A 56,759-nucleotide genomic window follows, 5' to 3' on the forward strand; every position below is an offset into this window, starting at 1 on the left:
GTATACTGGATTTTTGGGCTGACTGAACCCTTGCTTACAGCATCAGGGGCTTGTCCGGCAATTCATTTGCACGCGAGCCATTGGCTGGGAAGTGCTGCCGCAGCAATTCGTTCACCTGCCTGACGGCCGCCAGCGTCGCATCATGGAACTGGCCCGCCTTGAAGCCAGCGGTCATGGTCTGGCACACCGCCTGCCAGGTGGCGCTGTCGATCTTGCGGTCGATGCCGCGGTCGGCCACGATGTCCACCTTGTGCTCGGCCAGGTTGACGTAGATGAGCACGCCGCAATTGTCTTCCGTGTCCCAGAGGCCATAGTCGGCGAACAGCGCCAGCGCGCGCTGGCGGTTGGTTACGCCATCCCAGGCATCATCGAAGGGCAGGGCCTTCTCGACGATCAGCCGCACTTCGCCGCGGTGGGTCTGTTCGCCTACCGTGATGGCTTCGCTGAGGGCGCTGAGCGTCGCTTCAGGGAAAGCCCGCTTGGCTTCGGCGCTGCTGCTGGTGAGATGGCGCCATGCGCGCTCAATGCGTTGTCCCATACCCATTACCAATCTCCCGAGGCGCCGCCGCCGTCAAAGCTGCCGCCGCCGCCCGAAAAGCCGCCGCCACCGAATCCCCCACCACCACTGCTGAAACCGCCACCGCCGCGGCCCAGGCCGCCGAGGACATTGCCGAGGATAATACCGGTCGCGACATTGCCCAGGCCACTGCTGCTACGGCCCCAATGACCCGGGGAGAGCCGGCTGCGGCGCGGGCGGAATATCGCACGCAACAGGGTAAAACCAATCACGATTGCAAGAATGGTGAACATCGAAAAACCTCCTCCTCCGTTATCCTGCTGGAGCTGGCTCGGGGGCACCTGCCGTTGTGCCGGAGCCGGAAAGGCTTCCTTGTTCAGCAACGTGGCGATGGCGCCGACGCCAGCGACCAGTCCTTCGTAGTAATGATTTTGGCGAAAATGCGGCGCGATCACATCCTGCAGGATGCGTTTCGATTGCGCGTCGGTGAGCACGCCCTGCACGCCGCGCCCGGCCTCGATGCGCAGCCGGCGCAGCGAACTCGGGTTATTAGCCGCGACCATCAAGAGCACGCCATCGTCGACGCCCTTGCGGCCCAGCTTCCAGGCATCGGAGACGCGGATGCTGTACTGCTCGATCGCTTCCGGCTCGGTCGACTTGACCAGCAGCACGGCGATCTGGCTGCCGGTGCGGGCCTCGTAATCGGCCAGCACAGCGGTCAGTCGTTCGCGCTGGGCGGCGTCGAGCATGCCGGCCTGGTCAACCACGCGACCGCTCAGTGCAGGGACCGGCTTGAGCTGGGCGAATGCCGGGCTGGCCAGGATGCAGGCGAGCAGCAGGGCCCAGAGCGAGTGCAGGAAAGGGCCCTTTGAAAACGCACGCATCGTTTATTTGCCGAAGTCGACCGAAGGAGCAGTCGAGATCGCTTTTTCGTTCTCGACCGTGAACGAAGGCTTGGTTTCGTAACCAAAGATCATGGCGGTCAGGTTGTTCGGAAACTGGCGTACCGAGACGTTATAGTCCTGCACCGCCGCAATGTAGCGCTGGCGTGCCACCGTGATGCGGTTTTCGGTTCCTTCGAGCTGCGACTGCAGGTCGCGGAAGCTGGTGTCGGCCTTCAGGTCGGGATATTTTTCCGAGACCACCATCAGGCGCGACAGCGCGCCGGATAGTTCGCCCTGCACCTGCTGGAACTTCTTGAAGGCTTCCGGATTGTTCAGCACTTCCGGCGTGATCTGGAAACTGGTGGCGGCAGCGCGGGCGCGTGTCACGGCCTCGAGCGTTTCGCGCTCGTGCGACGCATAGCCCTTGACGGTATTGACCAGGTTCGGGATCAGGTCGGCGCGGCGCTGGTACTGGTTGACCACTTCGCCCCAGGCTGCCTTGGTCGCCTCGTCCTTGGTCTGGAATGCGTTATAGCCGCAGCCGGACAGAAGCGAGCCGGTGAGGATGGCCAGGGCCAGGGTACGGGTCCAACGCGAGAAGAAAGTAAAGGTCATGATTGATAATCCGCGGCAAGTTGTCGAATAATCAAAATATACATGATGTAAAGATTTTCTGGCGCATCATCGGGGCGCGGGGCGGCGCGCGAGGCCGGCGGGTACAATATTGGGTTTGCAATAATCGACCGACAAGGGGCTTAGAGTGAATTTCATCGACAAACTTTCCGCTGCATGGACCTGCAACAATTCGCTGCTGTGCGTCGGGCTCGACCCGGACCTGGCGCGTTTCCCGGCGCATTTGCAGGGCCAGCCGGACGCCATTGTCCAGTTCTGCAAGGCAATCATCGATGCGACCGCCGACCTGGCCTGCGCCTTCAAGCCCCAGATCGCGTATTTCGCGGCGCTCGGCGCAGAAACCCAGCTCGAAGAAATCTGCACCTATCTGCGCACGCATTACTCGCACATTCCGCTGGTGCTGGACGCCAAGCGCGGCGACATCGGCGCTACCGCCCACCAGTACGCACGCGAAGCCTTTGACCGCTACGGCGCGGACGCGGTGACCGTCAATCCCTACATGGGCTTCGATTCGGTCGAGCCTTACCTGGAGTGGGCCGACCGCGGCGTGATTGTCCTGTGCCGTACCTCGAACGCGGGGGGCTCGGACCTGCAATTCCTCGACGTGGGCGGACGGCCGCTGTACCAGCACGTGGCGCAACTGGTGGCGGACAAGTGGAACCGCAACGGCCAGCTGGCGCTGGTGGTCGGGGCGACCTTCCCGGAAGAAATCGCAGAGGTGCGCAAGCTGGTGGGGGATATGCCTTTGCTGATCCCGGGTGTGGGCGCGCAGGGCGGGGATGTGGAAGCGACCGTCAAGGCGGGACGCACTGCCGACGGGACCGGGATGATGATCAATTCGTCGCGGGCGATCTTGTATGCGGCGCCGCAGGAGGGGGAGGATTTTGCGGCGGCGGCGCGCAGGGTAGCGCGCGAGACGCGTGATGCGATTAATAGGGCGCGGGGGTAAGGCAGCGGTGGTGGTAGGCGTGCAAGATTGGGTTCCTTGCGCAGGCGGGAACCCAGGTTCGCGCTGCAATCGCCAGCCTATTTAAGCGCGCAGCGCGAACGAACCAACAAGCACCTCAATACCGCTCCGGCGCAATCAACTCCACATAGTCATACAGCGCCCCCAGTATCTCCTCGGCCCGCTCGTCCGCCGTCTCCGACAGCGCATCGATTTCCCCGAACAGCTGGTCCACCGTACGCGCACCGCCGGCGCCGTCGAACAGGCGCGCCGCGCGGTGTTCTTCCCACTGCTGCGCTTCCTCGGCCGACAAGGTTTGCGGGAAGTTGCGCGCACGGTAGCGGAAGAACAGCTCGGACAGGCGCTCGTCCTCGAACGAGGGCCGCATGGCGGCCAGCGCCGCGGGTTTTTCGTGACGGAGCGACTCCAGCTTGCGGCGGTCACCATTGCCGACAAAACCGCCGTACAGGTCTTCGTCCACGTCCACTTCGAGCGTCGGGGCCGGCTTCTGGAACACCTGCGCCCAGATCGCCGTCATGTTGCGTCCGCTTGCCGCCAGCGCCGCATGGGCGCGGCCGCGCTCCAGGTCGATGTCCCAGCGCGTGGCCGCGGCCGGCTGCAGGGTCTTGAGGTTACCCACCAACATCGGTGATTTGTTCAGGTGCACGCTCTTGATCGGCAGGCGTGTCACGCCTTCCGGCAGGTCGGCGCTGCGGGTGAACATCCGCATGCGGATCGTCTCGACGTCGAGCGTGAACAATTCGGACGGATCGTGGCGGCAGTCCCACACCAGGATCTCGTTCTTGTTGGTCGGGTGCTGGGCCAGGGGCCAGACCAGGCCCAGGCAGCCGTACTCGACGGGGAACATGCCGGACACGTGGAGGAAGGGCTGGCGCTGGCCCGGCTCCAGGTGCAGGCCCATTTCGGCGGCCACGCGGTCCTTGCGGCGCAACTCAAGGCAGAAGTCGAACAGCTTCGGCTGCTTCTGGCGGATCAGGCGCGCCAGCGCAATGGTGGCGCGCACGTCCGACAGCGCATCGTGCGCTGCCTCGTGCACCAGTGCGTTGGCGGTGGTCAGGTGTTCCAGACGGAAGCTCGGCTTGCCGTCTTCGCGGGATGGCCATTCGATGCCGTCCGGGCGCAGCGCGTACACCATGCGCACCACGTCCAGCAGGTCCCAGCGGCCGCAGCCGTTCTGCCACTCGCGCGCGTAAGGATCGATCAGGTTGCGCCAGAACAGGTGGCGCGTCACCTCGTCGTCGAAGCGGATCGTGTTGTAGCCCACGCCGATGGTGCCGGGCTCGCTGAAGGCGGCCTCGATCTGGCGGGCGAACTCATGCTCGGGCACGCCCCGTTCCAGGCAGTGCTGGGGCGTGATGCCGGTGATCAGGCAGGATTGCGGGTCGGGCAAAAAATCCGGCGCCGGCTGGCAGTACAGCATGACCGGTTCGCCGATCTCGTTGAGGTCGGCGTCGGTGCGGATGGCGGCGAACTGGGCCGGACGGTCACGGCGCGGGACCGCGCCGAAGGTTTCATAGTCGTGCCAGAGGAAGGTATGCGTGCTCATGTATTGTTATGGTTTCGCCGCGACTGCGGCGGGCAGGCGCCATGGTGGCACAGAATGGACGCGGCGTCAGCCGCCCGGGTACGCACGTTTGCGCTGGATGCGACCTCAGACGCAGACACGGTCGCGCCCGGCTTCCTTGGCGCGGTAGAGCGCGGCGTCGGCGGCCGCCACCAGCGCGTGCTCGTCGCCGCCGTCCCCGAGCGTGGCCACGCCAAAGGAACCGGTGATATGGGGCATGGGCAGGCGCATGTCGGGAAAGACCATCGCCGCGCGCAGGCGCTCGGCCAGGCGTTCGGCCACCATTTCCGCCAGCCCCAGGTGGGTGTCCGGCAAGACCGCCATCAATTCCTCGCCGCCATAGCGCACGGCAAAGTCGGACGGGCGCAGCGAATCGCGGATCACGCTGGCGGCGCTCGACAAGGCCGCGTCGCCCGCGATGTGGCCGTGGGTGTCGTTGAAGCGCTTGAAATGGTCGAGGTCGATCATGATGACCGACAGCGGGCTGCCATCCTGGTGGGCGCGGGCCGCGAGCTTGGGCAGCATTTCATTGAGCCAGGCGCGGTTGTACAGGCCGGTGAGGGCGTCGTTGAGCGAGAGCTGGCGGTAGAACTCGCCGAGCTTCTGGCGCCGGCGCAACAGGACGTTGGCGGCGCGCACCCGGAAGGACAGCAGGCGCAGCAGGTTGCGTGCCAGCACGTTCGAGCGGTCGATCAATTGCCACACCAGTTCCGGCTCGATCACCAGCAGCTCGCACTCCTCGAGCGCCGTCATCGCCGCCAGGTTCACCGCATCGTCCAGCACCGCCTGCTCGCCGACGCTCTCGCCGGGCAACACCCGGGTGATGCCGCTGTCTTCATGGCCGCTGTGCGCATCCGGCGCCACTTCCAGCGAGCCCGCCAGCACGATATAGAGCCGCGCGCGCAAGCCGTCCTCGACCCGCTCGCCGGCCGCCACCCGCACGATGGAGCAGGGGGCGAGCGCCGCCGTGACGGCCGGGTCGTCGGCGTCGCGGAACAATTGCAGGTCGCGCACGGCGTAGCGGGATGCACCAAAGGTGCCGATCGGGTTCACGGGGTCTCGGGAAGAAATGTCATTGCGACTTGGAATGATAACCCATTGCAATAGATGAGCGCGGGCTGGCGTTCCAGAAACAACAGTGGTCCAATAGCGGCCATGACGAATCCTGCTTCTCCCCATCTGGTCGACGCCGCCGGCCACCAGCATCTTCCTGCGCCCGGCGCGCGCATCGTCTCGCTGGTGCCTTCGATTACCGAGCTGCTGTGCGATCTCGGCCTGGCCGGCCAACTGGTCGGCCGCACCGGGTTTTGCATCCATCCGCGCGCGGCCTTGGAGGCCATCCCGAAAATCGGCGGCACCAAGGATGTGAACATCGAGAAAATCCGCAAGCTCGCGCCGACCCATCTCGTGGTGAATATCGACGAGAACGAGAAGCCGACGGTGGAGAAACTGGCGGAGTTCGTGCCGAACATCGTGGTCACGCACCCGCTGGCGCCGCGCGACAACCTGGCGCTGGCGCGGCTGATGGGCGGGATTTTTGATAGGCAGGAAGCGTCCGAAGCCTGGTGCGCCGCCTTCGGGCAGGAATACGCGGCCCTGCGCGCGCTACCCAAGGCCCCGCCGCGTACCGTGCTGTACTGCATCTGGCAGGACCCGTGGATGAGTGTTTCCAGCGGCACCTATATCGCCGCCATGCTGGGGGAGCTGGGCTGGACGGTGCCATCCCTCGGCGAGGCACGCTATCCGTGCTTCGACTGGTCCGAGGCACTGGTCGGCCAGCTCGATGCGGTCCTGCTGTCCACCGAACCCTACCGGTTCACGGAAGCGCATGCGGATGCGCTCGAGAAGCGGCTCGGCATCCCGGTCTTCCTGGTCGATGGGGAAATGATGTCGTGGTACGGCAGCCGGGCACTCTCCAGCTTGCGCTATTTGCGCACGCTGAGGGCGATGGTGGAAGGCGAGAGGGGAGGCTAGGGCGCACGCCCTGGAGCCGGGCGTGCGCAGAGTCTGGATTACGAGTCGGTCAGGTGCTTGTCGGACAGCGGATCGATGTCTTCTTCGACTGCCACTGCGGCCGGGGCGTGCTTGTTCTTGTCTGCCAGGCGGCCGAGGGCGCTGTCGAGGGCGCGGGCCAGCTTGCCGCCGGCGTTCTTGATCGACTGGTGCAGTTCCACCGAGTGCTCATGGACGACGATTGGCTGGTAGCCGCTGACGCGCGCTTCCATCATGCAATAGTTGCCGCCGTCGGCATGCTTTTCCTTGTTCTCATTGCTCAGGTGCACGTCCACGCGGGTGACCTGCTCGCCGAAACGGCCGATCGAGCTCTGGACCACGGATTGCACGTGTTCGTCCAGGCCCTGGTGTTTTTCGATGGTGTTGTCGGTGTTTACGTTGATTTGCATAAAATCGCTCCTGTTGTCATAACAACTACATCTTACATGCGGCGCTCAATTTGCCGCGTCCCGTTAGGACACGTGGGGTCGGCCTGGCAGGTTGCAAGGGTGGCCAGGTTGCAATCTTGCTCTCGCGGCGGCGAGGGTTTTCCCTTGTAACGTAGGCGGGTTTCCCGCCCACGCGGTGATAGTTCGCAGCGAGATCATGCGGCACGATGATTTGACCGCCAACTGTCACCGCGTGGGCAGATCACCAGCTGTTAATTATGGCTGCGCCAAATCCGCTTCGCTCGTAAACGCATCCGCAAAGAACTCGTCTTCCGGCAGCCCGCACTGCGCCACGTAGTCGCGCCGCGCGGAATCGACCATGACCGGCGCGCCGCAGGCATAGACCTGGTGGCTGGAGAGGTCCGGCAGGTCCTGCATCACGGCCGCGTGCACGTAGCCGGTGCGGCCCTGCCACGCGTCTTCCGGCAGCGCATCCGAAATCACCGGCACGTACTGGAAGTCGGGCAGCGTGGTTTCCCAGGCGCGGCACAATTCGTCCATGTACAGGTCTTGCGGGCGGCGGCCGCCCCAGTACAGGCGCACGGGGCGGGTGGACTTCAGGTGCATCAGGTGCTCCACCAAGGCCTTGACCGGCGCGAAGCCGGTGCCCGAGGCCAGCAGCACGATCGGCTTGTTCGATTCTTCGCGCAGGAAGAAGGTGCCGAGCGGGCCTTCGAAGCGCAGGATGTCGCGCTCCTTCATGGCGCCGAACACGTGGTCGGTGAACAGGCCGCCCGCCAGGTGCCGGATGTGCAGCTCGAGCGGGCCGGTGAACGACGGTGCGCAGGCGATGCTGTAGGCGCGGCGCTTGCCGTCCTTGAGCAGGAATTCGACATACTGGCCGGCGCGGTAGGCCAGTGCCTCGTTGGCCGGCAGCTGCAGGGTGACGATGGCGACGTCCGGCGCGGCCTTGCGGATGCTGGCGACCCGGGTCGGCATCTTGCGGATCGGGTATTCCGAACTGCCGCCCACTTCGCGCGCTTCGATCACCAGGTCGCCTTCGGGCACGGCGCAGCAGAACAGCGACATGCCGGCGGTTTTTTCGACCTCGCCCAGGGCGCGCTGCTGGTGCGGCTTGTGGTGCAGGGAGCCATCGAGCACCTTGCCCTTGCAGGAACCGCAGGCGCCGTTCTTGCAGCCGTAGGGCAGGCCGATGCCGGCGCGGATGGCAGCGGACAGGACGGTTTCATCGGCCTCGCAGGTGAACTGGTGGCCGCTTGGCTGGACGGTGATCTGGAAGGTCATGCAGTGTCGATGGTTGAGGCCTGCGCGCGCAGGCGTTGATAGGGAATATGGGTAGTGCGACAGGGCGGTATTCTACACCGCCGGTCCCTGCGCCGCGGCACGCCAGCCCGGCGGGTCAGGCGGGGCGCCGCGCCGGCTGCTGTGCTACATTGGCGCGCCCGGACTTTCCTTTTCTTCCCATGACCCGCTCTGCTGCATTCAACCGTCCGCGCCTGCTCATCGTCGGCTGCGGCGACGTCGGCATGCGCGTGCTGCCGCTCGTGCGCGGGCGCTGGCGCGTGTTCGCGCTCACCAGCCAGCCGGAGCGCTGCGCCGAACTGCGCGCCGCCGGCGCCGTGCCCATCGTGGCGGATCTCGACCGCCCGGCGACCCTGGGGCGGCTGCGCGGCCTGGCCGACTGGGTGCTGCACCTGGCCCCGCCCCAGCCGGAGGGCGTTGAAGACCGCCGCACGCGCCACCTGGTCGCGGCGCTCGGGCCGGCGGCGCGGCTGGCGTATGTGAGCACGAGCGGCGTGTACGGCGACTGCGGCGGTGAGCTGGTGCGCGAATCGCGCCCGGTGGCGCCGATGAATGCGCGCGCACGGCGCCGTGTGGACGCCGAGCGCGTCTTGCGGGCCTGGGCGCTGGTGAACGGCACCCGGCTGGCCATCCTGCGCGCACCCGGCATCTATGCGGCCGAGCGCCTGCCTTTCAAGCGCCTGGAGTCGGGTACCCCGGCATTGCGGGCGGAAGACGACGTCTACACCAACCATATCCATGCCGACGACCTGGCGCGGATCGCCGTGCAGGCGCTGTTGCGCACGCGCGGCGGGCGCGTGCTGCATGCGGTGGACGACACCCGCATGAAGATGGCCGACTATTTCGATGCGGTCGCCGACGCGTTTGGCATGCAGCGCCCGCCGCGGCTGCCGCGCGCCGAACTGCAGGAGGTGGTCACGTCGACGCTGCTGTCGTACATGTCCGAATCGCGCCGGCTGGACAATACGCGCCTCAAGCGCGAGCTGCGCATGCGGCTGCGCCATCCTGAGGTAGCGGTGGCGCTGGAAGGCTTCGCCCGCGTACAATCACGCTCCCTGAAGGAGAATCCAGCATGACCTATGAAGAATACCTCGATGAAGTAACCACGCTGATCGTGGAGAAATACGGCATCACCGAAAACGCCGCGATCAAGATCGTGGTGCAGGCGCAGGACAAGGAATTCTTTGTCCCGCATGACGAGCAGCCGGACATGCGCACCATCGACCGCGCCCACCTCGACGCCCGCAAGCTGTTCGACGCCAGCGGCATGACCAAGGTTGTGCCAGGCAAGAAGAAGTAATTTTTTGATCGTTCCGCACGACGCTGCGTAATCGAAAAAACGGCCGGGTTGGCGCCTGTCGCCACCCCGGCCGTTGTTTGACAGCATTCAGGCCGCGTGCGCCAGTGCCTTGCCTGGCGCGGAGCAGAAGGCATGTGCGGCGTTGGCGGCTTTGCCCGGCTTGCCTGGCGACGAGCAGAACGCATGCGCGGCACTTGCGGCTTCCCGTGGATTGCCCGGCGACGAGCAGAATGCATGCGCGGCGCCGGCGACTTCCCGTGGTTTGCCGGGCGACGAGCAGAATGCGTGCGCGGCGCTCGCAACTTCACGTGGCTTGCCTGGCGACGAGCAGAACGCATGCGCGGCGGCGTTGACAGCTTCGCCCGGCTTGCCCGGCGAGGAGCAGAATGCGGTCGCGGCGTCGGCGGCTTCGCTTGGCATGCCCTGCCATGCGCCGATGTCGGCGCGCTTGCTGTCCGGCGTACTCCAGGCGGCGGCAGGCCAGGCGCCGAATTCCGCTTCATAGATATCGCGCATGCGTTCGCCCCCGGCAGCGTGCTCGCCTTCGTTCGCACTGTCACCGATGCCGACGTAAGGGTAGTGGTGCAGGAAGTAGCCGAACACCGCTTCGCAGTCGGCTGCGTATTTCATGGTATCGAGGATGTGGTAGTGCCAGAAGGTGTCGACATCGACGGTGGGCGATGCGCCCGCGTCCGGGTATTTCTTCATCAGGAACAGGAAGCGGCGGTACTCCGATTCCACGGCATCGGCGCGCATGGCGGACCAGCCTTCGCCGGACTCCACGTGCATCAGCTTCATTTTGATCGGGGCCAGATCGAGCGTTTCAAAAGCTGCGAATTCGATAGTCGACATGATTTTTCACCTTTGTTTTGATATGTTTATCAAGGCATTTCTAATTATCCCTGGCGGTGGAGCGGTGCTTCAGAAGATTCCTCCTGCTTGGACTATGCGGGTTAATCGGATGTCAGGGCTTTCATCTTGACCGGTGGCAGTGATAAGAATTGTCCTGCGTGCGGTCATGTTTAATGTTGAGTTCGCTCAAGCAAGAAACTGCTGTGCAGAAACGCTACAACAGTCTCCACATGGTGTTTCGGGCAGGCGCGTCAAGCCAGTGCGGACAGCATGACGTCGCTGTCGCGCGCTACCCCGCGCATGCCCTGTTCGTCGCCGCGGATCGGGATCGTGACGGCGATGGTGGTGCCGGTTTCCGGGCCGCTGCTGATCGAGAAGCTGCCTCCGAGGATGTTGACGCGCTCCTCGATCCCTACCAGCCCGAACGAGCCGTTGCGGTTGCGGCTGCCCGGTTGCATGCCGATGCCGTTGTCGCGGATCGTCATGGTCAGCATCCCCGCATGCTCGTGCAGGTCGATGCGCACCTTGCTGGCGTGCGCGTGGCGCGCCACGTTGTTGAACGACTCCTGCAGGATGCGGAACAGCGCGGTGGCGCAATGGTCGTCGAGGTGGTGCTCGGTTTCGTCTTCCACCAGTTCGCATTTGATGCCGGTGCGGCGCGCGAAGTCGGCCACCTGCCAGTCCACCGCTGCATTCAGGCCCAGGTCGAGCACGTTGGGGCGCAGGTCGTTGATGATCTGGCGCACGCTGCGGATGGTGACGTCGATCTGGCGCACGGTGGCGTCGGCGCGCTCGTGCAGGCGGCCGTGGCGCCCGCGCGTGCGGTTGGCGAGGATCTCGGCCTCGATCTTCAGCGCCAGCAGGTTCTGCGCCAGCTCGTCGTGGATCTCGCGCGCGATGCGTTTGCGCTCGCCTTCCTTGATCTGCTCCGCGTGCGCGGCCAGCAGCCGCAATTTCTCGTTGGTGGCCTGCAGCTTGCCCTGGCTGGCGCGCAGCTCGCGCGTCATGTCTTCGGCCATGCGCAGGGCGCTGCGGCGCGACGAGGCCATGGTCTGGAACAGCGCGTAGAGCAGGGCGGTGCTGAGCGTGCCCGCCAGCGCAGCCAGCCACGGGTAATACACGTCGAAGCGCGTATACAGCGCGGACTTGGCGATGCTGAAGTCGGCGCGCCACCGGCGCTGGTTGAATTCGATCGGCAGGCTGGCGCGCAGTACGGCGCCGTCCTCCGCAGCCGGCGCCGGATTCGGATGGGGCAAGGTCGCCTGGCTGTCGTAGAGGATGGCGCTGGGGCGCGCCTCGCCCGGTTCCTGCGGCACGTCGGTAAGGTCGGTGAGCACCAGGCGGGCGCCCTTGACGGGGAATTCGTCGAGCACCCCGTTGATCATCCTGTTGACGCCAAAAGCGATCCCGACCGAGCCGATGTAGGCGGCGCGGCGCTGGGTGACGGTGTCGATCGGCATGTCGCTGCGGTACACCGGCAAGCGCATCGCGAGCGCGTTCTGGATCGGCCCCGGCATGATCCTGACGCGGAAACCCGAGGCGGCAATGGTGTTGTTGTCGCGCGACTGCGCAGCCGTGCGGCGGATGTAGCTGCGCGCTTCCAGGTCGAGGCCGAGCTTGTCGAGCGTTTGCGGGGTGGCCGGTTCCATGTAGACCAGGATCGTGTAGCTGGCGCGGCCGGGCACGCGATGCAGCTTCGTGGCAGGTTCGGGCATGCCGTACTGGCGCAGGCGGCGGCGCACGTCCGCGTCCACTGCCGCCAGCTCACCAGGGCCGACGGTGCGCGCGTAGTTCATGACCTCGATGCCCGGGAAGTTGCGGGGCGTGTCGAGCTGCCTGACGTAGTGGCGGAATTCGTCGGCGCCGGCGGCCGGATTGGCGCGGAACAGTCCGGCCGTGCCACGCAGCACGTCGGAATAGCTCTTGATGCGGGCGTCGATCGTGTACTGGGCGGCGCGCGCCATGCCGTGGAAACGCGTCTGCATATCGCTTTCGATGGCTTCCGCGGTGGCGAGGTAAAGGCTGCCGCCAACGGCCAAGGACAGCAGCGCCCCGGTGAGCAGGGTCGTTGGCAGCCTGGCCAGAGTGACAGGGTGACGGCGGGAAGACATGATCCGTGGCCTCGCTTGCAAGATGAAGTCGTCGTCTTTATGCGACAAACATTCATACGCTAAGCGGGTTTAGGCGACGAAGTACCTATCAGGATAGATAGGTTTACCAAAAAACCAACGGGTGTTGGGTAATCGGAAGATTTCCGGGCGGTGGGATGCGAGGAAGGGAAACGTTTCGACTGCACGGAGAACCGGGCCCCGGCCTGCGCCGGGGCGACGGTTTTGCGGCAGTCGATTGTTGCTGCCGAAGCGCTTATTTCGCCCAGCTGTCCTTCAGCGTGGTCACGCGGTTGAACACCGGCTTGCCCGGCTGCGAGTCGACCTGGTCGGCCACGAAATAGCCGTGGCGCTCGAACTGGAAGCGCTGCTCGGGCTTGGCTGCCGCCATGCCCGGCTCGAGATAGGCGGTCACGGTTTCCAGTGCGTTCGGATTGAGCAGGGCCTTGAAGTCCTTGCCGCCCGCGTCCGGCTGGGCATCGAGGAACAGGCGGTCGTACAGGCGCACTTCCGCCGCCAAGGCCGAGGCGGCGCTGACCCAGGTGATGTTGCCCTTGACCTTGTAGTTGTCCGCGCCCGGTGTGCCCGATTTCGAATCCGGGAAGTAGTTCACGTGCACCGCCGTCACCTTGCCGTCGGCATCCTTGTCGAAGCCGGTGCACTCGACCACGTAGCCGTACTTCAGGCGCACGCGGCTGCCCGGCTGGTCGCCCACGGGTGGCGTAAAGCGGAAATAGCCCTTGGTCGGGGTTTCCATGAAGTCTTCCTGCTCGATCCACAGTTCGCGCGTGAACGGGAAGCTGCGCACCCCCATGTCGGGATGGTGCGGGTGGACCGGCGAGGTGCACGCGTGTGCTTCGTCCTCAGGGAAATTGTCCACGATCAGCTTCAACGGCCGAAGGACGGCGATCGCGCGCGGCGCTTTCGGGTCGAGGTCGTCGCGCAGCGAACCTTCCAGCGTGCCCATGTCGATCCAGCCGTCGGACTTCGACACGCCGATGCGCTCGCAGAACAGCTGGATCGATTCCGGCGTATAGCCGCGGCGGCGCAGGCCGACAATGGTCGGCATGCGCGGATCGTCCCAGCCGGACACGATGCCTTCGTCGACCAGCTGGCGCAGCTTGCGCTTGGACATGACGACATAGGTCAGGTTCAGGCGCGACATCTCGTACTGGCGCGGCACCGGCGGCGTGAAGAAGCCGCCTTCGGTCGCGGTGGCGATCAGCCAGTCGTAGAACGGGCGGTGGTCCTGGAATTCGAGGGTGCAGATCGAGTGGGTGATCGACTCCAGCGCATCCGACAGCGGATGGGTGTAGTCGTACATCGGATAGATGCACCAGTCGTCGCCCGTGCGGTGGTGGTGCGCATGGCGGATGCGGTACAGGGCCGGATCGCGGTTGGTCATGTTCGGCGAGGCCATCGCGTCCTCGCTCATCTTCGCGCGCAGGATGTGTTCGCCGTCCTTGAACTTGCCCGCTTTCATGTCGCGGAACAGCTGCAGGGATTCTGCGGCCGGGCGATTGCGGAAAGGCGAATTCGTGCCCGGCGTGCCGAAATTGCCGCGGTTACGCGCCATGTCTTCGGCGCTCTGGCTGTCGACGTAGGCAAGGCCCTTTTCGATCAGGTATTCGGCGATCGCGTACAGCTTGTCGAAATAGTCGCTGGCGTAGTGCAGGAATTCCTCGCCGCCTTGCTCCCACGAAAAGCCGAGCCATTTCACGCTGTCCATGATGGTGTCGACGTATTCCTGGTCTTCTTTCTCCGGGTTGGTGTCGTCGAAGCGCAGGTGGCAGCGGCCGGCGTAGTCGCGCGCCAGGCCGAAGTTCAGGCAGATCGATTTCGCGTGGCCGATGTGCAGGTAGCCGTTGGGCTCCGGCGGGAAGCGGGTGATGACTTGCGGCATGCCTTCGCGCGCATGGGTGCCGGCCGCGAGGTCATTGTCGATAATGGCACGCAGAAAGTTAGACGGAGGCGTCGGCGCGTTGGTCGCAGCCGGTTTGTTCTTATCGTTGCTCATGAAGAAGTTTCTGGATGGGGAAGTAGCGAACATTTTACCGTACGGCGGGGCAGGCGGCCTCCTATGTGGTAGAGCGCACGGTAGGGCACGCCAGGCGAGAACATACTTGTGGCAATTTCGTCCATACAGAAGGCTTCAAGCATGAAAACCCTCGCCACCCATCCGGACCTGGTCCGCGCCTGGCTGCTGGCCCAGGCCGGCATGCCGCTGCCCCCGCTGCCCCCGCTGCCGCCTGCGCGCCCGGGCCTGCAGCCCCTGAACAAGCCGGTGCATCACTGAGCTCTCGTGGGCAGCTTCGCCACGTTATCGTTTTCTATAGGATAATCTCGTTTTTGCCGGACTTGCCGCGAGTGCGGCATTGCTAGCGGCCTTGGCCGGGAGAGTTTCAGTTGGAAAATTTATACGCGATCCTCGGCGTTGCCCCGAATGCCGGCGACGACGAGATCAAGAAGGTCTACCGCTCCCTGGCGATGCGCTACCACCCGGACCGCAACCAGGCGCCTGGCGCCGAGGCGCGCTTCAAGGCGGTGTCGAAGGCCTATGAAATCCTGTCCGACCCGGTCAAGCGCGCCGAGTACAACCAGAGCGTCAACCACCGCATCGTGCTCGATGCCGAGGCCGAAGCGTTCGAACTGTGGCGCTCGGTGTTCGCGCTCAACGGCGTGAGTCTCCAGCACTGAGCTGCGCCAGCTGCCGGCCGGCGCCGATCGACATCGGCGCCCAACCAACGAATCAACAGGACACACCATGAAAAACGTACATCCCGAATTCTCGTTCCAGTCGCGCGAACTGGACGGGCAGATCGAGGGCACGCTGGGCGATCCGCCCAACAAGAAGAACTACAACATGATGGTCAGCGCCCTGGTGTCGGAATACGCCAGCGGCTCGGGCCTGGACGACGTCAACCTGATGGCCTTCGCGCTCGTTGACTGTATCAAGTTCAAGGATCCGAAAGGCCTTCTGCGCGAGTCGGCCGACTACGAAGGCAGCGACCCGGCGCGCGTGTTCGCCATGGCCGAGTGCGACGGCGGGCAAGGCAGCGCCATGTACGCGGCCATGACGGCCAACTACCCGGAACTGGCGCGCCAGGCCATCATCACCGCCTTCCTGTACAAGAACCAGGCGCGCTGGGAAGACGAGGACCGCGATTTCGACCGCCTCGGCGAAGGCGACGAGGGCGACGACGACATGGACGACAGCGCCGCGACCGACGACTTCACCCAGCTGTTCGATCCGGACGGAGGAGAGCGCGAATGAGCGACGACGCCAAGCAAGGCAGCAACCTGCCGGCGCTGACCCGCCAGGTCAGCGAACTGGTGCTGGCCGGCTCGCTCGACCACGCCGAAGAAGCATTCTCGAAAGCGGCCGACGAGCATGGCGACTACGCGGTGGTCGAAGTGCTGTCCACGCTGCCGCCGCAAGTGACCGCGCTGCACCTGGCCGGCTTCGACGGCGGCAAGACCTCGCTGGCGACCATGCTGGTGCCGCCCAAGGCCTGGGCCGACAGCCTGGCCTATATCGCCGCCACCTGGCCGGACAACATGATCGAGGACGATCCCGAGCGCATCGCCGAGAACCTGTTCAACCACGTGCACGGCATCGTGTACGCCAACGACGACGAAGAGCGCCGCCACGAGCTGCTGCACGAAGCCTCCGCCACCGACCACGGCGCGACCGTGTTCGCGATCATGTGGTCGCTGGCGCCGCGCGAGATCCTCGAGGTGGCGGGCGAGATCCTGTCGAAAGGGCGCTACGTCACCGGCCAGACCAGCGGCGACAGCGACATCGTGCCGCTGGCGATCGACCTGGCCAAGGCCAGCGAAGACGGCTGGGAGCGCTCGCTGCTCGAGCTGTTCCCGGAATTCCGCCACAGCGCCGAGATGGCTGACATGGAGCTGCCGGACGACCCGGACGAAGAGTCGCCCTTCATGCAGCGCAACACGCGCGAACTGCTCTACCGCCTGCGCAAACAGGTGCCATCGGTGCGCAGCATGCCGCGGCGCGGCGCCCGCAGGAGCATGGGCACGGACATCTTCTCGTGAGCGGGGCGCCAGGAACCATGCTGCCCGCACTCGTCGTCGAGAAGCTGCCGCGCCTGGTGCGCGCCATCAAACTGCTGCCGCTCGAGGCCACGCCGGACGAAGCCGAGGTGCTGGCCGACGAGCTGTGCGGCATCACCGCGATGGTGGCCGAGAAGTTTACCAACGACCGCACCGCCGAAGGCATCCAGCGCGCACTGCTCCTGACAGTGGGCGGCGTCTCGCTCGGGCTCGAGCACGAAGTCGACACCGATGACGATCTCGACGCGCTCGATGTGCTGATCGAGGAGGGCGCCGAATCGGTGTTCCAGGCGGGTTTCCGCATGGTGCGCGACCTGGCGGCGATGCCCGAGGATACCCTGGTCGGCGAGTACGACACCGACCCGGTGTACTCGCAGCGCCGCCTGAAGGAATTGTTCGTCGACCTGTGCACGGCCGATCCGGGCGAGACCTGGACCGGCTACGAGCGCTACCTGGGCCAGCTCAAGCAGCGCCAGGGCGTGCAGGCGATCGTGCGCGCAGCGCAATGGCTGCGCCGCCACCACTACGAAGGCCCGATCAACGACCCGGACCTGAACGCCGAAGGCGTGATCGCGCTGGCGATCATCTTCGCGGTGGAAGCGGGCGGGCGCATCACGGCGCGCACCGGCCAGCGCGAATTCGAGCGCTTGGTGAAATCGGTACGCCGCAACAAGCCCGACTTCGAAGCCGGCTGGGCCGAGCTGATGGCGCGCATCCCGGCGGCGCATCAAGCCGTCATTGCCGAGCGCATCGCGACCTACCGCGAGCAGTGCACGGTGCTGCAGCACATCGGTACCAAGGCGACCATCAAGCAGCTCTTCGGGGAACTGGAAAACTACGCCGGTTCCGAACTCGACGCGGACCTGCCGTGACGAGCCGGCGATGACGGGCGTGCGTGGTCCGATTGCAGCAGGAAGTGCAGACTTCCGCCGCATCAACCGCGCGATGGCCTTCGGGGGCTTTTCCGTCTTCGCACTGCTCTACTGCGTCCAGCCGCTGATGCCGCTGCTGGCGCGCGACTTTTCCCTCACGCCCGCACAGAGCAGCCTGGCGCTGTCGGTGTCCACTGCCACCCTGGCGGTGGCGCTGCTGGCATCAAGCCTTCTCGCCGAGCGCATCGGCCGCAAGCAGATCATGACGGCCTCGATGGTTGGCGGCGCCTTGCTCACGCTGCTGTCGAGCTTCGCAGTTGATTACTACCAGCTGGTAGGCGCGCGTGCGCTGCTCGGCCTCATGCTGGGCGGGCTGCCCGCGGTGGCGATGGCCTACCTGAGCGACGAGATCGAAGGTTCTTCGCTCGGCCTGTCGATGGGCATGTACATCAGCGGTAGCGCCTTCGGGGGCATGAGCGGACGCGTGCTGTCCTCCTTCATCAGCGACTTCAGTTCCTGGCGCATCGCGGTCGGGCTGCTGGGCGTGGCCGGGCTGTACGCGGCCTGGGAGTTCTCGCGCAGCCTGCCGCCTTCGCGCCATGCGGGTTCCAGGCGGGCGCCGGGACCGGGCTTTCTGGACGGGCTGCGCACCCACTGGCGCGACGAGGGCCTGCCCTGGCTGTTCTTGCTGCCGTTTTTGCTGATGGGCGTGTTCGTCAGCCTGTACAACTACATCGGCTACCGGCTGCTGGCGCCTCCATTTGGCCTGAGCCAGAGCGCGGTGGGCGCCGTCTCGCTGCTCTACCTGCTGGGCATCGTCAGCTCGATGTGGGCCGGCAAGCTGGCCGACCGCCTGGGCCGGCGCAACGTGCTGTGGCTGGTGCTGGGCGTGATGATCGCCGGGCTGCTGGTGACCCTGCACGATTCGGTGGTGGCGGTGGTGCTGGGCACCGGGCTGGCGACCTTCGGCTTCTTCGCCTCGCATTCGGTGGCCAGCAGCTGGGTGGGGAGGAGGGCCCGGCCGCCGCAGGCCCTGGCCTCGGGCATCTACCTGTTCAGTTATTACGTGGGGTCGAGCGTGATCGGCTGGTGCACCGGCTATGTATGGGCATCGTGGGGCTGGCCGGGCGTGGTCGCCGTGCTCGGGGCATTGCTCGCAGTGGCGATGGGGATTGCGCTGCGGCTGCGTTCACTGGCGCCTATCTAACGTGTAGGGTGGGCGGGGTAATGTCGGACAATGCCCAACCACCCTACGATTTCACGGTTCCAGGCATGGCCGCAAAGCAGCTTACTGCGCTGCGCGCTTGACCACCACGCCACCCTGGATCACGACTGCCGGGGCCTCCAGCAGTTGCACATTGCTCGTTGGGTCGCCCTGCACGGCCACCATGTCGGCAAAGCGCCCAACCTCGACCACGCCGACGTCCTTGCGCGCCAGGGCTTCAGAAGCGTTGATCGTGGCTGCCTGGATGGCTTGCAGCGGCGTCATGCCGTATTTCACCATCACCGCGAACTGCTTGGCGTTGCCGCCATGGGGATGCACGCCGGCGTCCGTGCCGAAGACCATCTTCACGCCGGCGGCATGCGCCTTCTTGAAATTCTGGCGCTGGATGTCGGTCACTTCGCGGTCCTTGCGCAGGTTATCATCCAGCACGCCGTTTTTCTTTCCTTCCGCCGCCGTGTAGTCGCCGTTATAGATATCCATCGACAGCCAGGCGCCGTGCTTTTTCGCCAGCGTGATGCCTTCGTCGTCGATCAGGCTGGCGTGCTCGATCGTGTTGACGCCAGCCCGGATGGCATCCTTGATGCCGGCCGCGCCGTGGGCATGGGCGGCGACCTGCAGGCCCCACTGGTGGGCTTCCTCGACCGCGGCGCGCATCTCGGCCAAATTCATCTGCTGCTGGCCGGGTTCCGTATTGCGCGAGAAGACGCCGCCGGTGGCGCAGATCTTGATCACCTGGGCGCCGTACTTGCGCAGCGCGCGCACCGACTTGCGTACTTCGTCGGGACCGTCGGCGTTATACGGTGCTTTCTCGTCCATCGACGGCGGGAAATAGGTCGAGTCGCAATGGCTACCGGTTGGCCCGAACGACCATGCCGCGGGAACGATGCGCGGACCGCGTACCTTGCCGGCGGCGATGGCCTGGCCGAGGCCCACGTCGTTCCAGTCCGACGCGCCCACGTTGCGCACCGTCGTGAAGCCCGCGTCCAGCGTCTTGCCCGCGTGGACCACGCTCAGGGCCGACCAGAAGCGGTCGTTGTATTCCAGGTTGGTGTAGCCGCCGTAGGTCGGGTCGGAATCGAGATGGACATGCATGTCGATCAGGCCGGGGACCAGGGTCATGCCCGGCAAGGCAATGCGCGTGGTGCCGGTGCCGGCGTCGGCGGCAGGCGTCGCAGCGTTTGGTTTGATGCTGACGACCTTGCCGTCGCGGACCAGGATTTCCGGACTCTGGATCATCCGTCCCGCGCGCACGTCCAGCAGGCGGTCCGCGGTGATGATCACGTCGGCGGCGAAGGCGCCGGAGCTGGCCAGTACGGCCAGGCAGAACAGGGCGATGCGCGATGTCGGGCGGTGCTGTCGATCCAAAAGATTCCCCTTACGTATTATATGGACAAGTAGCAACTTATACAGATAGTCGCTGCCAGCGTCCAGATGCACGTAAGGGCGGGGAGGGGAATGCGGCGGCGCCGGATGGAGGTGCTAGCGATATTTCGAGGCCAGCGCCTTGATTTGCGTGGTCGCGCTGCGGACGGTGGCGTCGAGCTTCGGCCCGCGCGCGCTGTCCTCGACCGCGAACAGCATCATGCGCGTGCCGGGGTTGTACAGATCGTCGACATGGACGCGGTAGCCATTGACCAACTGCAGGCCGATCTCGCGCGTCTTCGCTTCGATCGCGGCCAGGCTCTCCAGGTTGAAGCGCGCCGGCAACATGTCGCGGAACATCGGCTGGTCGTGCGAGGTCGCCAGCATCAGCCTGACCTTGGCTTCGTCATCGGTCAGCGACACCCGGCGTATGTCGTCGAGCAGCTTGCGCTTTTCCCGCAACAGCAGGCCGCGCATCTGCTTCGAGTCCGGATTGAAGGCATCGGGACGCAAGGCCAGCACGAGGTCGATCGCGTTGTTGAGCATGATCAGTTCGGTCCGGAAGCGGGCGCTGATTCCCGCCCATTTCACTGCGCGTTCGTCGGCCAGGAATTCGTCCCAGGCGCTATTCGACAAGTTGGAGCGCGCATATTTGTCGTAGTTGTGCGACCAGGCCTCGTGTTCGGCAAACAGGGGCGTGATCGCCTCGCACAGATGCTCGTTGATCTCGACATAGCGGGTGGCGATCTCGCGCACTTGATGCGCCGAGAGTTCGGGGCGCTTGTTGACACCGACGCCGCGGTGCAGGCCTTGCAGCAGCCCGATGCTGACCAGGCCGAGCTTGTCGCAGCGTTCCTGTTCCAGGAAGCGCGAAGTCAGGATGACGTTCACGACTTCGGTGGAGTTGGCCGCACGCGCGGGTAGAAAGGCGCCGGGCAGGAGAACGGTGCATGCAGCAAGCAGGCAGCGGTAGAGCGCATCGAGGAAGCATCGCGGTATCACATGGCGCAGCGCGCAAGCGGGGACAGTCATGGCGTCTCGGGAAGTGGGTGGGCGAATCGTCAACTCCGGAATTGTAGTGATCCGTCGCTTCTGACAACGCCTGACGCCTCAGGCATGCGCGAATTTCCTGCCCCTGCTGTTTGACCGGTATCTATCCCGAGGCTGCTTTACCGCTTGAAACATCAACGATCGCTGACCCATCGTTGAAGCGCGCACTGCTGAAATGCTTGCTTGAAATCGCCGCGCAGAGGTCTAAAGTGATTAAATCCTGCGGTATTGCCGCACCACTTTCAGGAGGTCAACATGCTACAACCTGCCGAAATTCAACAACGCTTCAGCCAGATCCAGCAGACCATCAACCAGGCCGAAGAAGTGACCCGGAACGATCAGGGCGCGCCCGACGATATCCGCGATTGCATCCAGAAGATCGCCCATGAAATGCCGGCCGCGGAACGCGTGATGCGCTCGAACGACCAGACCCGCATCATCGAATGCATCGACCGCCTGGAAGAGATGGGCGACGATGCCAAGCGCATGGTGCGCAGCTCACAGCCTTCGCCCCAGGTGGCCTCGGTGGTGACGCGGGTGCATGATGTGCTGTCGGACCTGAAGCACCAGCTGCACTGATCCTTACACGATCCCCTTGCCGCGCAATGCGGCAATCTCCGCCTCGCCCAGGCCCAGCACACCGCCCAACACCTCGTCGGTGTGCTGGCCCAGCAGGGGCGGCGCCTTGTCGCTGGTGGCGGGCGTGGCCGACATCCTGATCGGGTTGCGCACCAGTTTCACCTTGCCTGCGGTCGGGTGCGGCAACTCGAAGGCGACCTTGCGCGCCTTCACCTGCGGGTTGGCGAACACGTCGCCGATGTCGTTGATTGGCCCGCAGGGCACGCCAACCGATTCCAGCAAGTCGATCCATTCGTCGCGGCCACGCTCCTTGACCATCTCCGCCAGCATCGGCACCAAGAGGTCACGGTTCTGCACGCGCAGCGGGTTGATGGCGAAGCGTGGATCGCTGGCCAGTTCCGGCCGGCCGCCGGCCTCGACGAACTTCTGGTACTGGCCATCGTTGCCGGTGGCGACAATGATGTGGCCGTCCGCGCAGGCGAAGGTCTGGTAGGGCACGATGTTGGCATGCGCATTGCCCCAGCGTTTGGGCGGCTTGCCGCTGTTGAGGTAATTGCTGCCCATGTTGGCCAGCATCGCCACCTGGGTATCCAGCAAGGCCATGTCGATGTGCTGGCCCTGGCCGCTGCGGTCGCGGTGGGTCAGCGCGGCCAGCACGGCGACCGTCGCGTACATGCCGGTCATCAGGTCGGTCAGGGCAACGCCCGCTTTTTGCGGACCGCCGCCGGGCAGGTCGTCGCGCTCGCCCGTCACCGACATCAGGCCGCCCATGCCCTGGATCAGGAAGTCGTAGCCGGCGCGGTGCGCATAGGGGCCGTCCTGGCCGAAGCCGGTGATCGAGCAGTAGACCAGGTCGGGCTTGATGGCTGCCAGGCTGTCGTAATCGAGGCCGTAGCGTTTCAGGTGCCCGACCTTGAAGTTTTCCAGCACCACGTCGCAATGGCGCACCAGCTCGCGCAGCAGGGCCTGGCCCTCCGGGCTGGCGATGTCCACCGTCACCGAGCGCTTGCCGCGGTTGGCCGACAGGTAGTAGGCGGCTTCGCTGGTATCGCGGCCTTCTTCGTCTTTCGCATACGGCGGGCCCCAGGCGCGCGTGTCGTCGCCGTTGCCGGGACGTTCGATCTTGATCACGTCGGCGCCGAGGTCGGCCAGGTTCTGCGAGCACCAGGGGCCGGCGAGCACGCGCGACAGGTCGAGTACGCGGATGTGGCCGAGCGCCAACGGCCGCGCCGCGGAGGGAGAGTGCGTCATCTTGTTCCTGCTGGATTAGGGGACCAGCGCGGATTATAGCTGTCCGCGCGCGATGGTCTCTACCCGCCGCGAGCCCGGCTTGAGCGCGGCGGCGATCACGTCGAGCTGGCCTGCCCGACGCGGGTGGATATCACGCTGCGGGCGCATGCAATGGCGGTGCCGCAGCCGGGGTTCCGATCGAACCCCGGCATGGCAGCGCTGCGCGAGGCCGATGGCCCGATCCTGTTCGCGCATGCGGATTTGTCCGGGCTGTCGGTATTCGAGGAAGCGGCATGGTGGGGATGCCAGGCGGCCGGGCGCGCGCTGGCCCGGGCCCGATGATCATGCCGTGGTGCGGCCGCCAAGTTGCGCGCGCACGCCGTCGACGTAGCGCTCGCTGACCGGGACTAGCGCGCCGCAGCGCAGGCGCAGCAGGTAGTTGCCGTCGCCGATCGTGGCCAGCCCGGCGACCTGGCTGCGCCGGACGATGGCGCTGCGGTGCACGCGCAGGAAGGCTTCCGGCCGCAGCATGGCCTCCAGCCGGCTGAGCGGCACCCGGTGCAGCAGCTCGCGCCCGCCCACATGCAGGCCGACGTAGTTGCCGGCCGCGCCGATCCATTCGATGTCGTCGATGCGCACCTGGTCGATGCGGCCGACCGAGCGCACGTTGAGGTGGTCGGGATAGGCCGTCGGCTCGGCGAAGTCGCGCAGGGCGGCAGCATAGGCGCCGCGCTGGCGCTGGGCCAGCATGGCGGCGGCGCGTTCGACCGCCTGGGCCAGGCGCGCATCGTCCACCGGCTTGAGCAGGTAGTCCAGCGCATGGACCTCGAAGGCTTCCACCGCGTGCACGCTGTGGGCGGTCACGAAGACCACCAGCGGCGGCTCGGCCATGCGGCCCAGTTCGCGCGCCAGCGCCAGGCCCGACTCGCGCGGCATTTGCACATCGAGGAACAGCAGGTCGATCGCCTGGGCAGCGAGCGCCGAGCGCGCGGCGTCGGCGCCGTCGCATTCGGCCACCAGGCGCCAGCCCGGGTGGGCGTCCATGGCCAGGCGCAGGTTGGCGCGGCCCGGCCACTCGTCGTCGACGATGGCGTAGCGGACCAGGTTCATGCGATTTCTTCGGCCGGTACAGGCAGCCGGATCTCGGCCAGGAAGCGCTCGTCCACGCGTCCGGCGCGTAGCGTGGCGCCTTCGTGGCTCAGTGCCAGGCGTGCGCGGGTGTTGCTCAGGCCAAGGCCGGTGCCGGGATTGGGCGAGGCGGCATCGCTGATGCGGTTCGATACCGTGATCAGGAGGGCGTCGTTGCTGCGGCGGAAGGCCAGGCGGATGTCGCCGGGGCCGTCGTGGCAATCGAGGTCATGGCGCAGCGCGTTTTCGATCAGTGGCTGCAGCATCAGCGGCGGGCAGGTTTCGGCGCGGATGCCGTCGTCGTCGCCTTCGATATGGATCTGCAGGCGCTCGCCATAGCGCAGGCGCTGCAGCGCGAGATAGTCGCGCACGAATTGCAGCTCGTCGGCGACCGTGGCGCTCTCGCGCTGGGTGGCGGCCAGCGCGTAGCGCAGCAGGTCGCTCAGGCGCCCGATGCCGCCCAGCGCATCGTGCTTGTCGCCGCCGCGCACCAGGGCGCTGATGGCGTTCAGTGCATTGAAGATGAAGTGGGGCTCCAACTGGGCGCGCAGGGCCAGCATGCGCTGCTGCTCGAGCGCCAGGTGCAGGTTCAGGTTTTCGGTCTGGGCGCGCTGGAAGGCGTCGCTGCGCTCGCGCGCCTCGCGCCAGTTCCCGATGGCGACCATCGCCACGAAGGTGCCGGTAGTCCACGCACCTTCGGTGAACCAGGTCAGGCGGCTCATGCCGGCCAGCTCGCGCCACGCCGCTTCCAGGGAAAGCTGGCCACCGCGCTGGACGATGTCGCAGCAGGCGACGTAGAACCACTCGAGCGGCAGGAACAGCAGCAGCACGCCGGCGTAGATGCCCAGCGTGGTGCGGTAGCCGGTGAACAGCGCGGGCCGGCGCAGCAGGGCCAGGCTCAGGGCGCAGCCCAATGCCATCACGGGAACGTGGTCGGCCCACCAGCGCAGCAGGATCGTGCCATAGGCATCGGGACGGCCGAGATGGATCTTGTCGATGTACGAGCCCAGCGCGCCGGCAGCGCAGAGCAGGGTCCAGAATGCGATATGGGTAAGGACGATGCGGGCGACCGTATGGGCCGTTGCGGTGCGGGGAGACTGGTCTTTCATGATGCGGCGAGTATAGCAGCGCGTACCTGGTAAAAAACGGGGCCGGCCCCGGCGCTCGTCACAGGAAGGCGGCATTTCGTCACACCGCGCTGCCGCCCCTGGTGCGGGCAGCTAGAATCCGGCCTCCTTCTACTTTCCCGGTCCTCGTCATGCGGCTGCCTGCGCTATCCCTGCTGTTTACCCTTTCTTTCCGCGCCGCCGCCCAGGAGGCCGTGCCTCACCGGGTCGAGGTCACCGCACCCGGTGCCGATACCCAACGACGCGATGCCGGCGTGGCCCGCTTCGTCGTCGGCCGCGACGATATCGCGCGCTATGGCGACAGCAACCTGGGCGAAGTGCTGAAGCGCCAGCCCGGCGTGACGCTGGTGGGCGGCGAAGTCCGGATGCGCGGACTCGGCGCCGGCTACACGCAAATCCTGATCGACGGCCAGGCGGCGCCCCAGGGCTTCAGCATCGATGCGCTGTCGCCGGAACTGGTCGAACGCATCGAGATTTCGCGCAGCGCAAGCGCCGACCAAAGCATGCAGGCGGTGGCCGGCAGCATCAACATCATCCTGCGCAAGCGCGCCAGGAACCTGCGCCGCGAGGACAAGGCGGTGCTTGGCTACCAGCACGGCGCCTGGAGTCCATCGGCATCCACCCAGTTCAACGGGCGCAGCGGGCCGCTGGCCTGGTCGGTGAATGCGGCGCTGGACCGCGCGGCAGTGGTCGACACCGTGCGCACCGATTCCTTTGTCGACGCCGCCGACGGCACGCCCCTCGCAGTACGGCGCGCCGAATACCGCGGCAGGGCCGAGACCGACCGCTTCAACCTGGCGCCGCGGCTGAACTGGGAATTCGCCGATGGCGATACCCTGGCCTGGCAAACCCTGGCCGGGGCGGCACGCACGCGCAGCGCGAATACGACGATCGAAAGCGCGCTGTTCGGCGACACTACCCTGTATCCGGACAACGAGGCCGCATTCGCCGCCCGCAATCGCAGCCTGCGCAGCGACCTGGCGTGGTCGCACCGCGTTCCGGGCGCGGGCAAGCTCACCGTCAAGGGCCTGTTCGATGTGAATCGCCGACGCTCGGACTACGTGTTTCGCGGTCTGCGTGCCGATGGGCGGCCGGGCCTGGTGCGCAAGGTGGATGCCGGCATAGGCGAACGCACGTTTGGCGTGAGCGGCAAATACCTGCTGCCGCTGGGCGCGGCGCACAGCCTGGGCCTGGGCTGGGATGCCGGCCGCACCACGCGCGACGAATTCCGCAACCAGCGCGATGCCGGGATCGAGGGCGCGGCGCCGGCGCTGCGCCTGCAGGACTATACGGCGACGGTCGACCGGCTGGCCATGTTCGCGCAGGACGAATGGGACATCGCCGCCAACCTGCAGGCTTACCTCGGCATCCGTTGGGAAGGCCTGCGCACGGCGACGGTGGGGCGCGACATGGACGAGATGCAGGGCAGCAGCCGGGTCGCCAGCCCGGTCGCGCAGCTGCTGTGGAAGCTGCCGGACCGGCAGCAGCTGCGCGCCGCGCTGGCGCGCACCTACAAGGCCCCGCCGACACGCGACCTGGTGCCGCGGCGCTACACCATCAACAACGACAACAGCGCCGTCAATCCCGACGTCGAAGGCAACCCGGCCCTGCGGCCGGAACTGAGCTGGGGCCTGGACCTGGCCTATGAACAGAGCTTTCGCAAGGAGGGCGTGGCCACGCTCTCGGCTTACCTGCGCCGCGTGACCGACGTGATCGCGACCCAGCTGTACCAGGATGGCGCCAGCTGGGTCGCGCGGCCCGTCAACGATGGCCGGGCCGCGGTGGCGGGAATCGAGTTCGACCTGCGCACGCCGCTGGAGGTCGGCGGGGTGAAGATCGACCTTCGTTTCAATGCAAACCGCAACTGGTCGCGCCTGGAGCGCGTACCTGGCCCGGACAATCGCCTGGCCACGCAGGTGCCGCTGACGGCGAATGCGGGCCTGGATTACCGCTCGGGTAACAGTAGCGGCAGCAGCGGCTGGGCGCTCGGCGCCAACCTTGCCTACCAGGGCAGCGCCAGCGCCCGCACCGCTTCCGGCGTGCTGGACTACCGCGGCGCACGCGCGCTGGCAGATCTGTACTGGACGCGCAAGCTGGGCGCCGACTGGCGCCTGCGGCTAAGCGCCGCGAATGCGCTGGGCAGGACGCTGGTCACCGGCACGCGCTATCGCGGCCTTGATGGCGCCACGCGGCGCGACGCCGTAGGGGAAGGCTACACGACGCTGCGCGTGGCCATCGAGCGCAGCCTGTAAGCCCTCAAGCTGGCCGTTCTGGCTCCAGCAGCTTCGCGCTGAACAGGTCGCGTTCGTGGTCGACGATGCCGTCCACCAGGCGCTCGTCCAGTCCCATCGCCTCCAGCACGAAGGCCGACAGCTGCAGGCTCGCTTCCAGCGTTTCCGGCACCACCACGCTGGCGCCGGCCAGGCGCAGCGCCCGCGCATGCTTCTCGTCGCGCGAGCGCACGAACAGGGGCACGTGCGGGAATTCGCGCCGGATGCCGCGCACGGCCTGCATCGCGGAAGCTGGATGGTCCATGGTCAACACGATGGCCGGCGCCTCGTCGGCATGTACGCGGCGCAGCAGTTCGGGGCGCGAGGCGTTGCCGAAGTAGACCGGCTTGCCTTGGGCATGCAGGCTCGATACCAGCTTGGCGTCGCATTCGAAAGCGACGAAGGGGATGCTCTGCTCGCCCAGCAGCTTGGCCAGTTGCTGGCCCACGCGCCCGAAGCCGGCGATGATGATGCGGCCGCGTGCCGATGCCAGCTGGTGCTCGTCCTGGCTGGCCGCCAGTTCGTGCCCGGAGGCGTCGCTGCGATCGCCGATCGCGCGGCCCAGGCGCGCCAGCATCGGCGTGATGAACAGGGTAAGGCCCACCACCAGCATGACGCGCGCGCCCAGCACGGGATCGAGCACCTGTGATGTCACCGCATAGCCCACCGCGACAAAGGCGAACTCGCCGCCCTGGCCCAGCAGCAGGCCGCCCTCGACCGCGCGGCCCCAGCTCAAGCCGCCGATCCGCAGCAGCACCGCGACCACCACTGCCTTGAGCAGCACCAGGCCGGCCACGCAGGCCGCCAGCAGTAGCGGCGCCTCGAGCACCTGGCGGGTGTCGATGCTCATCCCGACCGTCATGAAGAACAGGCCCATGAGCAGGCCCTTGAAGGGTTCGACCATCAGTTCGACTTCGTGCTTGAACTCGGTCTCGGCCAGCAGCAGGCCTGCGATCATCGCGCCCAGCGCCATCGACAGGCCGGCCGCGGCGGACAAGCCCGCGATGCCGAAGGTGCTGAGCAGGATCAGCGCCATGAAGACATCCGGCTGGCGGTGCTCGGCAAAGGAGCGGAACAGCTTGTGGACGACGCGCCCGCCCACCAGGTAGATCAGGGCGATGGCGGCCGCCGCTTTCGCCAGCGTCGTGAACGCCAGCATGGCGACGCCGTCGCCGCCGCCGTGGCCCAGGGCGCCGATCAGCAGCAGGATCGGCACCACGGCCAGGTCCTGCAGCATCAGCATGGCGAAGGTGGCCTGGCCGAGCGGCGTGCCGGTCGCCTGCTGCTGGGCCAGCAGCTGCATGACGACCGCGGTGGAGGACAGCGAGAGCAGCAGGCCGATGATGATGGCGGCCTGGGTGTCGAGCTGGCCGGACAGGAGCAGGGCGCCCCCGATCAGGACCGCGCTGACTGCTACCTGTGCGGTGCCGGCGCCGAATACCCAGCGCCGCATGGCCCAGAGGCGGGCGGCGGAGAGTTCGAGGCCGATCATGAACATCAGGAACAGCACGCCGATCTCGGCCAGCATCGAGATGCCTTCGCCGCGCGGGAAGGTGAGGAAGGCCAGCCACGGGATGTCGCCCGCGAGCAGGCCGAGGCCAAAGGGGCCGACCAGGGTGCCGACGGCCAGGAAGCCGACCACCTGGTTGATGCGCAGGCGCTGGAGCAGGGGTATCAGGATGCCCGAGAGAACCAGGAAGAGCAGGATCTCGCGCAGGAAGGGGAAGGCGTGTTGCTCTTGCACGGTGGGTGGGCCGGGGAGTGGAGGGTGCGGCGATTGTAGCGTGTGGGAGTGGAGCGGGGCTGTGACGGTAGTGGGTGTGCTGCGAAATTGGGTCCCCGCGAAGGCGCGCGAAGGCGGGACCCAGGTTGAACTTACATGAGCAGGCGCACCATCAGCAATTCCCCGCCTGCACTGCCTCCGGCGGCGTCTCTTCCTGCTGCCGGTGCCCGCTGGCCATCGGCTGGCGGCTTTCGGCGGTGAGTTGCAGCTCTTCGATCTCCGGATCGTCCACGTTGCGCAACTCCAGGTAGCGGTCGAGGGCCTGGTCCAGGCGGGGCAGCAGGATGCCGCGCTCGCTCGTCAATGCGCAATAGACAGGGCGCGCTGCCGTGAACGCGATCGAACGCGCTTCCAGCCGGCTGGCATCCACGCCCGCGCGTTCGGCAGCCTTCAACGCCAGGTCGGCCCAGCTCAGCGCGCCGCCATTGGACAAGTGCCAGATCCCGGCTTCGCGGTCGATCGCCAGGTCCAGGCAGGCGTGCACCAGGTCAGGCACGTAGGTGGGCGTGATGGTCAGGTCGTTCGAGGCGGTGAAGCATTCGCCGCGCTCGAGCGCGTTCAGCGCCAGGGTGACGAAGTTGTGCTGGTCCCAGGGGCCAAAGAAGGCGCTGGTGCGGACCATCAGCGCGCCGGGATGCTTGTCGAGCACCGCGCTTTCCGCTTCGGCCTTGCTGCGGCCATAGACGCCCAGCGGGGCGACCGGGTCGGATTCGACATAGGGGCGGTCCTGGAGGCCGTCGAACACCAGGTCGCTTGAGAAGCTGGTCAGGTGCACGCCGTGGCGGGCGCAGGCGGCGGCAAGGATGGCCGGGCCGGCGGTGTTTTCGCGGAAGCAGCGTTCTGCATCGTTCTCGGCATCGTCCACGCGCACATAGCCGGCGGTATTGATGACGGCCCAGGGCTGGTAGTGCGCCAGTGCGCGCTCGACCGAATCGCTATCGGCGATATCCATCTCCTTGCGCGAGAGCAGGCGGAAGGCGATGTTGCGCTTGCGGCAGACGCGGGCAAAGGCGCGGCCGAGGGTGCCGGTGGCGCCCAGGACCAGGATCGGTGCAGCGCCCGTTCCTACCAGGCGGTGGCCGTCGGCGGAAATCGAGGTGAGAGCGCTCGGGGTGGCCACCGGCGGATGACACAGGAAGCGCCCCGGGCGGCGCCACCAGCCCTGGCCGCGCAGCACCGGGTGCGACAGCGGCTGGCCCGACGAGATCTCGTGCATCATTTTTGCGAGCGCGGTCGGGCGCGGCAGCGGCGAGCGCACGTCGAAGGGGCCCGGCTCGTAATAGCCCTTGTTCTGCGTGACCAGGCTGTTCCAGTCGAAGGAGCCGAGCAGCGACCAGACGGTGACGGCGCGCACATCCACGCCGTTCTGCTGCGACTGCTGGGCCGCTTCCCAGATCTCGAGCAGCCAGCGCAGCTGGTCTTCGCGGTTGGCGTCGATGTGGGCTTCGGTGATCGCCAGGGGAATGCGGTAGCGGTCCCAGACCTCTTGCAGCAGCGGGGCGATGCCCGGCGTGGGCGTGGCCAGCACGCGCGAGGCTTCGATGTCGGCGCAGGGGATGCCGTCGGCCACGCCGCGGTGGTGTGCGGGGAAGCGCTCGGGACGGTGGTCGAGCCAGCGCTCGGAGGTGACGTAGTAATTGACGCCGATGATGTCGGGCGGGCAGGGGTTCTCGCAAAACCAGAGGAATGCGGACGCGTCGATGCCGGTCTTGAGCAGGTAGCGCCAGAGGGGATGCCCGGGCCCGACCATGCCGCACAGCAGGTCCCAGGCCAGCCAGCGGCGCTCGTTGTAGAACTCGGCAACCTCGGCCATTTCCGGGGTGCCGTAGGTCTTGCCGAGGTCGTCGGTTTGCACCAGCCTGGCGTTCGGATTGACGGCGCGGATCGCGCGCATCGACAGCACGACCGCACGGCACTGGACCAGCAGCGCTTCGATGAAGCTGCGGTCATCGCGGCCATGCGGGTACCAGACGCCGTACAGGCCGGCGAAGCGGGCGGTGGTGCAGGGCTCGTTGACCGGGGTGTAGAGCTCGACCCAGGGATAGCGCGCTGCCACGGCGCCGGCGTATTCGGCCAGTTGGTCGGCGAAGGCCGGGTCGACCAGGCTGGTGTGGCGCGGGCCGCTGCCGTGGTGCACCAGGCCGACGATCGGGTTGACGCCGGCCTCGCGCAGCGCCGGCAGGCGCTCGTCGGGCCAGCTCCAGTCGGCCTTGGCGAGCCCCTCTGGTGCGGTACGCTCCCATAGCACGGGATAGCGGATGGCCTTGATGCCGGTGGACGCGAAGCGTTCGATATCGCAGGCGCGCCCGGCATGGCCGTTGCGGTCTAACTGGCTGAAATATTCGTCGCGCACGCGGTTGACCGTACATTCGAGGCCGCCCCAGAGTTCCAGGGGGCGGGCTTGGCTGTTCGTGCTCTCTTTCTTATTCATCAATTTCACCAATTATTAATATTATTGCAACAAAAAAACTGCAGGTGGGCATCCCGGGTAAAAAATGCAAGAGGGGGAGCCGCGCCTGCCGGTTCACGAACCGGAAGCGGTTGACAGCAGAGCGTCAACCTGCAACCATGCAGTCCATGAATTTTCCGAAAGCACATCAATTTCTTCCGACCTGGTGGCGCCGCTGACAGCGCGCGGCCACGGGAATGATGTGCATTTCAAGTAACGCCGCCTCGATCCGGGTGGCGTTTTATTTTTTGCGCAGGACGATCGGGGCTTATTAAAGAACAAAGCCAAAGGAACACGATGAGCTCGCAAAACCCCTCCGCTTCTACGCCTGTCATCCTGACCGGCGACCGGCCTACCGGCCCGCTGCACCTCGGCCACTTCGTGGGCAGCCTGCGCAACCGTGTCGCTTACCAGGACACCTACCGCCAGTTCGTGATGCTGGCAGACGCCCAGGCGCTGACCGACAACATGGATGACATTGGTAAGGTACACCGGAATGTTGTCGAGGTGGCGCTCGATTACCTCGCCTGCGGCATCGATCCGGCCCGTACCACCATCCTGATCCAGTCGCAGATTCCGGAGCTCACCGAGCTCACCTTCTACTACCTGAACCTGGTCACCGTGGCGCGCCTGGAGCGCAATCCGACGGTCAAGGCCGAGATCGTCCTGCGCGGTTTCGAGCGCGACATCCCGGCCGGTTTCCTCACCTATCCGGCCAGCCAGGCGGCCGACATCACCGCCTTCAAGGCCACCGTGGTGCCGGTCGGCGACGACCAGATCCCGATGATCGAGCAGTGCAACGAAATCGTGCGCAAGTTCAACCGCAATGTCGGCCAGGAGATCCTGGTTGAATGCAAGGCGATCGTGCCGGAAGTGGGCCGCCTGCCGGGCATCGACGGCCGCGCCAAGATGAGCAAATCGCTAGGCAACACCATCAACCTGGGCGCCAGCGCCGACGAGATCCGCGCCGCGGTCAAGCAGGTCTATACCGATCCGCTGCACCTGAAAGTATCCGACCCCGGCCACATCGAGGGCAACGTGGCCTTCATCTACCTGGATGCCTTCGATACCGACAAGGAAGGCCTGGCCGAGATGAAGGCGCATTACCAGCGCGGCGGACTGGGCGACAGTATCGTCAAGAAGCGTCTGGAGGGCATTTTGCAGGAGATGCTGGCCCCGATTCGCGCGCGCCGCGAGGAGTTCGCGAAGGACCGCGGGCAAGTGATGCAGATTTTGAAGGAAGGCACGATGCGGGCACGCGAAGTGGCGGCGGCGACGACGGATGAGGTGCGCAAGGCGCTGGGCTTGTCGTACTTTTGATTAGCCCTGCTACCGTTGATAAGCGTTGAACCGTATGAATGACCACTGAACCGTAGGGTGGGCAGGAAACTGTCCACCCTAGGAAGTGCGGCCAAGCCAATAGTATCGGCCCTCGCTACCTCGGGTACCGCAACGCATCCCCCTTGCGTTTCAAGCTGGCCCGCAATGTCCACCAATGGCAATCTGCAGCCTTTATCGTCATTGGGGAGCATCTCCATGAGCAAAGGCCTGCGTCTTACCGAAAAATGGCTGCAACGCGCGCTATGGCTGGTGGCGTTCGCGTTCGCCGCCTTCCTGATCGGACTCGGCAGCAATCTCGTCGGCAACCTGTGGGATGTCGAAGCGGAGCTCTCGGTCGAGCAATTCATGGACCCTGTGCAGGTCGCCGCGGTGCGGGCCGAGGAGGGGGCGGCGAAGGAGCGGCGCGAAGCCGCCCAGCTTGCCCTGGAACAGGCACAGCAAAAGTACGAGGTGGCGCGCTCGAATACCCGTTCGGCACGCGACACCTTCGATAACTGGCTGGCTACCCGGCGCGCCACGGCGCAACCCAGCCAGGATCCGGAGTTGATCGAGCGCACACGGGCGCTCGACAAGCTTGAAGCGCAGGAGCGCGCAGCCCTGGCGGTCGTGCAAGCCCAGCAGCAAGCTTCCCTTGACGCAGATCATATCCTGCAGGGTGTACAGGCGCGCTGGGAGAAAATCGACACGCCGGCGCGCCAGGCCTTCGTCGACGCCTCCATCGCCAAGGAATTGCGCGTCTTCCTGTACCGCCTGGCCCTGACGCTGCCCTTGCTGGTGCTGGCCGGCTGGCTGTTCGTTCGCAAGCGCAAGGGAACCTATTGGCCGTTTGTCTGGGGCTTCATCATCTTCGCCCTGTTCACCTTCTTCTTCGAACTCGTGCCCTACCTTCCGAGCTATGGCGGCTATGTGCGCTACCTGGTCGGCATCGCCATCACCGTTTTGGTGGGACGCTATGCGATCATTTCGCTGCAGCGCTACCTCGCGCGCCAGAAGGAAACCGAGGCGTTGCCCGACGCGCAGCGCCGCCAGGGCCTGCGCTACGATGCTGCCATGGCCCGCCTTGGCAAGGGCGTCTGCCCGGGTTGCGAGCGCCAGGCCGACCTGAAGGACGCCAAGCTCGATTTCTGCCCGCACTGCGGCATCGGCCTGTTCGACCGATGCGCCTGCTGCACGACCCGCAAGAATGCCTTTGCACGCTTTTGTTTCGCCTGCGGTACGGCGGCCAATACGACACTGGCCGACTGAGATCAGCCGGCCAGTTCAGGACCTAGCGCGCAAGCTTGCGCAGCTTAGTCACGCAGATCGGCCGGCACCTTGCCGCCATTGGCCGCGAGCTTGTTCATGACCTGCTTGTGCAGCCAGATGTTCATCGAAGCCGAGTCGCTGGTGTCGCCGCTGTAGTGCAGTTCGGCGGCCAGTTCCTTGCGCGCCTGCAGGCTGCTGTCCAGGTCGAGCAGCTTGAGCAGGTCGACGATCGAGCTGCGCCAGTTCAGCTGCTCGCCCGAGGCCTGCTGCTTGGCGCTCAGGATTGCCTCGACGTCCACCTGGTCCATGGCGGCCGGGGCAGGGGCGGGAGCCGGCTGCTGCGCTTGCGGCTGGGCCTGCGGTGCGCTCGGGGCCGGCGCGGCCGGGCCCTTGTTGGCGGCGTGCGACTTCGGGAAGATCTTGCTGAAGATATTGCTCAGGATGCCCATAGTGGTCCTCGTTGGTTGTGGTTGATGGAAGGGTGAAGCGATTAGCGGCGCATGTTCTGTGCCATGTGGCCCAGGGCGATGGCCAGTGCGGCGCCGCCGATGGCCTTGACCAGGGTCGGGTTGTCGGCATAGAAGTCGCCCATGCGGTCGACGATGCTCGGGTTTTGCTGCTCGGCCTTTTCAGCCAGCTCGCGCACGTCTTCCGGAGAGACCTGCTCGGCCTGCTCGGGCGTGACCTGCGTCGGGGTACGGCCGCCGAACAGCTTGCCGAGGGCGCCGCCGCCCAGCGAAGCAAGCACGCCCGGGCCGAGCGTGGAGAGCAGCTGGTTGAGCATGCCGGCACGCTGGTTCGGGTTGCTCTGGCCAAACATCTGGCTGACCATCTGCGGGAAGGGCGGGGTCTGGTCGGAGCGCAGCGCTCCGGTCACGCCCTGCGCCAGCGCCTCGCGCGGCGCGTTCTGTGCCACGCGGTCGAAATCGTCTGCTGCCTGGTTCTGGTTAGCGCCGGCAGCGCCGCCCAGGTATTGCGTCAGTAGGGTGCCTAGATCAAATGCCATCTCGTTCTCCTGCTTTTACATGGGTGAATGTTGAGAGTAGACGCGATGCTCTGCCTTCCTCTGTTCGGTATTCAACGGTGGCCACCCTAAAGGCGTGCTTCCTTTCCATGTAGACATCCAACCGTTCGCCGGGGTAAGCTTCCTGGCGCAGTCACCTGAAATCCTTCGGCAGGAGTGCAGCATGTGGCCTTACCCCCGGATCCTGTCCCATCGCGGCGGCGGCACGCTTGCCCCCGAGAACACCTTCGCCGGCTTGCGGCGCGGCATGGACTATGGGTTCCGGGCGGTGGAATTCGACGTCATGCTGGCGCGCGACGGCGTGCCGGTGGTGATGCACGATCCCTACCTCGGCCGCACGGTCACCGGCGCCGGTCACGTGTTCGACTATGACGCGGCCGAGCTGGCGCGGATGGATGCCGGCAGCTGGTTCGGCCCCGACTACCGCGGCGAGCCGGTGCCCCTGTTCACCGACTTCGCCCGCTATTGCAAGAAGCAGGGCGTCTGGATGAACATCGAGATCAAGCCGGCGCGCGGCTTCGATGCCGAGACCGGCGACGCGGTGGCGCGCATCGCCCGCGACATGTTCGCGGGCGAGATCGCGGCCGGCGACCTGGCGCGCTCGCCCTTGCTGTCCTCGTTCAGCCTGGCCGCGCTGGAAGCGGCGCAGCAGGCCGCCCCGGACCTGCCGCGCGCCTGCCTGATGAGCGAGCTGCCGCCGGGCTGGGAGCCGCTGGCGCGCTCGGTCGGTGCGGTCGCCATCCATACCAACCACAAGCACCTGACGCCGGAACTGGCCAAGGCCGTGCGCGACGCCGGTTTCGGCCTGTTCTGCTACACGGTCAACGATCCGGTCCGGGCCGGCGAATTGCTGGCGTGGGGCGTCGAGGCCTTCTGCACCGACCGGGTCGACCTGATCGGGCCGGAATTCGGCAGCCGGGCTTAGGCCTGGATCGAGGGTATTTGCAAAAAAATAAGCAAGCCGGGCCTCAAGTAGACTGACCAGTTGTCGTTAATGACGGGCGACCGCCCTCCGGGCCAAGGCCACCATGTCATTATCGATCAACACCAACGTCCAATCGCTCAATACGCAGCGTGCGCTTACGCTGCACGCCGCAAGCCAGGAGAAGCTCATCGCTCGCCTGAGCTCCGGCTCGCGTATCAACAGTGCCGCGGACGATGCAGCCGGGCAGGCGATTGCCGCGCGCATGACGGCAACCCAGCGCGGGATGAGCCAGGCGGCGCGCAACATCAGCGACGGCACCTCCATGCTGCAGGTGGCCGATGGCGCCATGGCGAACGTGGTCGAGAACCTGCAGCGCCTGCGCGAGCTGGCGGTAGCCTCCGGCAACGGCGCGTATACGGACAAGGACCGCGCCGCCTTGCAGCACGAGGCGGTGCAGCTGCTCCACCAGATCAACGAGGTGGGCGGGCAGACCCAGTTCAACGGCAACGCCATCTTCGCGCAGGAACGCACCAGCATCGGCGGCGACGAGCGCAAGCGGGTGGTGCTCGACGGCCTGAAGACCGGCTGGCTGAGTTCGGCAGAGGACATGATCAAGAAATACTATGGGCTGAGCGCGGACGGGGCCAGGATCACGGTCAACCTCGAGGGGGGCGATGGGGGCGCCGGCGTGCTGGCCTCGGTGTCCGGCACCGTTGGAGGCGACGGCAAGTTCAACAACCTGAGCCTGAACCTCGACATGGCCGACTTCGGCACTGCTGCCACGCCGGATGGCGGCGGCGCGCCGTTCTACAGCGACCGCATCGTCGCGCACGAGATGGCGCACGCCATCATGGGGCGTTCGCTGAACTTCTTTGGCTTGCCGCAGTGGTTCAGCGAAGGCACGGCTGAACTGATCCACGGCGCGGACGAGCGCCTGCGCGGCGCCATCGCGGGCGGCTCCACCGCGGCCGGTATCGTCGGCGTCATCGCCGGCGGCGGGTTTACCTACGAAGGCGGCTATGTCGCCACCCGCTACATGCACGACAAGCTCAAAGACCTGGGCGTGGAGGGCGGCATCAAGGGCGTGATGCAGTACCTGGACCAGAACCAGTCGGCCGACCTGGGCGTGGCCCTGAACGCGGTGACCGGCGGCCGGATTGCCGGCACGGCTGCCTTCCTCAGCGATTTCGGGACCAACGGCGCGAACTTCATCTCCACGAAGATGGATCTGTGGAACGCCGACACCGGCGCCATCGGCGGCCTCGATGCCGATGGCAGCACGGCGCGCAACGCCCGCACCGTGGTGCCGGACACCGGCACCAGCAACGCCTCGGACGGGCTGGCGAACTTCGTGGTGACCTACCCGGAGCTCGGCGGGGCCACCGGCGTGAACCGGATGCAGGTCCAGGTCGGCGGCGACGCGGGCGACCTGGTCGAGCTGCAGTTCTCATCGATGAACGCCAGTGCGCTCGGGCTGGCCGACCTGGACCTGAAGAACGCCGCCGTCTCGCTGCTGCACCTGGACCAGGCGCTGGAATTCGTCAACCAGCAGCGCGTGAACGTGGGCGCGGCCAGCAACCGGCTCGACATGGTTGCCAATGGAATGCAGGCCAATGCCATCAACCTGGCGGCGGCCAAGGAGCGGATCGAGGGCGTGGACTATGCGGGCACTGCCGCGGGGCTCACGCGCACGCAGATCCTGCAGCAGGCGGCATCGGCGATGCTGGCGCAGGCGAATAGCATGCCAAGGGCGGTGCTGTCGTTGTTGCGGTGATGTTCCAGGGTTTCGGCTACGCAGCGAAGGTTCGCCACACCCACCACCACGTCCTTCCCCCATAACCCGTAAATATCGCCCGCACCAATAACCCGGTGTACAGCTACGCTATAATCGATTTTTTATACAGCATGCTGCCTCCTTACGCCCATACGACATGAAATCCTCTGAAATCCGCGAAAAGTTCCTCAAGTTCTTCGAGTCCAAAGGCCACGCCATTGTCCGTTCCAGCCCGCTGGTGCCGGGCAACGACCCGACCATGCTGCTGACCAACAGCGGAATGGTGCAGTTCAAGGATGTGTTCCTGGGCCTGGATACGCGCCCGTACTCGCGCGCAACTACCGTGCAGCGCTGCGTGCGCGCCGGCGGCAAGCACAACGACCTGGAAAACGTCGGCTATACCGCGCGCCACCATACCTTCTTCGAGATGCTGGGTAACTTCAGCTTCGGCGACTATTTCAAGCGCGACGCGATCAACTACTGCTGGGAGCTGCTGACCAAGGTCTACCTGCTGCCGCCAGAGAAGCTCACCGTCACCGTCTATTTCGAGGACGACGAAGCCTACGACATCTGGGCCAACGAGATCGGCGTGCCTATCGATCGCATCATCCGCATCGGCGACAACAAGGGCGCGCGCTATGCGTCGGACAACTTCTGGCAGATGGCCGATACCGGCCCTTGCGGCCCGTGCACCGAAGTGTTCTACGACCACGGCGCCGACATCTGGGGCGGCCCTCCGGGATCAAGCGAGGAAGATGGCGACCGCTTCATCGAGATCTGGAACCTGGTGTTCATGCAGTTCAACCGCGATGAATCGGGCGTGCTCACCCCGCTGCCGAAGCCGTCGATCGACACCGGCATGGGCATGGAGCGCCTGGCCGCCGTGCTGCAGCACGTGCACAGCAACTACGAGATCGACCTGTTCCAGGCATTGATCAAGGCTGCCGCGCGCGAAACCGGCGCCGAAGACTTGAACAACAATTCGCTGAAGGTCATCGCCGACCACATCCGCGCGGCCTCCTTCATGATCGTCGACGGCATCATCCCGAGCAGCGAAGGCCACGGCTACGTCCTGCGCCGCATCATCCGCCGAGCCCTGCGCCACGGCCACAAGCTGGGCCAGACCAAGCCCTTCTTCCACAAGCTGGTGGCGGACCTCGACCTGGAAATGGGCGCCGCCTATCCGGAACTGCACGACGCCGCCGCGCGCGTGGCGCAAGTGCTCAAGGCCGAGGAAGAGCGTTTCGGCGAGACGCTGGAAAACGGCATGAAGATCCTGGAAGCCCAGCTGGCCAAGGATGCGAAAAACCTGGACGGCGGCACCGCCTTCACGCTGTACGACACCTACGGCTTCCCGCTCGACCTGACGGCCGACATCTGCCGCGAACGTGGCATTACGCTCGATGAAGCAGGCTTCACCGCGGCGATGGAGCAGCAGAAGAAAACCGCGCGCGCCGCCGGCAAGTTCAAGATGGCCGCCAAGGTCGAGTATGCAGGCGAGAAGACCAAGTTCGTCGGCTATGAATCGCTGGCCCACAACACCCACGTGCTGGCGCTGTATGCCGACGGCGTGGCGGTCCAGGAACTCAAGGCCGGCCAGGATGGCATCGTGGTGCTCGACACCACCCCGTTCTACGCCGAGTCGGGCGGCCAGGTCGGCGACCAGGGCGTGATCGGCAATGGCGCCAACGTGTTCGAAGTCGAAGACACGCTCAAGATCCAGGCTGACGTATTCGGCCACCACGGCGTGCTGCGCGAAGGTTCGCTCAAAGTCGGCGACACCGTCGACGCGCAGGTCGATACCGTCAAGCGCGCACGCACCATCCGCAACCACTCGGCGACCCACTTGATGCACAAGGCCCTGCGCGAAGTGCTGGGCAGCCACGTGCAGCAGAAAGGCTCGCTGGTCGATGCCGAGAAGACCCGCTTCGACTTCAGCCACGGCGCGCCGCTGACGCTTGACGAGATCGCGAAAGTCGAAACCATCGTCAACCGCGAGATCCTCGAGAACCACGCGACCGCCTCGCACAACATGAGTTTTGATGACGCGGTCAAGCATGGCGCGATGGCGCTGTTCGGCGAGAAGTACGGCGACACCGTGCGCGTGCTGGACATCGGCAGCTCGAAAGAGCTGTGCGGTGGCGTGCACGTGACCCGCACCGGCGACATCGGCCTGTTCAAGATCGTGTCGGAAGGCGGCGTCGCGGCCGGCATCCGCCGCGTCGAGGCCGTCACCGGCGAGGGCGCACTGGCGCTGGTGCAGTCGATCAACCGCAAGCTGCAGGAAGCCGCGGGAGCGTTGAAAACCAGCCCGGACGAGCTCACTTCGCGCATCGCCCAGGTCCAGGACCAGGTCAAGACGCTGGAAAAAGAAGTGGCCGCACTGAAGTCGAAGTTGGCCTCGGGCCAGGGCGACGAACTGGTGGCCCAGGCCATCGACGTCAACGGCATCAAGGTGCTGGCCGCGACCATGGATGGCGCCGACGCCACCGCGCTGCGCGAGACCATGGACAAGCTCAAGGACAAGCTGCAGACCGCGGCTATCGTGCTGGCCAGCGTGGCGGATGGCAAGGTCAGCCTGATCGCAGGCGTGACCAAGGACGCCACCGGCAAGGTCAAGGCCGGCGAGCTGGTGAACTTCGTCGCCCAGCAGGTCGGCGGCAAGGGCGGCGGCCGTCCGGACATGGCGCAGGCCGGCGGTACCGACCCATCGAACCTGGCGGCGGCACTGGCCGGCGTGGCGGGGTGGGTGGGCGAGCGCGCCTGATTCTTTATTTCACGTGTTCATGAAAGCCGCCTCCGGCGGCTTTTTTTCGCCTGCCGCGTGGCACGCGAGCTGGCGCAAGCACGGCACTGTTCTTGCGCAGTGCAGTATTGCTAACGGTTTCCTACAATCGCGGTCCGCATTCTTCTTTTGTGGAGTAGACCTGCGTATTCATCGAATCCTCGGTTTCTTATCAAGCAGCGTCTGCTAAAGTTGCGCTCGCTTGCAATTCGCTTACCTACTCCGCATATATCAGATGGCGCACCATCCTGATGCCACTCGGGCGCCGAGTGTTGTGAAAAAGTGCACAAGCATGGTTGATTTGACATTCGGTTGCGGGCCTGCAACAATGTGTGACTATTTTGGTGCGCTGCGTCATACCGCCGAAATTGGAGTAGTATTCGACTTCCAGGCACCACCCACAGAGTAGGGCAAGCGATGAGCGTCACCATTATCGAAATTGACACCATGGAATTCCAGAGAGACCTGGATGCGCGCGGACTAAATTGTCCGCTGCCGATCCTGAAAGCCAAGAAGGCGCTCGCCGAAATGGAGAGCGGGCAGGTACTGCGCATCGTCGCCACCGACACCGGCTCGGTCCGCGATTTCCAGGCCTTCGCCAAGCAAACCGGTAACGCCCTGCTGGCGCATACCCACGAAAACGGCGAGTTCACCTTCCTGATGCGCCGCAAGTAACCTCCCCGGGGCTGCGCACGCCCTGTCCGCACGCGCATCCGGCGCCGAGCCACGACGCCCGTCCCGGCGGCAGGCGGGCGCCGAAAAGCTTCTTCCCGCACCGACTCCTGTGGCAAAATTGATAATCGGCCGGCCCTGAGCCGCTTTATCGATCCGCCACGGGTATCCCTCATGCGCAAACCCTTCCCATCCCCTTACGCAAAGCGCTTCGGCACGATCGCGCTGTCACTGCTGCTCGTCGGCGCCTGCACGGTCGCGCCCACCGCCGTGGACAAGGGCGCCAAGGCACCGGTACTGGATGGGTATGGCGCCACTACCTTCCAGCCATCCCGGGCCAACGAAGCGGCGCGCCGCCTGTTCGCGCAGGGCATGGCGCAGGCCTATGCCTTCAACCGGCCGGAAGCGATCCGCGCCTTCAAGGCCGCGCTGGCGCAAGACCCGGCCTGCGGCATGTGCGCCTGGGCGGTGGCCTGGCAGATGGGCCCGAACATCAACAACCCCAAGCGCGGCGACCTGGCCGAGGCAATCCGCCACGTCGGCCACGCGCTCGACAATCTGGATGGCGCATCAGGACGCGACCGCGCCCTGGTCGAATCGCTGGCGCTGCGCTACGGCCACGCATCGTCCCGTGCAAAGACGCCGCCCGTTGCCGAGGTCTGCCGCTCGCCCGGCGGGCGCGGCGAGCCGGCCGACCCGCTCGATATCGCCTACGCCGCCCGCCTGCGCGAGATCGCCGACCAGTACCCGCTCGACCCGGACGTGCTCACCCTGTACGCGGAAGCCGAACTGGTGGCCAGCGAGCGCGACTGGTGGATTGAAGCCACCGGCAAACCGTCCGGCCGGGTAGGGGAGGTGGCCGACCGCATCGAAGCGGCGCTGGCACGCACCCCTGACCACGTGGGCCTGAACCACTACATGATCCACGCCGTCGACGCGGTGCCGGTGGCGGCGCGCGCGGTGGCGGCGGCGGACCGGCTCGGGCGGCTCGCGCCGAAGTCGCCGCACCTGCTGCACATGCCTTCGCACACCTATGCCCACGTGGGCCGCTATGCCGACGCCACGCGCGTGAACCAGCTGGCGATGGCCGCCGACGAAGCCTTGATTGCCGACCTTGGGCGCCAGGGCTTTGCCGTCGCCTTCGACTGGCGCGGTCACAACGGCCATTTCCAGTGGTACGGCGCGCTGATGGAAGGGCGCGCCGAACTGGCGCTGGAGACTGCGCGTGCTGCTGCCGGTCGCGCCAGGGGCACGAATGAATACGCGGAATACGTGCGCAGCCTGCCCCTGTTGACCTTGTTGCACCTGCAGCGCTGGGATGCCGTGCTGCTGGAGCCCCTCCCGAGCGGCGACAAGGGCCTGGGGCTGGTGCTGGGAGAGACGGCGCGCGGGATCGCCATGGCGCGCAAGGGCGATGTTGCAGGCAGCCGGGCCGCGCTGGCGCGCGTGCAGCCGCAGGCCGACGCCCTGGTGGCGAAACACACGGGCAAGGACTATATGGCGCGCATGCTGCGCAGCCTGGCCGGCAGCGCTTCGAAGGAGCTGGCCGCCGAGCTGGCGTTCACGGAAGGGCGGTTTGACGCCGCGCTGGCGTTGCAGGCCGAGGCCGTGGAAGCCGGGCTGGACGCGGACCGCGCCGAGCCACCCATGCTGGCCAGCGGGCCGCGCCTGCGCCTGGGCGCCATGCAGCTGCGGGCGCGCCGCTATGCCGAGGCCGAGCAAAGCTTCCGCGCCGACCTGGCCCGCCATCCGGCCAGCGGCTGGGCCCTGCATGGCCTGGGCAAGGCCCTGGCGGCGCAGGGCAAGGAAGCGGATGCGCGCGCCGCGCGGCAGGACCTGGCAAGCAGCTGGGCGCGTGCCGAGGCCGCCGTGCGCGCTGCGCTGTGAGCGACATGCCAGCGTGGGCGGCGGCTGCCCACGCGCAAGTTTAGGAGAAAACCTCTAGGCGGAAATCGCACGATCGTGCTTTAATTTCGACCTGAAGCCGAATTTCTCATATAATCTAGGCCATTTCGTCTGTCCCATTCCATTTTCTAAAGGCACCCTATGAAAGTCCTGGTACCCGTCAAACGCGTGGTCGACTACAACGTCAAGGTCCGCGTCAAATCCGACGGCAGCGGCGTGGATATCGCCAACGTCAAGATGTCGATGAACCCGTTCGACGAGATCGCACTGGAAGAAGCCACGCGCCTGAAGGAATCAGGCAAGGTCACCGAAGTGGTGGCGGTGTCGGTGGGCGTGGCCCAGTGCCAGGAAACCCTGCGTACCGCCATGGCGATCGGCGCCGACCGCGGCATCCTGGTCGAGACCAATGGCGAGACCGAGCCGCTGGCCGTGGCCAAGATCATGAAGGCGCTGGCCGACAAGGAACAGCCGCAGCTGATCATCCTGGGCAAGCAGGCGATCGACGACGATTCGAACCAGACCGGCCAGATGCTGGCAGCCCTGCTGGGCTGGCCGCAGGCGACGTTTGCCTCGAAGGTCGTGCTGGAAGACGGCAAAGTCACCGTGACCCGTGAAGTGGACGGCGGCCTGGAAACCATCGCCTTGAGCCTCCCGGCGATCATCACCACCGACCTGCGCCTGAACGAGCCGCGCTACGTGACGCTGCCGAACATCATGAAAGCGAAGAAGAAGCCGCTGGAAACCGTCAAGCCGGAAGACCTGGGCGTCGACGTGAGCCCGCGCCTGAAGACCCTGAAGGTCGTCGAGCCGGCCAAGCGCTCGGCCGGCGTCAAGGTGCCGGACGTGGCGACGCTGGTGCAGAAACTGCGCACCGAAGCCAAAGTCATTTAATTCCGCGCTCGTACTCAATTCATAGGAAATAACATGGTCGCACTCGTCATTGCAGAACACGACAACGGCTCCCTCAAGGGCGCTACCCACCACACCGTGACCGCGGCTGCCCAATGCGGCGGCGAAGTCCACATCCTGGTCGCCGGCTCAGGCTGCGGCGCCGCCGCCGAAGCCGCCGCGCAGATCGCGGGCGTGACCAAGGTGCTGGTCGCCGATGCTCCGTATTTTCTGGACGGCCTGGCCGAGAACGTCGCCGAGCAGGTGCTGGCGATCGCCGGCAGCTATTCGCACATCCTGGCTCCGGCTACCGCCTACGGCAAGAACATCCTGCCGCGCGTGGCAGCCAGGCTGGACGTCGCCCAGATCTCGGAAATCACCAAGGTCGACTCGCCCGATACCTTCGAGCGCCCGATCTACGCCGGTAACGCCATCGCCACCGTGCAGTCGAGCGACAGCGTCAAGGTCATCACCGTGCGCGGCACCGCGTTCGATTCCGCAGCCGCCGGTGGTTCGGCCGCGGTCGAGCAGATCGCTGCAGTGGCCGATTTCGGCAAGTCGGCCTTCGTCGGCCGCGAACTGGCCAAGTCGGACCGTCCGGAACTGACCGCCGCCAAGATCATCGTGTCCGGTGGCCGCGGCCTTGGCTCGGCCGAGAACTTCAAGATCCTCGAGCCGCTGGCCGACAAGCTGGGCGCCGCCATGGGCGCCTCGCGCGCCGCGGTGGACGCGGGCTTCGTGCCGAACGACTGGCAAGTTGGCCAGACCGGCAAGATCGTCGCCCCGACCCTGTACATCGCGGTCGGCATCTCGGGCGCGATCCAGCACCTGGCCGGCATGAAGGACTCGAAGACCATCGTCGCGATCAACAAGGATCCGGAAGCGCCGATCTTCTCGGTGGCCGACTACGGCCTGGTGGGCGATTTGTTCGACGTCGTTCCGGAGCTGGTCAAGGAACTGGGTTAAACCTGTTCACGGAGGCGTCCCGTTCGCGGTGCCGTCCACCACCGAACTATGAACCGTCGTTCCCGCGCAGGCGGGAACCCAAGTTTGCCTGCGCTGCCGATAACGTCAAACGCTATCGGTTCGCATTGGAATTGGGTTCCCGCCTTCGCGGGAACGACGTTTTACTTTATAGAGCAGATTGCCCGTGGCGTTCGACGCCAAGGGCCTATCGATAGATACATAGTCACATCAGGAGACAAAGTTGAGCTACCAAGCCCCGCTGAAAGACATGCAGTTCGTCCTGAACGAACTGGCGAACCTGGCCGAGATCAACCAGCTGCCCGGCTGCGAAGACGCGACGGAAGACACCGTCAGCGCCGTACTGGAAGAAAGCGCGAAGTTCTGCGGCGAAGTCATCGCCCCGCTGAACCACGCGGGCGACAAGGAGCCGAGCTTCTGGCGCGACGGCAGCGTCACCACCTCGAAGGGTTTCAAGGAAGCCTTCCGCGCCTTCGGTGAAGGCGGCTGGCAGGGCATCCAGCACCCAGGCGAATTCGGTGGCCAGGGCTTGCCCAAGCTGGTGGCCACGCCCTGCATCGAGATGCTGCACGCCGCGAACCTGTCGTTCGCGCTGGCCCCGCTGCTGACCGACGGCGCCATCGAGGCGCTGCTCACTGCGGGATCAAGCGAGCAGAAGGCGCTGTTCCTCGAACCGCTCATCAGCGGCAAGTGGACCGGCACCATGAACCTGACCGAGCCGCAGGCCGGTTCCGACCTGGCCGCCGTGCGCACCCGCGCCGAGCCGCAGGGCGACGGCACCTACAAGGTCTTCGGCACCAAGATCTTCATCACCTACGGCGAGCACGACATGGCGGAGAACATCATCCACCTCGTGCTGGCTCGTACGCCGGATGCGCCGCCGGGCGTGAAGGGCATCTCGCTGTTCATCGTGCCGAAGTTCCTGGTCAACGCCGACGGCTCGCTGGGCGCGCGCAACGATGCCCACTGCGTCTCGATCGAGCACAAGCTGGGCATCAAGGCCTCGCCCACGGCCGTGCTGCAGTTCGGCGACCACGGCGGCGCCATCGGCACGTTGGTGGGCGAGGAAAACCGCGGTTTGGAGTACATGTTCATCATGATGAACGCGGCCCGCTTCGGCGTCGGCATGCAGGGCGTCGGCCTGGCCGACCGCGCCTACCAGCAGGCGGTGGCGTTCGCGAAAGACCGTGTGCAGTCGCGCGAAGTGGCCGGTTCGCCAGGCCCGGTGGCCATCATCAACCACCCGGACGTGCGCCGCATGCTGATGTCGATGCGCTCGCAGACGGAGGCCGCGCGTGCGCTGGCCTATGTCGGCGCGGCCTATTCGGACATCGCGCACAGCCATGCCGACGAGGCCACCCGCAAGGCCAATCTGGCCATCTACGAATACCTGGTCCCGATCATCAAGGGCTGGGCCACCGAGATGAGCGAGAACGTCGCGCGCGACGGCGTGCAGGTGCATGGCGGCATGGGCTTCATCGAAGAGACCGGCGCGGCCCAGCACTACCGCGACGCCAAGATCCTGACCATCTACGAAGGCACGACCGCGATCCAGGCCAACGACCTGGTCGGCCGCAAGACCGTGCGCGACGGCGGCGCAGTGGCCAAGGGTTTGATTGCCCAGGTGCGCGCAGTCGAGGCGCAGCTGGGCGACCTTCCGGGCGAAGAGTTTGCGGCGATCCGCCGCCAGCTGGCGCCGGGCAGCACTGCGCTGGAAGAAGTGGTCGACTACATGGTGGCCAACCTCAAATCGGACGTGCGCGGCGTGTTCGCAGGCAGCGTGCCGTACCTGAAGCTGGCCGGCATCGTGCTGGGTGGCTGGCAGATGGCGCGGGCCGCCCTGGTGGCGCACAAGATGCTGGAAGCAGGCGAGGGCGATGCATCCTTCCTGCGCGCGAAGATCGCTACCAGCCGCTTCTTTGCCGACCACGTGCTGTCGACGGCGCCTGGCCTGCGCACCGCGATCGTGGAAGGTGCGCCGGGCGTGCTGGCGCTGGATGTCGAGCAGTTCTAAGCGTTCACGACGCACCGTTGGAAAAAGCGGCTTCGGCCGCTTTTTGCTTTGCAAAGAAAATGTGTCTCCTGGCTAGAACTTGCAAATTAAATTTGCATGTCCTGGCTTGCTGCAAGACACCTGCTGAACACGGGGACGTTGCTTGCCTACTGTGGGATATTCCAGGACCGCAGGCTCGACAGTACTGTCAGGAGTTCGGCCGGTTCCACGGGCTTGGCAACGTGCATCTGGAAGCCTGCCGTCAGCGCCCGCATCCTGTCCTGCACGCGCGCGTAGGCGGTGAGGGCCACGGCAGGCACGCCAGGTCGTCCAGCTTCCCGTTCACGCCTGCGCAGCTCGGCAATGAACTCGTAGCCGTCCATGTCGGGCATGCCAATATCGCTCACCACCAGGTCGGGATGGATCCCTTCATACAGGGCCAAGGCTTCGCTCGCGTTGGAGGCGGTTTCGACCACGGCATGGGCACTGAGCAGGACCGATGCGAGCATATCGCGTGCGTCATCGTCGTCTTCCACCAGCAGGATCGTGGCGCCCCTCAGGCCGAACTCTTCCGTATCTTGCGGGAGCGAGAAATTGGCTGCAGCCTCCGCCGCGGTCTCCGGCGCCGCGCCCGATTCCCTGACTGCCGCCAGCGGCAGCGTCACGGTAAATACCGATCCTTTGCCCAAGCCGTGGCTGTCTGCCTGCACATACCCACCGTGCAGTTCAACGAGCTTCTTGACAATTGCCAGGCCCAGTCCGAGGCCGCCCTGGTGCCGGGTCGAAGTGGAATCGACTTGCGTGAACGTGTCGAAAATGGTCGGCAGGTGTTCGGCAGGTATGCCTGCGCCGTTATCGCCGACGACGATCTGGACATTGGAGTCGATCTTTTTCAGCGTGAGGTGAACCCGCCCCCCTTTGGGCGTGAACTTGATTGCATTGGACAGGAGATTCCAGATAATTTGCTGGAGCCGCTCCGGGTCGCCGGAAATCGGACCAGCCGAGGGATCGAGCACCAGCTGCAGGCTGATGCTCTTCGCCTGGGCGGCCGGGCGCAGCGCCTCGAGCGCTGCATCGACCGACAGCTGGGGCGAAAACAGCTGGACGTTCAGGCGCAGCTTGCCGTTGACGATGCGTGAGATATCCAGCAGGTCTTCGACGATCTGGGCCTGGCTGCGCGCGTTCCTCTCGATCGTGGTGATGGCGCGCTGGCGCATCGCATCGTCAAGCTTGCCCGAGGTGAGCATTTGCGCCCAGCCCAGGATCGAGGTCAGGGGGGTACGCAACTCGTGGGAAACGGTAGCAAGGAACTGGTCCTTGGCCTCGTTCGCGCGCGCCGCTTCTTCGTACAGTTTTTGTTTTTCGAAAGCATCGAGCTCGGCACGGCGACGGGCAAACAAGGCCTCCTGGTAGAGCGACGCCTTGTTCAGTCCGATTGCAGCCTGGGCCGCCAGGGTTTCGACCAGACGTTCATGGCTTTCGGTGAACCGGTCGGTGTCCTCGTGGCCGAAAAACAGGCCGCCAACCACCTCGCCATCACCGAGGCTGACCGGCACCGCCAGGTAGGAGCGTACCGGGAGGTGACCGGCCGGCATGCCGTAATGCGGGGCCATCTTGCCGTAGCGCAGGTCCGAGCGGATGTCGCCGCTTCGAATCGCTCCTTCGCCCCGGAAGGTCGGGCCGAACAGGTGGGTCGCGCGCGGCAGCGGAAATTGGCTGAAGTGCTCCTTCGGCACGCCGGCGATCGTGTACAAGGTATAGCTTTCGCCAGCCTCGTCCAGGACGTTGTAGAAGAAGGCCCCGAACTGGGCGCCGGTCAGCCGGGTCGCCGCCTCGGTAACGGCGTCCACGATCTTTTCATGGCTCAGTTCTTGAAGGATCAGCAAGCCGATCGTGTGCAGCGCTTCCCGTTCGCGTTCCTGCTGGAGTCGGGGTCGTGCATCCTGCACCTCGATCACCGTCCCGACCACCTTGCCCTCCCGGCGTACCGGGCTGGCGGTGAAATAGACCGGATAGAAAGAACCGTCGCGATGTACGAAGATTTCTTCTCCCTGCTCCTGCATGTTGGCCGGGGCGGCCCGGTCGATGGGGCATTCTTCAAGCGGATAACGCGTGCCGTCCGGCCTGGTATGGTGGACGAAGTTGTGCAAGGGAGCCCCTTGCACCTCGTCGAGCTGGTATCCGGTGAGCGTTTCGGCCGCGGGATTCATGTAGACGCAGCACTGGCGCTCGTCCATGACGAACATGGCGACGGTGGCGTTATCGCAGACGTCTTGAAGGTGCGAGAGGAGGGGGAGTCGGATAGGAGAGGACACGGGACGGCTCGTCAAGGTAAGCCGCGATTATACATACGGGCTCGTGGTCCCCCTGTCCCGTTCATGCCGCCCGGCGTACCGGCTCATGTGGCGCGGTTCACCCTCAGGAAGGCGGCGGTCCACCGGCCTGGGTTGCGACGCCTGCCAGGATCGCCAGCAGCACGTCGGTGTCGACCGGTTTTGCCAGGTGGTGGTCAAAGCCAACCTGGCGCGACAGTTCCCGGTCGCGAGCTTGGTGATAGCCGGTGACGGCCACCAGCGACACGCCGGCCGCCTGCGGCATGGCCCGCAGCCGTGCGGCCAGCGCCAGGCCGTCCATGTCGGGCAAGCCGATATCGAGCAGGAACACCTGTGGACACAGCGTCGCTGCGGCTGCCAGGGCCGCCGCGCTCGAATACACTGCCTTCGCTTCATGCCCGAACACCGACAGCAGTGCCGCCAGTGCGTCGGCAGCGTCGCGGTTGTCGTCCACCACCAGCACGCGCAGGGACGGCCCGGCCGGGCTGGCCGGCGCTGCGCAGGCCATGCCGACATCGCCGGCGTGGCGCGGCAGGCGGATGGTAAACGTGCTGCCCAGTCCAGCGCCCGCGCTGGCAGCGACGATTGTCCCGCCATGCAGCTCGACCAGGCTCCTGGCCAGGGCCAGGCCCAATCCGAGGCCGCCTTGTGTCCTCGCCAGGGTGCGGCGTCCCTGCACGAACAGGTCGAACACCTGCGCCGCCAGTTCCGCATCCATGCCGATGCCAGTGTCCGTTACCGTCAGTTCCACATCGGCCCCGGCGGCGCGCAGCCGGATCGCAATGGCGCCGCCGTCGGGCGTGAACTTGCTGGCATTGGAAACGATATTGGCGAGCACCTGGATGATGCGCTTGGGGTCGGCGTTCACCGGCACGGGTTCCGGGGGAAGGTCGAGCTGCAGGCGATGGCCGCGCGCCTGCGCGAGCGGCGCGACCTGCTCGACGGCGTCGGCCACCAGGGCGCGCAAATCGAGAAGGGATGTGTCGAGTACGACGAGGCCGCGGGTCACCCGGGCGACGTCGAGCAGGTCGTCCACCAGGCCCGTCATATGCCGCACCTGCCGCGTGATGACGCCTGCAGCGTGCCGGACGCGTTGCGGATCGTCGGCCATGATCGCCAGCATCTGGGCGGCCGAGCTGACAGGCGCCAGCGGGTTCCTCAATTCGTGGGCGAGCATGGCAAGGAATTCGTCCTTTGCCCGGTTGCTCTGGGACAGCTCGGTGACCAGGTCTTCGCGCTCCCGGTACAGCTGCGCCAGCAGGTGGCGTTCGGTCGCGTCGCGGGTAAAGCAGCGCGTATAGCGCAGGCGGCCTTGTTCGAAGCAGCCGTTCGAATTGATGACGACATGGCGGATGGCGCCGTCCTTGCACAGCAGCCGGGCCGGCTCGTCCTGCAGGGTGTGTCCCTGTTGAAGGCGCTCAAGGATGGAACCGATGACCTCGGCGTCGGCATGGAACTCGGCAACGTGATGCCCCACGTACTCGTCCCACCGGTAGCCGAGCAGCGCAAGCTCCGCCTTGTTGGCCCACAGGATGGTGCCGTCGGGCCCCACCCGGTGCAGGGCTTCGGCGGCATTTTCCAGGAAATCCATCAGTTCGCGCTCGCGTTGCCGCAGTGTCGCCTCGGCCTCCTTTCTCCGGGCGAGCTCGCCTTGCAGTGCACGATTCTGCTGCTGCACGATGGCGAGCTGGTGCGTCACGTCCTGCGCAGTTCCGGGCGCGGCATCGGCATGGTGCCCGGCGCAGACATGGTCATGCGCGAAGCAGATGCGCTGGAAGGCGGCGGCCTCCTCGGCCGTCGAGAACTGCTGCCAGGGATAGGCGCAAAGCAGTGCGAACCTGCATTCCTGCGCCAGGCCATTCCACAGTTCTTCGAGCCGGACCGCAGCGTCATACAGGCCGTGCGAACACAGCAGGGCAACCATCTCGCCGAACGCGTGGATTGTTTTTCCGGACCGGCAGGCATGGCGGACGACGTCGCCGACCGCGATCCCGAACAGCTGTTCATCCGGCCAGTCATCGACCATGAAACGCGCCAACGTCGCTTGCGCATCAAGCACGACGAGCTGTCCTGCTTCCCAGCGGCGGCCCTTGAGCGAAGCCAGTCTCATCAACTGCTGCTGCAATGCATCTGCATGTTCAGGCGTCGCAATGACGATCGCCGCGCCGCCGGTGCCCAATCCCTGGTCGATGAAGTCCGCCACCTCCGTCAGCAAGGCGTCGTCGTCCTGGTAGAAGCGAACGACATGGGACGAGCTTGAGGGCTGTTGTTGAGTCGGATGGTCGAGGTGCGCGGGCATGCATGTCCCTTGGATGAGGGTAGGCACATTGCCTAGAAGCGCAGATTGTAACAGTCACGGTCGGGCTTTATGTAACAGTCCTTATCAATGGCATTACTTATCGAACAATTGTGTTTGATATCAATCCACCGCAAACTAGCGGCGCATCGGGACGACGCAGGCGCGTGGCGGCCTGAGGCCCGGCGGTGCAGGCATGATCCGGCCTGAAGGGACATACAAGAATACGCCGGCTTGCGCCGGCGTTTCTCTCTTTGCTGCTGCCATGCCTTCCGGACCGGAAGCAGGAACGCCGCTCCCGGCTGCGCAGTGCGCTCAGCGCTGCCAGTGCCGGTCGCGCGCCTTGCGCTCGGCTGCGGCGTCGAGGGCTGCGCCGTCGATGCGCTCGTCGATGGCCTCCAGCACGGCCGATGGCGCCGCGCTCGACGCTTGCCGGTACGCCGCGCCGTTTGCAGGAACCTCACGCAGTACGGGAATGCGCCAGCTGTCGTCCTGGCGGCAGGCCAGGCCTGCACTGCCGTTGACCGTGAAGCTCCTGCAGAAACCGCCATCACGCGCCGCGAAACTCAGCCCGATCTGGACACGCTTGCCGGATTGCTCCGTGCCCGCGAGCTGTTCCGACAATGCAGTGGCCAGTTCTCCTCGCGCCACCAGTTGCCCACTGGCATCGAGGGCGGCGAAAGCGGCGCCGCCGGGACCCCCGAGCCAGGCCTGGCCGGCCAGCACGCCGACCACCAGCGAGGCGGCCAGCGCCTCCCAGCGTGGCCAGCTGCGTGCAGGGGCGGCGGCCACCGCACGCGGTGGATCGGCCGCCAGCCGCGCCTTGCGTTCGCGCGCGGCGTCCAGCGAGCTGATGTTGTTACCGGCAGCGCCGTTTCCGGCGCTCGCCTGCAAGCGGGCCGGCACCGGCTCGTCCAGCACGCCGGCGAAGGCGGCGAACACATCGGCGCGCAAGGCGCGGTGGCGCGCGATGGCCGCGGCGACCGCGGGATCCTCGCGCTCGGCGCGCTCGACCTGGCTGCGCTCGGGTTCGCCCAGCTCGCCGTCCGCATAGGTCATCAGGGTGTCGTCGGAAAACTTCATGCCAGGGTCCTCGCTCCATCTTGCAAGATTGTCTGCAACGTGTCGCGCGCGCGCGCCAGGCGGCTCGTCAGGGTGCCGATCGGTATGTCCAGCACCTCGGCCGCCTCTTTGTAAGGCAAGCCGTCCACCAGGACAAGTGCCACCACGATGCGATGTTCCTCGGATAGCAGGCTCATCGCTTTTTGCACGGCCATGCGCTGCTGGTGCGCCCCGATGGCGTCGTGTCCGACCTGTTCGCCTTCGCCTTCCGGTGCGAACAGATGGTCGCGCCGCACCCGGCTGCGCACTTCGTCGATCCAGGCATTGCGCACGATGCGAAACAGCCAGCTGTCCAGGCGCGTGCCTTCCGTATACTGCTCGGAGCGGCCCAAGGCGCGTTCCATGGCAACCTGCACCAGGTCATCCGCGTCTTCCCGGTGAAACGTCAGGGAACGCGCAAAGCGGCGCATGCGGGGCAACAAGGCGGCGAGTTCTTCGGCAAGCATGGGGAAGTTGGCGGTCACATGAGATAAACGTCTGCGCCAGGGATTTTATTCCATCTGCCGAGCGTTTACTTCGATATAGTTCCCATTTTCAACGAAAGAGTGCAGAGCCATGACATCCGGTCGACCGATGTTCGCCGTCCTGGCGCATGCCGCGCTTGCGCTGGGCCTGTGCTTTCCCGGCACGGCTGCTGCGCAGTTGCGGCTGCCATCCCTGAACCTGCCGCAAGGCTTGGGAAACCCCGGTCTCGATGGCCTGGTGCGTCCCGCCGAGCGGCTGCTGGACCGGGTGGTGCCGGGCGAGCTGGGCAAGTTGCGGCTGGAGCAGGCGACCGAGCTGCTGCGCCGCCACCCGGATGTGCTGGAGACCGATACCCGAGGCGAACCGGTGGTGCGATCCGAAATCCTGGCCTCGTCCCCGACGCCGGCCCTATTGGCCGCCGCCCTGCGCCTGGGTTTCCAGGTAATCCGCGAGCAGCGCTTCGAGCTGCTCGGCGAATCGCTGGTCGTGCTGCGCGCGCCCGGCGGCATGACCACGCGCGAAGCACTGGCGAGCCTGCGTGGCCTCGATCCGCAAGGCGCGTTCGATTTCAACCATGTCTACCTTGGTGGCTCCAGTACGGCGCCGGACGATGGGATGACCGCGGGCATGTCCGCGGGCGGCGCGGCAGGGCGCGGGGCCGTCGGGCTGATCGACAGTGGTGTGGCGGCCGCGCACCCGGTCTTCGCGGGGATGGTAATCGAAGAATTCGGCTGCGGCGACACCCGCCATCCGGCACCGCACGGCACCGCCGTGGCGGCGCTGATGGTGGGCCGCAGCGAGCGCTTTCGCGGCGCGGCGCCCGGCATGCGGCTGTATGCCGCCGATATCTATTGCGACACTCCCACCGGCGGCTCGGCGGACAAGATCGCTGCGGCCCTGGGATGGATGGCCAGGCAGCGGGTTGGCGTGATTAACCTGAGCGTGGTGGGCCCGGCCAACGCGACGCTGGCGCGGGTAGTCGGGGCGATGGTCGCGCGCGGCCACCTCCTGGTGGCGGCAGCGGGCAACGACGGCCCGGCGGCGCCGCCGCTGTACCCGGCCAGCTATCCCGGTGTGGTGGGCGTGAGCGGCGTCGATCCCGAGGGAAGGCCGCTGCCGGAATCGGCGCGGGGCCCGCAGGTGATGTTTGCCGCGCCCGGCAGCCAGATGGTGAGCGCGGCGCTCGGGGCGCCGCCTTATCGCCAGGTGCGGGGCAGCTCGTTCGCCGCACCGATCGTATCGGCACTGCTGGCGCAGTCCCTGCCGCAACCGGAACGCGACGCCGCGGCGCGCGCCCTGGCCGCGCTGGCGCGGCTGGCGGTACGCAGCGACCAGGCGTCGGTCAGCAATGCGACCGGCCATGGCGTGGTCGGCGCATCGTTCAGGATGTCCCCAGCACGGTTTCGCTGAAAATATTTTTCAGGTGATGGAATAAACGGCCGAGCCCGCTCGTTTTCCATGTAACGGCGCGCACATCGCGTGCTACCTACTGGAGAAATCACCATGAAAACCACCACTATCGCCCGTCACCTCGCCATCGTCCTCATGTCGGGCTTTGCCGTGTCAGCCCACGCCCAGCTGCTCGGCGGCGGCGGCGGACTGGGCCTGGGCGGCGGGGCCGGGGGCATGATCGGCGGGGGCTTGAGCGGCCGCATGGGCGCGATGGACGCGATGGGCATGCGCGGCGCACCGGACGCGCCGCGCGGCATCGAACGCCGCGCGGCCGGGCGCATCGACGCCGATGGCATTGCCGCGGCCCGCGGCGCCGCACGCCCATCCCTTCTTCCCGCCGCTGCCCCGTCTGCACCTTCCGGCGCGGCAGGCATGGAAGGCGGCCTCACGGGCAGCCTGCAATCGGCGGGACGTTCGGCACAGGGCCGCGTGGATGGCGCCGCCAATGGGAATGGCGACGCGCAAGCCCTGCTGCCGCGCGCAAGCAGGTCCGACGCGGATTCTGCCAGCGGCGGCCTGCCCGCAATGCTGGCCGGGAGCGCGCAGGGCAACGGGCGCCTCCAAGGCTCAACGTCCAGGAGCGCCGGCGAGCTCGCCGCTGGCGTGCGGCAAACGATTCCCGCAAGCGCAGGCAATGGCGCCGCAATGCCCGACGCAGGTGGCGCTGCGCAGTCGAGCGGCGCAGCTGGCGGCGCAGTGGCGGCGCTCCCAGGGCGCGGGATCGCGGCGACCGGCGTGGTCTCGCGTGCCGCCACCGCCCGTGCCGGGTCGATGGGTGACATGGGCGGCCAAGCTGGTTCGGCAAGCGATGGCGCAGAAGCCGGCGGGAACGGCTCGGTAACGGTGTCCGGCACCCTGCCGGGAAGCGGCAGCATGCAGGCAGGGCGCAGGGCAATGGCCCTGGCTGGCAGCGCAGGCGCCCATGCCGCCGGGGCGGCGTCCTCGGGTGCCGCAGCCGTCCGCGGCCAGGCCAGCACGACGGCCGTGCGGGCCGGGCAGGCGGCGCACGCCGCCCGCGGCGCGCTTGCCGCAAGCGCGGGCACTGCGCTCGGCAGGGAAGGTTCGGTCGTGCAGAAGGCGAAGGCCACGCAACTGCCGGCCTCGGTCCAGGCTGGAGGCGCTATCTCGGCCAGCGCTTCCGCGTCTGGCGCTGCCGGCGCCAGTGAATAAAAGCGCGAAGGAGTCCCGTATGCCCTGAGGGGCTACGGGATGCGCGCTCGGCGGAGGCACGCGCAGTCAGCCGCAAGGGGGGATCTGGCCATGGCGACATGCCCAGGGTCAGCCGTAGGCGCCGCCGGTATACATCAGGTCGAATACCCGCGCAATCATGCCGATCAGCGCAATCGCGCCCACCCCCACGGTCAGCACCAGCAGCAGGGCCAGCATCCAGTTCGAGCGCGAGCCCTTGCCGCTGCCCTGGTTGTGCCGCGCATCCCAGGCCTCGTCGGGTGTTAGCCCGATCACCAGGCCTTCCACGAAGCCCACGACATACGAGAGCAGGATCGGCAGCACCACGTAGAAGGGATGCGGATGCACCGCGCCCCACAGGATGCCGGTGATGGGCACGCTGCACAGGTGCAGCAGGCCGAGCCGGTCGACCGGGCCCTTCACGTAGAAGCGGTGGACGCCGAAGCCGCCCAGCAGCAGGGCGAGCAGGGTGGCGAAGGTCTTGTTCTTGTGCCGGACAGCCATGAGCATTGCCAAAAGTTCAGGAAACCACGAGTATGGTGCAAAATGGCAAGGAAGGCACGGGAACTCTGCAGTTCCTGCCTTGTCAACTGATCAACCGCACCCGATGATCAAGACGCGCTCCTACCTGTCGGAAATCCAGCTCAAGCCTTCGGCGCCGGTCGGATCGCAGGATTTTCCGGTCA

General features: G+C 66.1%; 48 protein-coding genes and 1 pseudogene. 25 read left to right on the forward strand and 24 right to left on the reverse strand.

Translation table 11 applies throughout. From position 1 onward, the window contains the following. Window positions 1–34: 34 nt before the first annotated feature. The 3 genes from AC56K1_RS15355 to AC56K1_RS15365 are packed head-to-tail and all read right to left on the reverse strand — an operon-like array spanning window position 35 to window position 2,016. Entirely contained in the window at window positions 35–544 is a 510-nt protein-coding gene (locus tag AC56K1_RS15355; RefSeq protein ID WP_497158665.1) for a TPM domain-containing protein, read from the reverse strand. Further along, window positions 544–1,401 carry a TPM domain-containing protein gene (locus AC56K1_RS15360; protein WP_497158666.1) on the reverse strand — a complete coding sequence of 286 codons (858 nt, stop codon included), beginning with the start codon at window positions 1,399–1,401 and terminating at the stop codon, window positions 544–546. Before AC56K1_RS15360 ends, AC56K1_RS15355 begins: the two co-directional genes overlap by 1 nt. Before the next feature lie 3 nt (window positions 1,402–1,404). Further along, complete coding sequence (locus AC56K1_RS15365) at window positions 1,405–2,016, reverse strand: LemA family protein (RefSeq protein WP_497158667.1); 612 nt, start codon at window positions 2,014–2,016, stop codon at window positions 1,405–1,407. Window positions 2,017–2,161: 145 nt separating this feature from the next. Here AC56K1_RS15365 and pyrF point away from each other — a divergent pair, with 145 nt between their 5' ends. After that, entirely contained in the window at window positions 2,162–2,983 is an 822-nt protein-coding gene (gene pyrF, locus AC56K1_RS15370) for an orotidine-5'-phosphate decarboxylase (RefSeq protein ID WP_497158668.1), read from the forward strand. Window positions 2,984–3,098: 115 nt separating this feature from the next. Here pyrF and sbcB read toward each other — a convergent pair whose 3' ends face one another. Both sbcB and AC56K1_RS15380 read right to left on the reverse strand, forming a co-directional pair. Beyond that, entirely contained in the window at window positions 3,099–4,547 is a 1,449-nt protein-coding gene (gene sbcB / locus AC56K1_RS15375; protein WP_497158669.1) for an exodeoxyribonuclease I, read from the reverse strand. A gap of 105 nt (window positions 4,548–4,652) precedes the next feature. Beyond that, the gene (locus AC56K1_RS15380; RefSeq protein ID WP_497158670.1) at window positions 4,653–5,618 is read right to left on the reverse strand and encodes a GGDEF domain-containing protein; all 966 of its coding nucleotides are present in this window, start codon (window positions 5,616–5,618) and stop codon (window positions 4,653–4,655) included. A 102-nt stretch (window positions 5,619–5,720) separates the two neighbouring features. Between AC56K1_RS15380 and AC56K1_RS15385 the strand changes: the two genes are divergently transcribed. Then, window positions 5,721–6,539: a helical backbone metal receptor gene (locus AC56K1_RS15385; protein WP_497158671.1), complete on the forward strand. Its 819-nt coding sequence runs from the start codon at window positions 5,721–5,723 to the stop codon at window positions 6,537–6,539. Between the two features lie 38 nt (window positions 6,540–6,577). On the opposite strand, the gene AC56K1_RS15390 is transcribed toward AC56K1_RS15385, so the two are convergent. Further along, a complete protein-coding gene (locus tag AC56K1_RS15390) occupies window positions 6,578–6,967 on the reverse strand; it encodes an HPF/RaiA family ribosome-associated protein (protein WP_497158672.1) in 390 nt (129 codons plus the stop codon). A 255-nt stretch (window positions 6,968–7,222) separates the two neighbouring features. Further along, on the reverse strand, window positions 7,223–8,251 hold the full coding sequence (locus AC56K1_RS15395) for a CDP-6-deoxy-delta-3,4-glucoseen reductase (protein WP_497158673.1): 1,029 nt from the start codon (window positions 8,249–8,251) through the stop codon (window positions 7,223–7,225). Window positions 8,252–8,430: 179 nt separating this feature from the next. Between AC56K1_RS15395 and AC56K1_RS15400 the strand changes: the two genes are divergently transcribed. Continuing rightward, a complete protein-coding gene (locus AC56K1_RS15400) occupies window positions 8,431–9,345 on the forward strand; it encodes an SDR family oxidoreductase (RefSeq protein ID WP_497158674.1) in 915 nt (304 codons plus the stop codon). Beyond that, window positions 9,342–9,569: a hypothetical protein gene (locus AC56K1_RS15405; protein ID WP_497128477.1), complete on the forward strand. Its 228-nt coding sequence runs from the start codon at window positions 9,342–9,344 to the stop codon at window positions 9,567–9,569. The genes AC56K1_RS15400 and AC56K1_RS15405 overlap by 4 nt, the downstream gene beginning before the upstream one ends. A gap of 87 nt (window positions 9,570–9,656) precedes the next feature. Here the strand turns inward: AC56K1_RS15405 and AC56K1_RS15410 are convergent, their stop codons facing one another. The 3 genes from AC56K1_RS15410 to AC56K1_RS15420 form a co-directional block, all read right to left on the reverse strand. After that, window positions 9,657–10,421, reverse strand: coding sequence for a glycine-rich domain-containing protein (locus AC56K1_RS15410; protein ID WP_497158675.1), 765 nt, complete (start codon window positions 10,419–10,421; stop codon window positions 9,657–9,659). Window positions 10,422–10,672: 251 nt separating this feature from the next. After that, complete coding sequence (locus tag AC56K1_RS15415; RefSeq protein WP_497158676.1) at window positions 10,673–12,532, reverse strand: sensor histidine kinase; 1,860 nt, start codon at window positions 12,530–12,532, stop codon at window positions 10,673–10,675. A 253-nt stretch (window positions 12,533–12,785) separates the two neighbouring features. Then, window positions 12,786–14,546, reverse strand: a complete 1,761-nt coding sequence (locus tag AC56K1_RS15420; RefSeq protein ID WP_497158677.1) for a glutamine--tRNA ligase/YqeY domain fusion protein — start codon at window positions 14,544–14,546, stop codon at window positions 12,786–12,788. A gap of 141 nt (window positions 14,547–14,687) precedes the next feature. On the opposite strand from AC56K1_RS15420, the gene AC56K1_RS15425 reads away from it, so the two are divergent. From AC56K1_RS15425 to AC56K1_RS15450, 6 genes are all read left to right on the forward strand, one after another. After that, the gene (locus AC56K1_RS15425) at window positions 14,688–14,825 is read left to right on the forward strand and encodes a hypothetical protein (RefSeq protein ID WP_497158678.1); all 138 of its coding nucleotides are present in this window, start codon (window positions 14,688–14,690) and stop codon (window positions 14,823–14,825) included. A gap of 110 nt (window positions 14,826–14,935) precedes the next feature. Beyond that, on the forward strand, window positions 14,936–15,226 hold the full coding sequence (locus AC56K1_RS15430) for a DnaJ domain-containing protein (RefSeq protein WP_497158679.1): 291 nt from the start codon (window positions 14,936–14,938) through the stop codon (window positions 15,224–15,226). 67 nt (window positions 15,227–15,293) lie between these two features. Then, the gene (locus AC56K1_RS15435) at window positions 15,294–15,803 is read left to right on the forward strand and encodes a hypothetical protein (RefSeq protein WP_497158680.1); all 510 of its coding nucleotides are present in this window, start codon (window positions 15,294–15,296) and stop codon (window positions 15,801–15,803) included. Further along, entirely contained in the window at window positions 15,800–16,588 is a 789-nt protein-coding gene (locus AC56K1_RS15440; protein ID WP_497158681.1) for a hypothetical protein, read from the forward strand. The genes AC56K1_RS15435 and AC56K1_RS15440 overlap by 4 nt, the downstream gene beginning before the upstream one ends. A 17-nt stretch (window positions 16,589–16,605) precedes the next feature. Next, window positions 16,606–17,478: a hypothetical protein gene (locus AC56K1_RS15445; protein WP_497158682.1), complete on the forward strand. Its 873-nt coding sequence runs from the start codon at window positions 16,606–16,608 to the stop codon at window positions 17,476–17,478. A gap of 10 nt (window positions 17,479–17,488) precedes the next feature. Continuing rightward, complete coding sequence (locus AC56K1_RS15450) at window positions 17,489–18,685, forward strand: MFS transporter (RefSeq protein WP_497158683.1); 1,197 nt, start codon at window positions 17,489–17,491, stop codon at window positions 18,683–18,685. 81 nt (window positions 18,686–18,766) lie between these two features. Here AC56K1_RS15450 and AC56K1_RS15455 read toward each other — a convergent pair whose 3' ends face one another. Both AC56K1_RS15455 and AC56K1_RS15460 read right to left on the reverse strand, forming a co-directional pair. Beyond that, the gene (locus tag AC56K1_RS15455; RefSeq protein WP_497158684.1) at window positions 18,767–20,068 is read right to left on the reverse strand and encodes a Xaa-Pro dipeptidase; all 1,302 of its coding nucleotides are present in this window, start codon (window positions 20,066–20,068) and stop codon (window positions 18,767–18,769) included. A gap of 114 nt (window positions 20,069–20,182) precedes the next feature. Then, window positions 20,183–21,097 carry a hypothetical protein gene (locus tag AC56K1_RS15460; RefSeq protein ID WP_497158685.1) on the reverse strand — a complete coding sequence of 305 codons (915 nt, stop codon included), beginning with the start codon at window positions 21,095–21,097 and terminating at the stop codon, window positions 20,183–20,185. Between the two features lie 273 nt (window positions 21,098–21,370). Between AC56K1_RS15460 and AC56K1_RS15465 the strand changes: the two genes are divergently transcribed. Continuing rightward, window positions 21,371–21,694, forward strand: coding sequence for a hypothetical protein (locus AC56K1_RS15465; protein WP_497128499.1), 324 nt, complete (start codon window positions 21,371–21,373; stop codon window positions 21,692–21,694). A 3-nt stretch (window positions 21,695–21,697) separates the two neighbouring features. Here the strand turns inward: AC56K1_RS15465 and AC56K1_RS15470 are convergent, their stop codons facing one another. After that, a complete protein-coding gene (locus tag AC56K1_RS15470; RefSeq protein ID WP_497158686.1) occupies window positions 21,698–22,945 on the reverse strand; it encodes a CaiB/BaiF CoA transferase family protein in 1,248 nt (415 codons plus the stop codon). Between the two features lie 108 nt (window positions 22,946–23,053). Between AC56K1_RS15470 and AC56K1_RS15475 the strand changes: the two are divergent. Then, window positions 23,054–23,266 (forward strand): annotated as a pseudogene (locus AC56K1_RS15475) (amine oxidase); the annotation flags it as partial. Here the strand turns inward: AC56K1_RS15475 and AC56K1_RS15480 are convergent. Next, window positions 23,267–24,034 (reverse strand): LytR/AlgR family response regulator transcription factor, encoded by a 768-nt coding sequence (locus AC56K1_RS15480; protein ID WP_497158687.1) that lies wholly within the window; start codon window positions 24,032–24,034, stop codon window positions 23,267–23,269. Then, window positions 24,031–25,161: a sensor histidine kinase gene (locus AC56K1_RS15485; RefSeq protein ID WP_497158688.1), complete on the reverse strand. Its 1,131-nt coding sequence runs from the start codon at window positions 25,159–25,161 to the stop codon at window positions 24,031–24,033. The genes AC56K1_RS15480 and AC56K1_RS15485 overlap by 4 nt, the downstream gene beginning before the upstream one ends. Window positions 25,162–25,310: 149 nt before the next feature. On the opposite strand from AC56K1_RS15485, the gene AC56K1_RS15490 reads away from it, so the two are divergent. Further along, window positions 25,311–27,431: a TonB-dependent receptor plug domain-containing protein gene (locus tag AC56K1_RS15490; protein ID WP_497158689.1), complete on the forward strand. Its 2,121-nt coding sequence runs from the start codon at window positions 25,311–25,313 to the stop codon at window positions 27,429–27,431. A gap of 4 nt (window positions 27,432–27,435) precedes the next feature. Here the strand turns inward: AC56K1_RS15490 and AC56K1_RS15495 are convergent, their stop codons facing one another. Further along, on the reverse strand, window positions 27,436–29,193 hold the full coding sequence (locus AC56K1_RS15495) for a cation:proton antiporter domain-containing protein (RefSeq protein WP_497158690.1): 1,758 nt from the start codon (window positions 29,191–29,193) through the stop codon (window positions 27,436–27,438). Window positions 29,194–29,344: 151 nt separating this feature from the next. Further along, window positions 29,345–31,663: a sugar nucleotide-binding protein gene (locus AC56K1_RS15500; protein WP_497158691.1), complete on the reverse strand. Its 2,319-nt coding sequence runs from the start codon at window positions 31,661–31,663 to the stop codon at window positions 29,345–29,347. A 315-nt stretch (window positions 31,664–31,978) separates the two neighbouring features. Here AC56K1_RS15500 and trpS point away from each other — a divergent pair, with 315 nt between their 5' ends. Together trpS and AC56K1_RS15510 are read left to right on the forward strand one after the other, a co-directional pair. Continuing rightward, complete coding sequence (gene trpS / locus AC56K1_RS15505; protein ID WP_497158692.1) at window positions 31,979–33,001, forward strand: tryptophan--tRNA ligase; 1,023 nt, start codon at window positions 31,979–31,981, stop codon at window positions 32,999–33,001. Window positions 33,002–33,217: 216 nt separating this feature from the next. Further along, the gene (locus AC56K1_RS15510) at window positions 33,218–34,267 is read left to right on the forward strand and encodes a serine endopeptidase (RefSeq protein ID WP_497158693.1); all 1,050 of its coding nucleotides are present in this window, start codon (window positions 33,218–33,220) and stop codon (window positions 34,265–34,267) included. A 44-nt stretch (window positions 34,268–34,311) separates the two neighbouring features. Here AC56K1_RS15510 and AC56K1_RS15515 read toward each other — a convergent pair whose 3' ends face one another. Together AC56K1_RS15515 and AC56K1_RS15520 are read right to left on the reverse strand one after the other, a co-directional pair. Continuing rightward, complete coding sequence (locus AC56K1_RS15515; protein ID WP_497158694.1) at window positions 34,312–34,716, reverse strand: DUF3597 domain-containing protein; 405 nt, start codon at window positions 34,714–34,716, stop codon at window positions 34,312–34,314. Window positions 34,717–34,757: 41 nt separating this feature from the next. Next, a complete protein-coding gene (locus AC56K1_RS15520) occupies window positions 34,758–35,273 on the reverse strand; it encodes a hypothetical protein (protein WP_497158695.1) in 516 nt (171 codons plus the stop codon). A gap of 181 nt (window positions 35,274–35,454) precedes the next feature. On the opposite strand from AC56K1_RS15520, the gene ugpQ reads away from it, so the two are divergent. The 8 genes from ugpQ (at window position 35,455) to AC56K1_RS15560 (ending at window position 47,238) form a co-directional block, all read left to right on the forward strand. Continuing rightward, window positions 35,455–36,216, forward strand: a complete 762-nt coding sequence (gene ugpQ, locus AC56K1_RS15525; RefSeq protein ID WP_497158696.1) for a glycerophosphodiester phosphodiesterase — start codon at window positions 35,455–35,457, stop codon at window positions 36,214–36,216. 103 nt (window positions 36,217–36,319) lie between these two features. Then, window positions 36,320–37,990 carry a flagellinolysin gene (locus AC56K1_RS15530; RefSeq protein WP_497158697.1) on the forward strand — a complete coding sequence of 557 codons (1,671 nt, stop codon included), beginning with the start codon at window positions 36,320–36,322 and terminating at the stop codon, window positions 37,988–37,990. 157 nt (window positions 37,991–38,147) lie between these two features. After that, complete coding sequence (gene alaS, locus AC56K1_RS15535) at window positions 38,148–40,757, forward strand: alanine--tRNA ligase (RefSeq protein ID WP_497158698.1); 2,610 nt, start codon at window positions 38,148–38,150, stop codon at window positions 40,755–40,757. A 465-nt stretch (window positions 40,758–41,222) separates the two neighbouring features. Next, window positions 41,223–41,450 (forward strand): sulfurtransferase TusA family protein, encoded by a 228-nt coding sequence (locus tag AC56K1_RS15540; RefSeq protein ID WP_489874185.1) that lies wholly within the window; start codon window positions 41,223–41,225, stop codon window positions 41,448–41,450. Between the two features lie 171 nt (window positions 41,451–41,621). Next, entirely contained in the window at window positions 41,622–43,334 is a 1,713-nt protein-coding gene (locus AC56K1_RS15545; RefSeq protein WP_497158699.1) for a YfgM family protein, read from the forward strand. A gap of 159 nt (window positions 43,335–43,493) precedes the next feature. Further along, window positions 43,494–44,243, forward strand: coding sequence for an electron transfer flavoprotein subunit beta/FixA family protein (locus tag AC56K1_RS15550; RefSeq protein WP_497158700.1), 750 nt, complete (start codon window positions 43,494–43,496; stop codon window positions 44,241–44,243). Between the two features lie 33 nt (window positions 44,244–44,276). Next, entirely contained in the window at window positions 44,277–45,206 is a 930-nt protein-coding gene (locus AC56K1_RS15555) for an electron transfer flavoprotein subunit alpha/FixB family protein (RefSeq protein WP_497158701.1), read from the forward strand. Between the two features lie 241 nt (window positions 45,207–45,447). Then, the gene (locus tag AC56K1_RS15560) at window positions 45,448–47,238 is read left to right on the forward strand and encodes an acyl-CoA dehydrogenase (RefSeq protein ID WP_497158702.1); all 1,791 of its coding nucleotides are present in this window, start codon (window positions 45,448–45,450) and stop codon (window positions 47,236–47,238) included. Between the two features lie 146 nt (window positions 47,239–47,384). On the opposite strand, the gene AC56K1_RS15565 is transcribed toward AC56K1_RS15560, so the two are convergent. The 4 genes from AC56K1_RS15565 to AC56K1_RS15580 form a co-directional block, all read right to left on the reverse strand. After that, window positions 47,385–49,532 (reverse strand): hybrid sensor histidine kinase/response regulator, encoded by a 2,148-nt coding sequence (locus AC56K1_RS15565; protein WP_497158733.1) that lies wholly within the window; start codon window positions 49,530–49,532, stop codon window positions 47,385–47,387. Window positions 49,533–49,635: 103 nt separating this feature from the next. Beyond that, window positions 49,636–51,849, reverse strand: coding sequence for an ATP-binding protein (locus AC56K1_RS15570; protein ID WP_497158703.1), 2,214 nt, complete (start codon window positions 51,847–51,849; stop codon window positions 49,636–49,638). A 312-nt stretch (window positions 51,850–52,161) separates the two neighbouring features. After that, window positions 52,162–52,929: an anti-sigma factor family protein gene (locus tag AC56K1_RS15575; RefSeq protein WP_497158704.1), complete on the reverse strand. Its 768-nt coding sequence runs from the start codon at window positions 52,927–52,929 to the stop codon at window positions 52,162–52,164. Then, window positions 52,926–53,414: an RNA polymerase sigma factor gene (locus AC56K1_RS15580; RefSeq protein WP_497158705.1), complete on the reverse strand. Its 489-nt coding sequence runs from the start codon at window positions 53,412–53,414 to the stop codon at window positions 52,926–52,928. The genes AC56K1_RS15575 and AC56K1_RS15580 overlap by 4 nt, the downstream gene beginning before the upstream one ends. Window positions 53,415–53,523: 109 nt before the next feature. Between AC56K1_RS15580 and AC56K1_RS15585 the strand changes: the two genes are divergently transcribed. Beyond that, window positions 53,524–54,843, forward strand: a complete 1,320-nt coding sequence (locus AC56K1_RS15585; RefSeq protein WP_497158706.1) for a S8 family serine peptidase — start codon at window positions 53,524–53,526, stop codon at window positions 54,841–54,843. 93 nt (window positions 54,844–54,936) lie between these two features. Beyond that, the gene (locus AC56K1_RS15590) at window positions 54,937–56,055 is read left to right on the forward strand and encodes a hypothetical protein (RefSeq protein ID WP_497158707.1); all 1,119 of its coding nucleotides are present in this window, start codon (window positions 54,937–54,939) and stop codon (window positions 56,053–56,055) included. A gap of 108 nt (window positions 56,056–56,163) precedes the next feature. Here AC56K1_RS15590 and AC56K1_RS15595 read toward each other — a convergent pair whose 3' ends face one another. Further along, complete coding sequence (locus AC56K1_RS15595; RefSeq protein ID WP_497158708.1) at window positions 56,164–56,577, reverse strand: NINE protein; 414 nt, start codon at window positions 56,575–56,577, stop codon at window positions 56,164–56,166. Window positions 56,578–56,759 lie beyond the last annotated feature (182 nt).

This window comes from Telluria sp. ZB4P37 (assembly GCF_059685855.1).

What these genes read in the sequence shown, in the direction of transcription:
- AC56K1_RS15530 (WP_497158697.1), top strand. Translation starts at nt 36,320, where the DNA reads ATGTCATTATCGATCAACACCAACGTCCAATCGCTCAATACGCAGCGT.
- AC56K1_RS15395 (WP_497158673.1), bottom strand. Translation starts at nt 8,251, where the DNA reads ATGACCTTCCAGATCACCGTCCAGCCAAGCGGCCACCAGTTCACCTGC.
- AC56K1_RS15500 (WP_497158691.1), bottom strand. Translation starts at nt 31,663, where the DNA reads ATGAATAAGAAAGAGAGCACGAACAGCCAAGCCCGCCCCCTGGAACTC.
- AC56K1_RS15465 (WP_497128499.1), top strand. Translation starts at nt 21,371, where the DNA reads ATGCTACAACCTGCCGAAATTCAACAACGCTTCAGCCAGATCCAGCAG.
- AC56K1_RS15485 (WP_497158688.1), bottom strand. Translation starts at nt 25,161, where the DNA reads ATGAAAGACCAGTCTCCCCGCACCGCAACGGCCCATACGGTCGCCCGC.
- AC56K1_RS15540 (WP_489874185.1), top strand. Translation starts at nt 41,223, where the DNA reads ATGGAATTCCAGAGAGACCTGGATGCGCGCGGACTAAATTGTCCGCTG.
- alaS (WP_497158698.1), top strand. Translation starts at nt 38,148, where the DNA reads ATGAAATCCTCTGAAATCCGCGAAAAGTTCCTCAAGTTCTTCGAGTCC.
- AC56K1_RS15425 (WP_497158678.1), top strand. Translation starts at nt 14,688, where the DNA reads ATGAAAACCCTCGCCACCCATCCGGACCTGGTCCGCGCCTGGCTGCTG.
- AC56K1_RS15590 (WP_497158707.1), top strand. Translation starts at nt 54,937, where the DNA reads ATGAAAACCACCACTATCGCCCGTCACCTCGCCATCGTCCTCATGTCG.
- AC56K1_RS15435 (WP_497158680.1), top strand. Translation starts at nt 15,294, where the DNA reads ATGAAAAACGTACATCCCGAATTCTCGTTCCAGTCGCGCGAACTGGAC.
- AC56K1_RS15450 (WP_497158683.1), top strand. Translation starts at nt 17,489, where the DNA reads ATGACGGGCGTGCGTGGTCCGATTGCAGCAGGAAGTGCAGACTTCCGC.
- AC56K1_RS15405 (WP_497128477.1), top strand. Translation starts at nt 9,342, where the DNA reads ATGACCTATGAAGAATACCTCGATGAAGTAACCACGCTGATCGTGGAG.
- AC56K1_RS15400 (WP_497158674.1), top strand. Translation starts at nt 8,431, where the DNA reads ATGACCCGCTCTGCTGCATTCAACCGTCCGCGCCTGCTCATCGTCGGC.
- AC56K1_RS15365 (WP_497158667.1), bottom strand. Translation starts at nt 2,016, where the DNA reads ATGACCTTTACTTTCTTCTCGCGTTGGACCCGTACCCTGGCCCTGGCC.
- AC56K1_RS15520 (WP_497158695.1), bottom strand. Translation starts at nt 35,273, where the DNA reads ATGGCATTTGATCTAGGCACCCTACTGACGCAATACCTGGGCGGCGCT.
- AC56K1_RS15550 (WP_497158700.1), top strand. Translation starts at nt 43,494, where the DNA reads ATGAAAGTCCTGGTACCCGTCAAACGCGTGGTCGACTACAACGTCAAG.
- AC56K1_RS15580 (WP_497158705.1), bottom strand. Translation starts at nt 53,414, where the DNA reads ATGCTTGCCGAAGAACTCGCCGCCTTGTTGCCCCGCATGCGCCGCTTT.
- AC56K1_RS15410 (WP_497158675.1), bottom strand. Translation starts at nt 10,421, where the DNA reads ATGTCGACTATCGAATTCGCAGCTTTTGAAACGCTCGATCTGGCCCCG.
- AC56K1_RS15490 (WP_497158689.1), top strand. Translation starts at nt 25,311, where the DNA reads ATGCGGCTGCCTGCGCTATCCCTGCTGTTTACCCTTTCTTTCCGCGCC.
- AC56K1_RS15480 (WP_497158687.1), bottom strand. Translation starts at nt 24,034, where the DNA reads ATGAACCTGGTCCGCTACGCCATCGTCGACGACGAGTGGCCGGGCCGC.
- AC56K1_RS15390 (WP_497158672.1), bottom strand. Translation starts at nt 6,967, where the DNA reads ATGCAAATCAACGTAAACACCGACAACACCATCGAAAAACACCAGGGC.
- AC56K1_RS15545 (WP_497158699.1), top strand. Translation starts at nt 41,622, where the DNA reads ATGCGCAAACCCTTCCCATCCCCTTACGCAAAGCGCTTCGGCACGATC.
- AC56K1_RS15420 (WP_497158677.1), bottom strand. Translation starts at nt 14,546, where the DNA reads ATGAGCAACGATAAGAACAAACCGGCTGCGACCAACGCGCCGACGCCT.
- AC56K1_RS15555 (WP_497158701.1), top strand. Translation starts at nt 44,277, where the DNA reads ATGGTCGCACTCGTCATTGCAGAACACGACAACGGCTCCCTCAAGGGC.
- AC56K1_RS15595 (WP_497158708.1), bottom strand. Translation starts at nt 56,577, where the DNA reads ATGGCTGTCCGGCACAAGAACAAGACCTTCGCCACCCTGCTCGCCCTG.
- AC56K1_RS15470 (WP_497158686.1), bottom strand. Translation starts at nt 22,945, where the DNA reads ATGACGCACTCTCCCTCCGCGGCGCGGCCGTTGGCGCTCGGCCACATC.
- AC56K1_RS15355 (WP_497158665.1), bottom strand. Translation starts at nt 544, where the DNA reads ATGGGTATGGGACAACGCATTGAGCGCGCATGGCGCCATCTCACCAGC.
- AC56K1_RS15585 (WP_497158706.1), top strand. Translation starts at nt 53,524, where the DNA reads ATGACATCCGGTCGACCGATGTTCGCCGTCCTGGCGCATGCCGCGCTT.
- AC56K1_RS15415 (WP_497158676.1), bottom strand. Translation starts at nt 12,532, where the DNA reads ATGTCTTCCCGCCGTCACCCTGTCACTCTGGCCAGGCTGCCAACGACC.
- ugpQ (WP_497158696.1), top strand. Translation starts at nt 35,455, where the DNA reads ATGTGGCCTTACCCCCGGATCCTGTCCCATCGCGGCGGCGGCACGCTT.
- AC56K1_RS15570 (WP_497158703.1), bottom strand. Translation starts at nt 51,849, where the DNA reads ATGCCCGCGCACCTCGACCATCCGACTCAACAACAGCCCTCAAGCTCG.
- sbcB (WP_497158669.1), bottom strand. Translation starts at nt 4,547, where the DNA reads ATGAGCACGCATACCTTCCTCTGGCACGACTATGAAACCTTCGGCGCG.
- AC56K1_RS15440 (WP_497158681.1), top strand. Translation starts at nt 15,800, where the DNA reads ATGAGCGACGACGCCAAGCAAGGCAGCAACCTGCCGGCGCTGACCCGC.
- trpS (WP_497158692.1), top strand. Translation starts at nt 31,979, where the DNA reads ATGAGCTCGCAAAACCCCTCCGCTTCTACGCCTGTCATCCTGACCGGC.
- AC56K1_RS15445 (WP_497158682.1), top strand. Translation starts at nt 16,606, where the DNA reads ATGCTGCCCGCACTCGTCGTCGAGAAGCTGCCGCGCCTGGTGCGCGCC.
- AC56K1_RS15360 (WP_497158666.1), bottom strand. Translation starts at nt 1,401, where the DNA reads ATGCGTGCGTTTTCAAAGGGCCCTTTCCTGCACTCGCTCTGGGCCCTG.
- AC56K1_RS15515 (WP_497158694.1), bottom strand. Translation starts at nt 34,716, where the DNA reads ATGGGCATCCTGAGCAATATCTTCAGCAAGATCTTCCCGAAGTCGCAC.
- AC56K1_RS15510 (WP_497158693.1), top strand. Translation starts at nt 33,218, where the DNA reads ATGAGCAAAGGCCTGCGTCTTACCGAAAAATGGCTGCAACGCGCGCTA.
- AC56K1_RS15385 (WP_497158671.1), top strand. Translation starts at nt 5,721, where the DNA reads ATGACGAATCCTGCTTCTCCCCATCTGGTCGACGCCGCCGGCCACCAG.
- AC56K1_RS15460 (WP_497158685.1), bottom strand. Translation starts at nt 21,097, where the DNA reads ATGACTGTCCCCGCTTGCGCGCTGCGCCATGTGATACCGCGATGCTTC.
- AC56K1_RS15575 (WP_497158704.1), bottom strand. Translation starts at nt 52,929, where the DNA reads ATGAAGTTTTCCGACGACACCCTGATGACCTATGCGGACGGCGAGCTG.